Origin of the sequence: Nostoc sp. XA010, assembly GCF_020829625.1 — a bacterium.
Classification (GTDB): Bacteria; Cyanobacteriota; Cyanobacteriia; order Cyanobacteriales; family Nostocaceae; genus Nostoc.
Window position 1 is genome coordinate 115344 of sequence record NZ_JAIVFX010000008.1, and the last position, 57671, is coordinate 173014.

Annotated in this window: 57 protein-coding genes and 2 pseudogenes (1 of these 59 only partly in view); 32 read left to right on the plus strand and 27 right to left on the minus strand. The window is 42.3% G+C overall.

Features of this window, described 5'->3' with window-relative positions:
* A protein-coding gene (locus tag LC608_RS14355; RefSeq protein WP_229554336.1) for an ABC transporter ATP-binding protein crosses the window boundary here: on the minus strand, nucleotides 1-90 show its start. It extends 1719 nt beyond the left edge of the window; the window shows 90 of its 1809 coding nt (coding positions 1-90); its start codon is at nucleotides 88-90; its stop codon lies beyond the left edge, outside the window.
* A 449-nt stretch (nucleotides 91-539) separates the two neighbouring features.
* Here LC608_RS14355 and LC608_RS14360 point away from each other — a divergent pair, with 449 nt between their 5' ends.
* From LC608_RS14360 to LC608_RS14370, 3 genes are all read left to right on the plus strand, one after another.
* Nucleotides 540-713 (plus strand): hypothetical protein, encoded by a 174-nt coding sequence (locus LC608_RS14360; RefSeq protein WP_229554195.1) that lies wholly within the window; start codon nucleotides 540-542, stop codon nucleotides 711-713.
* A gap of 572 nt (nucleotides 714-1285) precedes the next feature.
* Nucleotides 1286-1507, plus strand: coding sequence for a DUF5615 family PIN-like protein (locus LC608_RS14365; protein ID WP_308189879.1), 222 nt, complete (start codon nucleotides 1286-1288; stop codon nucleotides 1505-1507).
* 323 nt (nucleotides 1508-1830) lie between these two features.
* Complete coding sequence (locus LC608_RS14370) at nucleotides 1831-4689, plus strand: S-layer family protein (protein WP_229554197.1); 2859 nt, start codon at nucleotides 1831-1833, stop codon at nucleotides 4687-4689.
* A gap of 43 nt (nucleotides 4690-4732) precedes the next feature.
* On the opposite strand, the gene LC608_RS14375 is transcribed toward LC608_RS14370, so the two are convergent.
* The gene (locus LC608_RS14375; RefSeq protein ID WP_229554337.1) at nucleotides 4733-5863 is read right to left on the minus strand and encodes an aldo/keto reductase; all 1131 of its coding nucleotides are present in this window, start codon (nucleotides 5861-5863) and stop codon (nucleotides 4733-4735) included.
* Between the two features lie 100 nt (nucleotides 5864-5963).
* On the minus strand, nucleotides 5964-6461 hold the full coding sequence (locus tag LC608_RS14380; RefSeq protein WP_100901288.1) for a bifunctional nuclease family protein: 498 nt from the start codon (nucleotides 6459-6461) through the stop codon (nucleotides 5964-5966).
* Between the two features lie 340 nt (nucleotides 6462-6801).
* Here LC608_RS14380 and LC608_RS14385 point away from each other — a divergent pair, with 340 nt between their 5' ends.
* Entirely contained in the window at nucleotides 6802-7479 is a 678-nt protein-coding gene (locus tag LC608_RS14385; protein WP_229554198.1) for a riboflavin synthase, read from the plus strand.
* 129 nt (nucleotides 7480-7608) lie between these two features.
* Here the strand turns inward: LC608_RS14385 and LC608_RS14390 are convergent, their stop codons facing one another.
* Nucleotides 7609-9174 (minus strand): M23 family metallopeptidase, encoded by a 1566-nt coding sequence (locus LC608_RS14390; RefSeq protein ID WP_229554199.1) that lies wholly within the window; start codon nucleotides 9172-9174, stop codon nucleotides 7609-7611.
* 90 nt (nucleotides 9175-9264) lie between these two features.
* Nucleotides 9265-10083: a biotin--[acetyl-CoA-carboxylase] ligase gene (locus LC608_RS14395; RefSeq protein ID WP_229554200.1), complete on the minus strand. Its 819-nt coding sequence runs from the start codon at nucleotides 10081-10083 to the stop codon at nucleotides 9265-9267.
* A gap of 77 nt (nucleotides 10084-10160) precedes the next feature.
* Here LC608_RS14395 and pgeF point away from each other — a divergent pair, with 77 nt between their 5' ends.
* On the plus strand, nucleotides 10161-10937 hold the full coding sequence (gene pgeF, locus LC608_RS14400; protein WP_229554201.1) for a peptidoglycan editing factor PgeF: 777 nt from the start codon (nucleotides 10161-10163) through the stop codon (nucleotides 10935-10937).
* A 5-nt stretch (nucleotides 10938-10942) separates the two neighbouring features.
* On the opposite strand, the gene LC608_RS14405 is transcribed toward pgeF, so the two are convergent.
* The 5 genes and pseudogenes from LC608_RS14405 to csaB form a co-directional block, all read right to left on the minus strand.
* On the minus strand, nucleotides 10943-11974 hold the full coding sequence (locus tag LC608_RS14405) for a hypothetical protein (RefSeq protein ID WP_229554202.1): 1032 nt from the start codon (nucleotides 11972-11974) through the stop codon (nucleotides 10943-10945).
* 127 nt (nucleotides 11975-12101) lie between these two features.
* Nucleotides 12102-13556, minus strand: a complete 1455-nt coding sequence (locus tag LC608_RS14410) for an MBOAT family protein (protein ID WP_229554203.1) — start codon at nucleotides 13554-13556, stop codon at nucleotides 12102-12104.
* A 196-nt stretch (nucleotides 13557-13752) separates the two neighbouring features.
* Nucleotides 13753-14097 (minus strand): annotated as a pseudogene (locus LC608_RS14415) (polysaccharide pyruvyl transferase CsaB); the annotation flags it as partial.
* 93 nt (nucleotides 14098-14190) lie between these two features.
* Nucleotides 14191-15666: a glycosyltransferase family 87 protein gene (locus tag LC608_RS14420; RefSeq protein ID WP_229554204.1), complete on the minus strand. Its 1476-nt coding sequence runs from the start codon at nucleotides 15664-15666 to the stop codon at nucleotides 14191-14193.
* A gap of 414 nt (nucleotides 15667-16080) precedes the next feature.
* On the minus strand, nucleotides 16081-17124 hold the full coding sequence (csaB, locus tag LC608_RS14425; RefSeq protein ID WP_229554338.1) for a polysaccharide pyruvyl transferase CsaB: 1044 nt from the start codon (nucleotides 17122-17124) through the stop codon (nucleotides 16081-16083).
* A gap of 114 nt (nucleotides 17125-17238) precedes the next feature.
* On the opposite strand from csaB, the gene LC608_RS14430 reads away from it, so the two are divergent.
* The 4 genes from LC608_RS14430 (at nucleotide 17239) to LC608_RS14445 (ending at nucleotide 19195) form a co-directional block, all read left to right on the plus strand.
* Nucleotides 17239-17574, plus strand: a complete 336-nt coding sequence (locus LC608_RS14430) for a DUF2499 domain-containing protein (RefSeq protein ID WP_229554205.1) — start codon at nucleotides 17239-17241, stop codon at nucleotides 17572-17574.
* Nucleotides 17571-17864, plus strand: a complete 294-nt coding sequence (locus tag LC608_RS14435) for a DUF3593 domain-containing protein (RefSeq protein WP_109012120.1) — start codon at nucleotides 17571-17573, stop codon at nucleotides 17862-17864. The genes LC608_RS14430 and LC608_RS14435 overlap by 4 nt, the downstream gene beginning before the upstream one ends.
* Nucleotides 17865-17917: 53 nt before the next feature.
* Nucleotides 17918-18691, plus strand: a complete 774-nt coding sequence (gene hisA, locus LC608_RS14440) for a 1-(5-phosphoribosyl)-5-[(5-phosphoribosylamino)methylideneamino]imidazole-4-carboxamide isomerase (RefSeq protein WP_229554206.1) — start codon at nucleotides 17918-17920, stop codon at nucleotides 18689-18691.
* 111 nt (nucleotides 18692-18802) lie between these two features.
* Nucleotides 18803-19195, plus strand: coding sequence for a Uma2 family endonuclease (locus LC608_RS14445; protein WP_229554207.1), 393 nt, complete (start codon nucleotides 18803-18805; stop codon nucleotides 19193-19195).
* Nucleotides 19196-19671: 476 nt separating this feature from the next.
* On the opposite strand, the pseudogene LC608_RS14450 reads toward LC608_RS14445, so the two are convergent.
* Nucleotides 19672-20061, minus strand: a pseudogene (locus LC608_RS14450) (hypothetical protein); the annotation flags it as partial.
* 653 nt (nucleotides 20062-20714) lie between these two features.
* Here LC608_RS14450 and LC608_RS14455 point away from each other — a divergent pair.
* The 5 genes from LC608_RS14455 to LC608_RS14475 all read left to right on the plus strand — a co-directional run bounded on the left by LC608_RS14455 (nucleotide 20715) and on the right by LC608_RS14475 (nucleotide 26469).
* The gene (locus tag LC608_RS14455; RefSeq protein ID WP_229554208.1) at nucleotides 20715-21467 is read left to right on the plus strand and encodes a winged helix-turn-helix domain-containing protein; all 753 of its coding nucleotides are present in this window, start codon (nucleotides 20715-20717) and stop codon (nucleotides 21465-21467) included.
* A gap of 53 nt (nucleotides 21468-21520) precedes the next feature.
* Complete coding sequence (locus LC608_RS14460) at nucleotides 21521-22837, plus strand: cell wall metabolism sensor histidine kinase WalK (RefSeq protein ID WP_229554209.1); 1317 nt, start codon at nucleotides 21521-21523, stop codon at nucleotides 22835-22837.
* 29 nt (nucleotides 22838-22866) lie between these two features.
* Nucleotides 22867-23535 (plus strand): phosphate signaling complex protein PhoU, encoded by a 669-nt coding sequence (phoU, locus tag LC608_RS14465; protein ID WP_229554210.1) that lies wholly within the window; start codon nucleotides 22867-22869, stop codon nucleotides 23533-23535.
* Between the two features lie 494 nt (nucleotides 23536-24029).
* Nucleotides 24030-24656 carry a Crp/Fnr family transcriptional regulator gene (locus LC608_RS14470; protein WP_229554211.1) on the plus strand — a complete coding sequence of 209 codons (627 nt, stop codon included), beginning with the start codon at nucleotides 24030-24032 and terminating at the stop codon, nucleotides 24654-24656.
* Between the two features lie 127 nt (nucleotides 24657-24783).
* Nucleotides 24784-26469, plus strand: coding sequence for an iron uptake porin (locus tag LC608_RS14475; RefSeq protein ID WP_229554212.1), 1686 nt, complete (start codon nucleotides 24784-24786; stop codon nucleotides 26467-26469).
* A gap of 104 nt (nucleotides 26470-26573) precedes the next feature.
* Here the strand turns inward: LC608_RS14475 and LC608_RS14480 are convergent, their stop codons facing one another.
* Nucleotides 26574-26834, minus strand: coding sequence for a hypothetical protein (locus LC608_RS14480; RefSeq protein ID WP_229554213.1), 261 nt, complete (start codon nucleotides 26832-26834; stop codon nucleotides 26574-26576).
* A gap of 244 nt (nucleotides 26835-27078) precedes the next feature.
* Here LC608_RS14480 and LC608_RS14485 point away from each other — a divergent pair, with 244 nt between their 5' ends.
* From LC608_RS14485 to LC608_RS14495, 3 genes are all read left to right on the plus strand, one after another.
* Nucleotides 27079-27681 (plus strand): DUF3318 domain-containing protein, encoded by a 603-nt coding sequence (locus LC608_RS14485; protein WP_229554214.1) that lies wholly within the window; start codon nucleotides 27079-27081, stop codon nucleotides 27679-27681.
* A gap of 111 nt (nucleotides 27682-27792) precedes the next feature.
* On the plus strand, nucleotides 27793-29337 hold the full coding sequence (locus LC608_RS14490) for a hypothetical protein (RefSeq protein ID WP_229554215.1): 1545 nt from the start codon (nucleotides 27793-27795) through the stop codon (nucleotides 29335-29337).
* Between the two features lie 521 nt (nucleotides 29338-29858).
* Nucleotides 29859-30050 (plus strand): hypothetical protein, encoded by a 192-nt coding sequence (locus LC608_RS14495; RefSeq protein ID WP_229554216.1) that lies wholly within the window; start codon nucleotides 29859-29861, stop codon nucleotides 30048-30050.
* Between the two features lie 213 nt (nucleotides 30051-30263).
* On the opposite strand, the gene LC608_RS14500 is transcribed toward LC608_RS14495, so the two are convergent.
* The 7 genes from LC608_RS14500 to fabF all read right to left on the minus strand — a co-directional run bounded on the left by LC608_RS14500 (nucleotide 30264) and on the right by fabF (nucleotide 37093).
* Nucleotides 30264-30656: a hypothetical protein gene (locus tag LC608_RS14500; protein WP_229554217.1), complete on the minus strand. Its 393-nt coding sequence runs from the start codon at nucleotides 30654-30656 to the stop codon at nucleotides 30264-30266.
* A 394-nt stretch (nucleotides 30657-31050) separates the two neighbouring features.
* The gene (locus tag LC608_RS14505; protein WP_308189874.1) at nucleotides 31051-31203 is read right to left on the minus strand and encodes a hypothetical protein; all 153 of its coding nucleotides are present in this window, start codon (nucleotides 31201-31203) and stop codon (nucleotides 31051-31053) included.
* A 15-nt stretch (nucleotides 31204-31218) separates the two neighbouring features.
* Entirely contained in the window at nucleotides 31219-32583 is a 1365-nt protein-coding gene (locus LC608_RS14510; RefSeq protein WP_229554218.1) for a hypothetical protein, read from the minus strand.
* 91 nt (nucleotides 32584-32674) lie between these two features.
* The gene (locus LC608_RS14515; protein ID WP_229554219.1) at nucleotides 32675-33085 is read right to left on the minus strand and encodes a type II toxin-antitoxin system VapC family toxin; all 411 of its coding nucleotides are present in this window, start codon (nucleotides 33083-33085) and stop codon (nucleotides 32675-32677) included.
* A 5-nt stretch (nucleotides 33086-33090) separates the two neighbouring features.
* Nucleotides 33091-33384: a hypothetical protein gene (locus LC608_RS14520; RefSeq protein WP_229554220.1), complete on the minus strand. Its 294-nt coding sequence runs from the start codon at nucleotides 33382-33384 to the stop codon at nucleotides 33091-33093.
* A gap of 178 nt (nucleotides 33385-33562) precedes the next feature.
* Nucleotides 33563-35590, minus strand: coding sequence for a transketolase (tkt, locus tag LC608_RS14525; RefSeq protein WP_229554221.1), 2028 nt, complete (start codon nucleotides 35588-35590; stop codon nucleotides 33563-33565).
* A gap of 252 nt (nucleotides 35591-35842) precedes the next feature.
* Entirely contained in the window at nucleotides 35843-37093 is a 1251-nt protein-coding gene (gene fabF, locus LC608_RS14530; protein ID WP_229554222.1) for a beta-ketoacyl-ACP synthase II, read from the minus strand.
* A 96-nt stretch (nucleotides 37094-37189) separates the two neighbouring features.
* Between fabF and LC608_RS14535 the strand changes: the two genes are divergently transcribed.
* Nucleotides 37190-37336, plus strand: a complete 147-nt coding sequence (locus LC608_RS14535; protein WP_229554223.1) for a hypothetical protein — start codon at nucleotides 37190-37192, stop codon at nucleotides 37334-37336.
* 22 nt (nucleotides 37337-37358) lie between these two features.
* Here LC608_RS14535 and acpP read toward each other — a convergent pair whose 3' ends face one another.
* Nucleotides 37359-37613 carry an acyl carrier protein gene (acpP, locus tag LC608_RS14540; protein ID WP_100901313.1) on the minus strand — a complete coding sequence of 85 codons (255 nt, stop codon included), beginning with the start codon at nucleotides 37611-37613 and terminating at the stop codon, nucleotides 37359-37361.
* A 421-nt stretch (nucleotides 37614-38034) separates the two neighbouring features.
* On the opposite strand from acpP, the gene LC608_RS14545 reads away from it, so the two are divergent.
* Entirely contained in the window at nucleotides 38035-38940 is a 906-nt protein-coding gene (locus tag LC608_RS14545; protein ID WP_229554224.1) for a CoB--CoM heterodisulfide reductase iron-sulfur subunit B family protein, read from the plus strand.
* A gap of 703 nt (nucleotides 38941-39643) precedes the next feature.
* Nucleotides 39644-40696, plus strand: a complete 1053-nt coding sequence (gene lpxD, locus LC608_RS14550; protein WP_229554225.1) for a UDP-3-O-(3-hydroxymyristoyl)glucosamine N-acyltransferase — start codon at nucleotides 39644-39646, stop codon at nucleotides 40694-40696.
* A gap of 323 nt (nucleotides 40697-41019) precedes the next feature.
* Here lpxD and LC608_RS14555 read toward each other — a convergent pair whose 3' ends face one another.
* The 3 genes from LC608_RS14555 to LC608_RS14565 all read right to left on the minus strand — a co-directional run bounded on the left by LC608_RS14555 (nucleotide 41020) and on the right by LC608_RS14565 (nucleotide 42890).
* The gene (locus LC608_RS14555) at nucleotides 41020-42252 is read right to left on the minus strand and encodes an NAD(P)/FAD-dependent oxidoreductase (RefSeq protein ID WP_229554226.1); all 1233 of its coding nucleotides are present in this window, start codon (nucleotides 42250-42252) and stop codon (nucleotides 41020-41022) included.
* A gap of 49 nt (nucleotides 42253-42301) precedes the next feature.
* Complete coding sequence (gene rd / locus LC608_RS14560) at nucleotides 42302-42466, minus strand: rubredoxin (RefSeq protein ID WP_229554227.1); 165 nt, start codon at nucleotides 42464-42466, stop codon at nucleotides 42302-42304.
* A 229-nt stretch (nucleotides 42467-42695) separates the two neighbouring features.
* Nucleotides 42696-42890 (minus strand): hypothetical protein, encoded by a 195-nt coding sequence (locus LC608_RS14565; protein WP_100901319.1) that lies wholly within the window; start codon nucleotides 42888-42890, stop codon nucleotides 42696-42698.
* 422 nt (nucleotides 42891-43312) lie between these two features.
* Between LC608_RS14565 and LC608_RS14570 the strand changes: the two genes are divergently transcribed.
* Nucleotides 43313-43879, plus strand: coding sequence for an SRPBCC family protein (locus tag LC608_RS14570; RefSeq protein ID WP_229554228.1), 567 nt, complete (start codon nucleotides 43313-43315; stop codon nucleotides 43877-43879).
* A gap of 297 nt (nucleotides 43880-44176) precedes the next feature.
* Here the strand turns inward: LC608_RS14570 and clpB are convergent, their stop codons facing one another.
* A complete protein-coding gene (clpB, locus tag LC608_RS14575; protein WP_229554229.1) occupies nucleotides 44177-46795 on the minus strand; it encodes an ATP-dependent chaperone ClpB in 2619 nt (872 codons plus the stop codon).
* A 494-nt stretch (nucleotides 46796-47289) separates the two neighbouring features.
* Between clpB and LC608_RS14580 the strand changes: the two genes are divergently transcribed.
* The 8 genes from LC608_RS14580 to LC608_RS14615 all read left to right on the plus strand — a co-directional run bounded on the left by LC608_RS14580 (nucleotide 47290) and on the right by LC608_RS14615 (nucleotide 52995).
* Nucleotides 47290-47487, plus strand: a complete 198-nt coding sequence (locus tag LC608_RS14580) for a type II toxin-antitoxin system RelE/ParE family toxin (protein ID WP_229554230.1) — start codon at nucleotides 47290-47292, stop codon at nucleotides 47485-47487.
* A 2-nt stretch (nucleotides 47488-47489) separates the two neighbouring features.
* Entirely contained in the window at nucleotides 47490-47804 is a 315-nt protein-coding gene (locus LC608_RS14585; protein ID WP_229554231.1) for a helix-turn-helix transcriptional regulator, read from the plus strand.
* Nucleotides 47805-47912: 108 nt separating this feature from the next.
* Nucleotides 47913-48287 carry a hypothetical protein gene (locus LC608_RS14590; RefSeq protein ID WP_229554232.1) on the plus strand — a complete coding sequence of 125 codons (375 nt, stop codon included), beginning with the start codon at nucleotides 47913-47915 and terminating at the stop codon, nucleotides 48285-48287.
* A 66-nt stretch (nucleotides 48288-48353) separates the two neighbouring features.
* Nucleotides 48354-48608, plus strand: coding sequence for a TIGR02450 family Trp-rich protein (locus LC608_RS14595; RefSeq protein WP_229554233.1), 255 nt, complete (start codon nucleotides 48354-48356; stop codon nucleotides 48606-48608).
* A 674-nt stretch (nucleotides 48609-49282) separates the two neighbouring features.
* A complete protein-coding gene (bchL, locus tag LC608_RS14600) occupies nucleotides 49283-50149 on the plus strand; it encodes a ferredoxin:protochlorophyllide reductase (ATP-dependent) iron-sulfur ATP-binding protein (protein ID WP_229554234.1) in 867 nt (288 codons plus the stop codon).
* Nucleotides 50150-50181: 32 nt separating this feature from the next.
* Nucleotides 50182-50967: a DUF5331 domain-containing protein gene (locus LC608_RS14605; protein WP_229554235.1), complete on the plus strand. Its 786-nt coding sequence runs from the start codon at nucleotides 50182-50184 to the stop codon at nucleotides 50965-50967.
* Between the two features lie 175 nt (nucleotides 50968-51142).
* Nucleotides 51143-52546 (plus strand): ferredoxin:protochlorophyllide reductase (ATP-dependent) subunit N, encoded by a 1404-nt coding sequence (locus tag LC608_RS14610; RefSeq protein ID WP_229554236.1) that lies wholly within the window; start codon nucleotides 51143-51145, stop codon nucleotides 52544-52546.
* 212 nt (nucleotides 52547-52758) lie between these two features.
* Nucleotides 52759-52995: an AbrB/MazE/SpoVT family DNA-binding domain-containing protein gene (locus LC608_RS14615; protein WP_374108402.1), complete on the plus strand. Its 237-nt coding sequence runs from the start codon at nucleotides 52759-52761 to the stop codon at nucleotides 52993-52995.
* A gap of 157 nt (nucleotides 52996-53152) precedes the next feature.
* Here LC608_RS14615 and LC608_RS14620 read toward each other — a convergent pair whose 3' ends face one another.
* From LC608_RS14620 to LC608_RS14630, 3 genes are all read right to left on the minus strand, one after another.
* Nucleotides 53153-53485, minus strand: a complete 333-nt coding sequence (locus tag LC608_RS14620) for a XisI protein (RefSeq protein ID WP_229554237.1) — start codon at nucleotides 53483-53485, stop codon at nucleotides 53153-53155.
* Nucleotides 53473-53889, minus strand: a complete 417-nt coding sequence (locus LC608_RS14625) for a XisH family protein (RefSeq protein WP_229554238.1) — start codon at nucleotides 53887-53889, stop codon at nucleotides 53473-53475. Before LC608_RS14625 ends, LC608_RS14620 begins: the two co-directional genes overlap by 13 nt.
* A 160-nt stretch (nucleotides 53890-54049) precedes the next feature.
* Nucleotides 54050-54931: a LysR family transcriptional regulator gene (locus tag LC608_RS14630; RefSeq protein ID WP_229554239.1), complete on the minus strand. Its 882-nt coding sequence runs from the start codon at nucleotides 54929-54931 to the stop codon at nucleotides 54050-54052.
* Nucleotides 54932-54998: 67 nt separating this feature from the next.
* On the opposite strand from LC608_RS14630, the gene LC608_RS14635 reads away from it, so the two are divergent.
* The 3 genes from LC608_RS14635 (at nucleotide 54999) to LC608_RS14645 (ending at nucleotide 57573) form a co-directional block, all read left to right on the plus strand.
* Nucleotides 54999-55829 (plus strand): methyltransferase domain-containing protein, encoded by an 831-nt coding sequence (locus LC608_RS14635; protein ID WP_229554240.1) that lies wholly within the window; start codon nucleotides 54999-55001, stop codon nucleotides 55827-55829.
* A gap of 462 nt (nucleotides 55830-56291) precedes the next feature.
* Nucleotides 56292-56849, plus strand: a complete 558-nt coding sequence (locus LC608_RS14640; RefSeq protein WP_229554241.1) for a hypothetical protein — start codon at nucleotides 56292-56294, stop codon at nucleotides 56847-56849.
* Nucleotides 56850-56928: 79 nt separating this feature from the next.
* A complete protein-coding gene (locus tag LC608_RS14645) occupies nucleotides 56929-57573 on the plus strand; it encodes a DUF3318 domain-containing protein (protein WP_229554242.1) in 645 nt (214 codons plus the stop codon).
* The last annotated feature ends 98 nt before the right edge of the window (nucleotides 57574-57671 follow it).

Below are 57671 nucleotides of genomic sequence, written 5' to 3' on the forward strand. Positions count from 1 at the left end.
CAGAAGAATAGTAAGTGCTCGGCTAGTAGTCCATACTAGGCTTACAGCCCGTCCACTGTAACGGAAAACCGTCAGTGATTGGCGTAGGATATTTCTTTTTTTTTAATTTTCATCTTTTTTTTTGGCGAGATATCCCACCTTGGGCGGATCTTCCTGACTCTATTTAATCTTTATAAATTTTACATTTTTATCAGAATGTTGGGTGAAAACCCCGAAATTGAAACCTAAAAACTAGTTTTGTATGGTGTGTTATGGAAAAATTCCATATAATCATCCCGTAAAGGGTGGATATACGGAAAAATTCTGTATAATATCCAAAATAGGGGTTTAAAAAAGAAGTTTTCCGCATATCCAGAAAGAAGGTAGCTGTAATGCTTGATATGCCCTGGCTTCGTATCATAAATGTGATTTTCTGTTGACCTGGAATTGTCGGCACTTGGCAAATGCGAACAAGTTTGGTCATATTCGACGAGTGAACGTTATGCTTGGGTTGTACGTTCTAACGCTAGTCACGCCATTAGAGTTAATTGGAGTGCAAAATGACGAAGAAGGATGAGGCGATCAGTCAAATACGCGAAGTCCGCCACACTATTTCTGCTGAGCATGGACACGACCCTCAGAAGTTGGTGAATTATTACATCGAACTTCAGAAACAATATCCCCAACTCGCTCAGTTCCAAGACAACCGGACAGAACCTGTTCAAGCATCATGAAAGTTAGTCGTTAAAGACGCAGCACAACAAGGCGTTGGAGCCGAATGGCGAGGAGTGATTCGTTGAGTTCGAGAGGTGATCTGCATCCCTAGCTGTCTAATTGGTATGTAAAGCAGGTAAGCTAAAAAAGGAATCTACCACCAGCAAAAGAAGCGTGATAGTAAAGAAGCCACGTCATCGCCCACAACGAAGTTTTCCTGATGACCAACGTATAATTGTGGAATGTGAGTTAGATAAATGTATCCATTGTGACAAGAATTTAGTTAACCGCAGAGCCTGGCATATGCGTAAAACCGTTCAAACAATGAGTGGAGCAATGTTTGTAGCAGGTAAAAGCAAAGAATGTCAGAATCGGCTCTGTACGCACTTTAATAAACACTACTACGCAAGTGGCGTATTGAAGTATAGATAACGGAGTATAAAGTTCAACGTCGTAGATTAGCTTTGGCAGAAGCTCCTCGCCAACGCAAACATCGCCTTCATCATGACCCAATTAGCGCAATACAAGCTTTGGTCAATGAACATACAGAGATTCTTACTATGCTTGAATCTCAAGCTCTTTCATACCAATTATACAGCTAGGGGATTATGCAAAAGATAATAATTTGATGATTGTCTCGAAAGACGCGGACATGCACGACGTAAGCTTAGTATTTGGGAATCCACCGAAAGTTATTTGGTTTCGGCTTGGAAACTGTTCGACATTACAAGTTGAAAGTTGGCTGCGTCGAGATTTTAACGCGATCAAATTATTTTATGAAGACGAGAATTTATCGCTGCTTGCTTTATCGTAATGCACCGATGACTTTGGATCTCTTTTCAGGTTTTTTACAAATCGAGAAAACATAATGGCGATCGCCGCATAACATAGTCCCTGAGGTAGAAAAGCTCAATAGGAATAGCTCAATCTTGGTTTTGACTGATGTTCAGGTATTACTGAAGCCGCTCAGAATAAACATCCTCTAAGACTTACTTAAGTTAAGAATTACGTATATTTACGGTTTAACTACCAAGATTAAGCCCTCTACATTAGGGGTAATTTTGCCAGTTTTGCCAAAATTTTTCTAGGCTCTTATTTTGGCAAAGGTATTGACATTACTGAATTGGAGAAATAACCATGGCTATTTACACTTTAACCACCAACAAGGATAACATTGTTGGCACCACAGGCAATGACACATTTAATGGGACTTATGATGCTGCGGTAACGGATACTTTTAGTTCTGGCGATTCCCTCAATGGTGGACTAGGTATAGATACGCTGCATATTGACCATGTTCTGGACGTTGCTATCACACCACCTGATGCTCTTTGGGCTAATCTAAGAAACATTGAAAATGTTGTAATCAATACGACAGGTAATGGTGCACAAACCATTACTACAGGTATTAATTTTCAAACGGCATTTGCAGCCTCAGGCGTAAACCTAACAACAGCAACATCTGGGGCCGGTGCGATTGACATCGCCATGACCACATTCACTGGTGCGACAACACTCAGAACAACATCCAAAGAAGGTGCTCAAACTATTGTAACGGGTTCAGGTGCTACCACTGTGACAGCAACCTCTGAGACCGGGGCACTGAATATAAAAGGTGTAGGTCTTAAGACGGTCACTGCAACTACCACCGGAGCGGGGGCGCAGACGATTGGTGACGGTAGTGGTAATGGTGCAAATCTTGTCGTAGTGAAGGCCACATCTGCTGGAGGCGCACAAACCATAACCAGTACTAGCACAAGTGCAGTTGTAGTGGACGCAACCTCTGTTGCGGGCAAGCAAATTATTACAACTGGTTCTGGTGCAGATATCGTCACGGCATCTACAACCAGCCCCACTAACACCATTGATACAGGGGATGGCAACGATAGGGTTACCATTTTGGCTACGGCTTCGGGTAACTACACTATCGATGGCGGTGCCGGGGATGACACCCTAACTGGTGGAGCAGGAAATGACATTCTGATTGGTGGTTCCGGTGATGATAGTTTGAACGGGGGTGCCGGTGCTGACAATATGATCGGGGGTGATGGCTCCGACATTTATTATGTGGACATCGCTACAGATGTAGTCACTGAAACCAATGCTTCTGCTGCGGGTGGCATTGATACAGTCATTAGCTCTCTTGCAGCTTATACATTAGGTGCGAACTTAGAAAACCTCACCTTAACAGGTACAGGTAATAGTAACGGTACAGGTAATAGCTTAGATAACCGCATCATAGGAAACAGTGGCAATAATGTCCTGAGTGGTGGTGCTGGAGCCGATATCCTAGTTGGGGTGGCTGGTAACAGTCTTATTGAAGAGGTAGACACCCTGAGCGGAGGTGAAGGCCCAGATCTCTACATTCTGGCCAGCGATACCAGTATTTACTATGACGATCGCAACATCACCACTACCGGAAATAGCGACTACGCCCTGATTGTCGGGTTCAATGCCCAAGAAGATAAAGTTCAACTTCTCGGTTCGTCTAACCAGTACCGCTTAGACATCGATGGTATCAACACAAACCTCAGCATTGACAAACCCGGTAGCGAACCCGATGAACTCATCGCGGTCTTTCAAAATAGCACTGGGTTAGACCTCAACTCTGCTGCCTTTAAGTACCTCATCAGTAACAACAACGTACCGACCGACCTGAGCCTTAGCAACACCACAGTTAACGAGAATGTTGCAGCCAACAGCCTGATTGGCAGCCTCAGCACCACTGACCCTGATGCAAGCAACACAAGCAACACCTTCACCTACAACTTGGTGTCCGGCACAGGTAGCACTGATAACGCCACCTTCAGCATCGTCAATGGCAATGAGTTACGCATCAATAGCAGACCCGACTTCGAGGCTCAGAGCATCTATACGATTCGAGTCAGAACGACTGACCAAGGGGGCTTAAGCTACGAAGAACCCCTGCTCGTTAACGTTAACAACTTTAGTGGCCTAAATTACATTGCCTCCTACGGCGACCTGACTAATGCCTTTGGCGCTAATGAGCAGGCTGGAGAGCAGCACTTTGAAAAGTTCGGACGAGCTGAAGGTCGCCAAATCACCTTCAACGGTCTAGAGTACATTGCTTCCTATGGTGACTTGATCCAGGCATTTGGAGCAAATGAACAGACAGGCCTCCAGCACTACTTCGACTTTGGCTTTGATGAAGGTCGCACACCCGCTTTTAGCGGGCTCAACTACATTGCCTCCTACGGTGACCTAATTAGTGCCTTTGGTTCTGATGAACAGACAGGCATCCAGCACTACATCAACTTTGGCTTTGATGCAGGTCGTACACCGATCAGTGGACTGAAGTATGTTGCCTCCTATAACGACCTAGTCAATGCATTTGGAGCCAATGAACAGGCGGGTCTGAACCACTATGCCAACTTTGGTCTAGCTGAAGGTCGCCAAGTTACCTTCAACGGTCTAGAGTACATTGCTTCCTATGATGACTTGATCCAGGCATTTGGAGCAAATGAACAGACAGGCCTCCAGCACTACTTCAACTTTGGCTTTGCTGAAGGTCGTTCTAGCCCCTTTGACCCCTATGACTACTTGGCCTCCCATGGAGATCTGCTTAATGCCTTTGGTCTGGATACTCAGGCTGCAACCCAACACTACATCAACTTTGGTTTTGGTGAAGGTAGAACCAGTACGGCTAAGGTTGACGCGCTGACAGGTCAATTAGGGCAAGCGGATAGGTTTAATGTAGATCGTGCGTTGTACGACGATGGCAACAACAGCACCCCAGGGTTGACAGAGTTTGCCTTAATCTTCAACTTTGACCCAAGCCAGGACAAGATTCAGCTCCAGGGACAACAGAGTGAGTATGTGCTGGGTAGCTACTCCTTCGGCAGCCGCACGACTCAGGGTATCTTCCTCGATACAGACAGTAGTCGCACCTTGTCCACAAATGATGAGTTGCTGGCTGCTGTGGTCACTGCCACCCCCCTCAGCCTAGGTGCTAGCTACTTTAGTCCAGTGGGGTAGTGGCTCAAAAGGTAGTAGCAGTAAGTCTTTAGACCGGAGAGTGTCAACCCCACAATCTCCTACCTGCTTTCCCGCTTAATTTTTGGTGAGTATCTGCCAACAAAGCTGGAATATCTAACTTTTCTGGACAACGGGGCAAACAGTCGCCGCATTCTGTGCAACGATTGGCTTTCATTCCAGGGAACCAGTGACCAGCGTTTTCAAACATTCCGTAACGATATTGCCCATAGTCAGTCATGTCGTATGCCACGGCGAGATTACGTAACCGCAATACCTCTGGAATATTGATATTTTCTGGACAAGGCAAACAAGCATAACACTGGCTACACTTATCAGTTTCCAAAGCAATTTTTTGGTGATTTTCTAATTGCTGGAAAGTGGAAATTACTGCTGATGTTAACTCTCCATCGTAGTCAGCGACTCGCAAAGGTTCCATTAATTCATCTGGGTTTGCTGGCCCTATACTCAAAGTAGTAATACGGTTGTCAGCAAGTAAAAATCGATAGCTTAATTCTAAGGGTGAATACGGCTGACATAGGTCTTTTAGAGTTTGGGGTGGTGTGTAGAGGCGTCCTCCCTTATCGGCAGGAGAAATAATGAAAATGCCCATGTCCTTTTCGGCAGCTAGTTGAATCGCTGGTGCGTGCCGTTGGAAAAAATAGTAATAATGCAGATTGACAAATTCAAAATAATCTGTATTTATTGCTGCCTGAATTAGCTCTAATGACCCGTGGCTGGAAAAACCAACGTGTCGCACTCGACCATCAGCAACGGCTTCCTCTACGGCTTGCATACAGCCATTTTTGGCTTGCACCCACTCTAAATGTTGCCAAGTGTTCAAACCATGAACGCCTAAGCAATCTAAATAATCTAGCTGTAATCGTTCTAGGGATTCGTCGATGCACCGACGCATGGTGTCAGCATCTGCTGTGGCTGAGATTTTGGTAGTGATATAAAGCCTCGTCCGGGGTACTGACAACCCAGCTTTTAGCGCCCTACCAAGATACTCCTCACTTTTGCCATAACCTCTAGCGGTTTCTAGATGATTAATTCCTAGCGCTAAGGCTTGTTCAATAGTCTGGTGAGCATTTTCAAAATCAGCCAAGTAGCGCATTGTTCCCAGAGAAAAAACCGAGAGGCGCAGATTCGTTTTCCCAAACCGTCGGTATTGCATCTTTAACAAAGAGTTAGGAGTCATTCAATTTTAGATTTTAGATTTTAGATTTTAGATTTTTCCTTGAATCTAAAATCCAAAATTCAAAATCTAAAATTGCCTAGCTGTCGTCATTACCAAAGCGCTTAATCAAATCTTCAGGACGGAGATTGGAAATAAATTCACGGAAAGCTTGCTGTTCAGCTTCATCTGCATCACGATCAACAGGGATAGAAGCATCGGCAATCACTTCTTCCATTACCCAAATGGGGGTATTTGTACGGAGGGCAATGGCGATCGCATCACTAGGACGCGCATCAATTTCTTTTTTGACCTCGCCTTGCTGGACGATTAAAGCTGCATAAAATGTATCCTTTTGCAGGGAATGAATGATCACCTTTTCTAGAGTCATATTCCAAGTCTCTAGAAGATTCACAATCAGGTCGTGGGTTAAGGGTCTGGGAGGCTTCTGATTCTCCAGTGCGCCCATAATTGCCCTAGCCTGTTCCTGACCAATGTAAATTGGCAAAGCCCGCCGATCTGAAGAATCTTTCAAAAGGACGATCGGGCTGCGGGTTATGGCATCTAATGCTATGCCAGCGACTTTCATTTCAATCATTGCCTAAGCCTCTACAATGCTTTGAGAGCCTTGGATGCTGTGTAACAAATAGTACCCCTTTTTAGGCGGTTGAGCAACAGTAATAAACATAAGCATTCGTTCTCTATAATTGCTTCTATTAAACTCCGAACTTGTGGTGAAAACCAGAGTAAGTTAAATTGGTCTTCTTAGACAATAACCTTCTTACCCAAGTATGCCTTGTGAAGGATGCTAATGTGTTAATATTCCTATACGAAAAAAAGTCAGAAAATATACTTGGATGTTGGAGATTTCTGTGACAATTACCAATTGATTTCAAGCAAAAGTAGGCAATAAATAGAGTTAGTTTGACAAAAAAGCCGTGTTTACAGGATTAATCCAGGCATTAGGAACGATGGAACCCTTAGGGGGCGATTCTTGGCAAATTACTTGTGTAAGCGATTCGGGTGAAGTAATTATGCAAGATTTGGCTTATGGTGACAGTGTTGCAGTAGATGGTGTTTGCTTGACAGTTGAAAAAGTTTTAAAAGACGGCTTTATTGCCACGGCTTCACCGGAAACTCTACGCCGCACAACTCTGGGAGGTGAGCAAACGCAACAGAGATATGTAAATTTAGAAGCGTCGCTAAGGGTAGGCAGTAAAGTTGGCGGTCATTTTGTGATGGGTCATGTAGACGGCATCGGTCGATTGCTAGTGGCAGAACAAACGGCTACTTCTTGGGAAATGACCTTTATTGCATCCGAGGCGATCGCACGGTATATTGTCCCCAAAGGTAGCATAGCCGTCAATGGCATCAGTCTCACAGTAGCTGCTTATGAGCCAGAACTCTCTCAATTCAAGGTGGCAGTAATTCCCCTCACATACAGCGAGACAAATCTTCACTATTTGGTTTCTGGGAGTTTGGTAAATCTAGAAGGGGATATTCTCGGCAAATACGTCGAAAAATTCCTTTCCCCTGGCAAGCCACACACCACCATTGATGAAACTAGTATAGATGGCATCACACCCGCATTCTTAGCAGAACACGGGTATTTGTAATTGGGGAATGGGGAGTAGGGAATAGGGAGTAGGGAGTAGGGTATTGAGAATGCGGCATTGGGCATTAGTTTTTCCTTCATCCCCCTCATCTCGCACTCCCCACTCCCCACTTTCCAGTCCCTTTCCAATCTAACTTCCTGGTTCTTGGCTTACCTGAGCAGTTTGTAACCCTCGTACTAACTGACTCAGAGCGCTTTGTAATTGCACGCCTGGGTCAGTAGCAACCCACCCGTTCGGTGTCAGATGGCGAACTTCAAAGTGCAGGTGAGGGCCTGTGGAGTTACCGGTACTGCCAACTCGCCCGATGACAGTTCCAGGTTGTACCCACTGACCAGGTTGAACAAAGATTTCTGACATGTGACCGTAAAGAGTTTGTTCAGCCGATTTGTGATTCAGGGTAACGGTTAAACCATAACCGCCCAACCAGTTAGCAGTTTCCACTTGACCAGCAGCAGCAGCCAAAACTGGTGTTCCCGTAGGCGCACCTATGTCTGTACCAGCATGGAAGCGTTGATTACCTGTGATTGGATGAACTCGCCAACCAAATACAGAAGTGATGGAAGCCGGAATAGACAGGGGATACATCATTCCCGTACCACTATATGCAACTCTCCCCACGTAGGGGATTTGCGGCAATACTGATGCTAGTGAGAAGTCGTAAGCTACGTTGCTGGGCCGGGGTGCAATGTTGCCATCTGCCATTGGTGGAGGTAAAGTACCGCCACTGGGTGCGATGGGAGTTGCACTCACTCTGGTGGGGCTGAACTCGGCGGGACTTGGGATAAACCGATTCGCGCGAAATCCGCTCTTGGTGACACCGCTAGAACCACTTTGAGTTGGAGTACCACGCCATCTACTGGTGTTGCCAGTAGAAGATGCAATCTGCCGCACAGGTGAAACTACTGGTAATTGGGCATTTTGACTTCTTTTGAGCCAAGTAGGTGCTGGTTTACTATTAGAATCAGCTACACTCCTTTGCGGTACTTTGGCGCAAACGCCGCCTAATACACTTTGTCCTGATGGCAAAATGGCTCGACAACCACTGGAGCGTTCTGTGAGAATTACAGAATTTGGTGCTTGATAAGTACCTGTAGCACCACTGTCATAACTATTAGGATCAATATAGGCGTTATTATAATCCTTGATTTTCCCCGCAGTTGCACTGACAGGGCTGTTCGAGTTATTTGATGGTTGAGCAACTTCTGGAAGTTTTTCAGGTGAAGAGCGGAAAGGGGTATTGGGTTTTTCCTGTCTCACCCGTGCAGGAGTAACTTGGGATGCTTCTACCTTGGGTTTTGACTGTCTGATAATCACAACAGGTTGGGCAGCTTCGATTTTAGGTATAGACTGCCTAACTGGCTCTTTTGATTGAGCAACCTCTGGCTTGCCTAATCTCTTTCTGAGTCTGGCTCGCCGTTGGGAAAATTCCGGTTGGGCTTGAGCGGCTTCCGGCGCAACAGCCTGCTGTTTAACTGGATTTGTAAATGCTGTTGACTGTGAATTTTCAACTGTGGGAACGATGTTGTCTATTTGTGTTTCCGTTTGAGCAAACACAAAGCCGCCGCTAAGGAGGCTGACGCTACTCAGCCAACAGAGGCTCTGGGCTGGTAGTGTTGAGGCAAAACGTTTTTTTGTTAGACCTTGCTGCCATAAGTAATGCAAACGATGAGGGGCAGAATTATTGCGCTGCGTCATTTGTTCTCTCAGTTGTGTGTAATTAGCCTAAAGAGATGATGCTAGTGGTTTGTCTTGCCCAAAGAGCGGAATTTTGAACAAACCTCAAATTTAAACGGAAGATTTATGGTACCCCAAACTGATTGTACCGGGTTCAATATAAATTTCCGGTGTAATTAGTTCCTTTGTTTCATGTGTTTCTAAATCAACTCTTAAATTTCCTTGAGAAGTCACCCCAACTACTTTACCTGAAAGATTGTTGATATAGACCCGATCGCCCATATTTATAAGCAAATCTAAATAGCGAGACAAGAGTACCTTTATTCCTTCTTGGTAAAGGCACTCCATACCGGATTCTATTCCCAGCAAGACCCTAGAGGTTAGCATTTCTAGACAAGAAATTGGTCTGAAATCTTGGGAAGCTTGCCACGATTCCAGATTGATTCCAGTTTCGGGTACTGGGTTTGTCCAGTTAATACCAACACCAATTACTGCTTGAGTGATTTGTCCTTTGTTTACTTTGGTTTCTGTCAAAATACCGCCTAGTTTTCGACCATTTAAAACCAAATCGTTGGGCCATTTTATCCCAACATCTACACCGCATTGGCGCAATTGAGACGCAATCCCCCAAGCAGTAGCGAAAGTTAGCTGGTAGCTGTCAGTAGCCTCTATTTTGTGGTCTAAAGAAATCGCTACGGAAATATATAATCCGCCAACCGGAGAAATCCACTCACGGCCCCATTGTCCCCGTCCAGCAGATTGCACAGTTGCGATTACGACTGTTCCGGAAATAGCCCCTTGGTTAAGTAAGTTCCAGAGGGTTTGATTTGTTGAAGATACACTTTCAAAAAAGTGGAGGGAAAATGGTAAATATGTATACTTACGCCCAGCTTTCAAGGCTGCTTCCAAGTTTTGCAAATTAAATCCCACAGCAGTTAACCCAAATTCCGTTGTTCAAGTTAGCATTGATTGGCTGATGAGTGATTTCTGTTTAGGTTTGGTTGAAGATGCACACTTGGCACTGGCGCAATTGGGAAGGACTGCCCTATCTAACTTGTAGTATTCTGGAACGTTGGCATCACGGCTTCTTTACCCAGCAGTTTTGGCCGCGATCGCCACAAGTTATCACAGAAGTATTGCAACCAGAGGCATCAGTCTATCGCTTAAAGCAGGTTCATGGCAATACTGTTCTCACCCCTCAAGAAGTTGAAAGCTTCTTAAGCACTGCTGAGGAGGATTTAGCATCGGCAGATGGTTTAGTTAGCGAACAGCCTCTCCAAGCCGTTTGGGTAGCTAGTGCAGATTGTACACCCGTGCTGATTGGGGATGTGCAAACTGGACGGGTGGCAGCATTACACGCGGGCTGGCGAGGGACTGCCAAGAAGATTGTCCCCTTAGCGATCGCTCGATTACAATCTCAAGGCAGTAAGCTTGATGATTTACGTATTGCGATGGGGCCAGCGATCGCTGGTGAGGTTTACCAAGTCTCTATCGAAGTGGCTGCCGAAATTGGGGCTACTATTATACCACATGAAGACGAAGAAAAAATTGTTCAAGCATTATATGAATTACCAAATTCACCCTTACTGGAAGATCCCAATCCTGGAAAGGTAAGGTTAGATGTCCGGCGAGTGAATACCTTACAACTGGAAAACATGGGGATTAGTGCAGAACAAATTGCGATCGCACCTTATTGTACTTTCCAAACTCCAGAGCATTTCTTTTCTTACCGCCGGGAGAAAGAGAAAAAAGTTCAATGGTCAGGAATTGTCAGCTTGGCTTAGTTCAATTATCGATTAGCCTTAGCATACAAATCCTGCACAAATTTGATCATCTTGGGGTTATTTTTCTCCCACACAATTTGATCTGCACGAACGGCAGCAAAATGGGGTTCAATCGTCTTTGGAGTCAGCAGTACTCCAAAATCTGAAGGCACAGTTTCCAGCTGGTACTGAAACATTCTGTTCAAAATCAAATCTGCGATTCGATACTGATAATGAGCGCCATCTACGTAATTTTTCATCTCGCCACTCATAGACTCTGTGTTGATTTGACTGTAGCCAGTGAAATCCCAAGTTGGGATAATTTTGACAACCTGCCGCTGCCAATCTTTATAAGCTGACGACAATCCAGCTAGGTGCAAAGCTTGCAACTGCACAGCGTGTGTCGGTGAAAAAAAGACTTTGACAGCGATCTTTCGCTGACGGCAGATATCAATGATTGTCTTAAAGTCCTTGAGTCGCTCATTTGAAATCTGATAGTTTTTATATCGTTCTTCTTGTTGAAAGTAGCTGGATATAACTACTTGGAAGTTCTTCAGAACTCTACTATTGCCCTGGTCTGGAGTTACGCCGCTTTGATTTTCCAAGCCTGTCAAGGCAGAAACACTAGTCTTTGAGGCTCTATTCGCAGCTAGGGTGTCCCAACTAGATTTAAAGGCACTCAAGGAAAAAATGGCATTCAAGGCGTCTTGAGTAGTAATTCTGTTTTTTTGCAGTCTGTCCTCAATAAAATCGGGTGCTTTTTTAACACCAACCCCAAAAGAAAAAAAATCTAAGCTAATTATTAACTGTTTTAAGTCAGGCTGATTAATCAAGGCGTGTTGGAAATAAAGTAACTGTTCTTGCATACCTGCTCCCGGTAAGCCTAAGTTATAAGCAGGCTGGGTATTTACAAAAACTGGATGAACTGGAGATAGCCTGAGTGCGGTAGATGAACCCAGCAGAATTGTTTTCGGTTTAATGCGAGTCACATCTACTGCTTTTGTTAATCTGGTGTGATTAAGTCTTGTCGGTTTTATCTGATTAACACCCTGCATCATATAAGTGTTGAACACGCCATAGGGGTCTATGAGAATATTAAAGAGACCAACAGCGAGCAGATTGAAAGAAACTAGGGTCAGAAAAATGGAGTTGAATCGCTTATAAGCTTTGATAGCCATACCTAATCTAAAATTGGAAGTAAAGGAACTCTGAGACTTGATTGAGTGATAATAGGCAGTAAAATGCGATCGCACTCACACCTACCGCCCACCACCACTTAGGTTGAAACCACTGCATAACTTGCTGTGTATTTGGTAGCAAAATAACCCATAGCATTAGTCCCACAAGGATAATCAGCTTGTCTTTACTTGGCATATAAGGGTAACTCTGCTGAAACTTGACCCCGAAAGCCCTCAGCCATTGCAGGCTAGTCTGGTATCCTTCTGTTAATGCCAGTCCCTTCATTCCCGCCATTGTCCCCAGCAATTCCACAGCATCATGGATACTTTGAGAGCGAAATAACACCCAGCTAATCATCACAGCAATAAATGTAATTGCCCAAGCCAGGAATTTTGGCAATGGCTTACCCAGTTTGCGCCACCCATGATTGATACAGAGATACAGTCCATGCAGTCCACCCCAGACTAAATATGTCCAGCCTGCGCCATGCCATAGTCCACCTAGTAGCATTGTGATCAAAAGATTGATGTAGCGCTTCACTGCCCCCCGACGATTACCGCCAAGAGGGATATAGAGATAATCACGCAGAAAATTAGAGAGTGTAATGTGCCAGCGACGCCAAAAATCAATAATAGAAGTGGCTTTGTAAGGGGAATCAAAGTTAATGGGTAGCTGAATGTTGAGCATCAACCCCAAGCCAACCGCCATATCCGAGTAACCAGAAAAATCGAAGTATAGTTGCAGGGTATAACTGACTGCCCCCACCCAAGCTTCTAAAAAACTGACTGCACTCGCATTGCTAAAAACAGGGTTAACCCAAGGCGCCACAGTGTCAGCAATAATTACCTTCTTAAATAGCCCTAGAGTAAACCACGTCACACCTACAGCCATAGCCTTGTGGGAGAAGACCAGATTTCGCAAGCGATAGAATTGGGGAATTGTATCGCTATGGTGCAAAATCGGTCCAGCAATTAAGTGCGGGAAAAAAGTAACAAATAAGCTGTAAGTTAAAAAATTATAATTTTTAGTCTCACCACGGTAAGCATCTACTAAGTAAGCTGTTTGAGTGAACGTGTAAAACGAAATACCTAGTGGCAGAATGATTTGGGGGATACTCCAGTTCGCGTTGAGTACCTGTTCAACGGAATTTATGAAAAAGTTAGCGTACTTGTAATACGCCAGTAGCGCCAGGTTAAAGCAAATACCTGCCCAAAGTAAACTTTTAGCTTGCCTACTACCAAGGCCAGATTTGCTGATACGTTTACCAACTTGATAGTTGATCCCAATCGAAATCAACAGCAGAGGTAGATAAGCAATACTCCAGTAACTATAGAAGCCTAAGGAAGCAATCACCAACCAGGCTAAAGCGACTTGAGTTAGACGCCATTTAGTCAAGCTGAAAAAGCCGATGAGGGTAATTGGTAAAAAACAAAAAATAAAGGCGTAGGAGTTAAATAGCATTTCAGTGTTAATACTGAGTTAATATTGGTGCTAGATAATCCTAATTTATACTAAGTTTATGAGATTGGCAACATGATTTGATTCGTTAGATGCCAGCTAACCCCACCATCTTTCTGGTAAAGTTAATCACCTGTTTCTGACAAGTTCCAAAGCTGGATTTCATAACAAAGATGGCAGTCAAAAATTGTGTGCGCTGTTAACCTGTTAACGCTTCCTTTAACAACTCACGATCCATCAATGCGCGATATAGCAAAGATTTTATTTTCTCTGGTGATAACGGATCGCCATTAGCATAATGCTCCATCCAAGTCAGACTAATCAGGTTTGGATCATCTGGTAAACTTGCTAAATCCCATCCAGGCATTTCCAAGTCTTCCATGAGACGATTTACCTTAGGGTTATAACTGAGAGCAAAGCAGCGACAACCAACAGATGCAGCCATAATCAAGCTGTGTGGACGCATCCCTATTGCCATTTAAACGCCGCGAAACACACCTTTCAAAAGTTGCGGATCTTCCAGACATAAAATCTTGCTGACATCGGGAAAAAGAGAAAAAAGTTAAATGGCCAGGGATTGTCAGTGGTAAAAGGTAAAAGTGGTTTTAAACTTTAGGATCAATTGACTCCTGATGTTCTAAGTTTCCACCCCATTCAAAAGTCCAAATTTCATCATTTGTTTTTGACGGAGGGAACTAATTGCTAAGACTAAAATACTTAAAGTGATTCCTAAAACTGCATAACTCGGTAGAGCGAAGATAGTTATTTTCATAATGTATGGCAATTCCCCTGCTTTCACGTTCCATCGGTTTGCTAGAGAGTGGATGAGCCAGCCATGAATAACTGCTGTTTGCACTGCAAGACAGCAAACCCCTGCTAACCAAACAGACATTCTTCTCCTAGAAAATTTACAATGCCTGATCTGATACAGCAAATCATTTAGCAAAAAAACAACAGCAGGTATTAACATCACAGAACTAGTTTCCTGCGAATAGGTGATGCCAATACTCAAGCAAGAAACTATTGCCATTTCTGCTAAATATATTTTTTTTGACCAGTCGGTGAGAGATTGCTGTAGATACCAATACCAACCCGCCAAACCAAGAAGTATCAAAACAATTAAGTTTGACAAAAGCTTGGCAAAGAATGGGTTATTGGGAAGTAATCTCGGCCCCACAACCATCAAATCGAGACGACTGATCGATATATAAGGGCTAACTGCGGGATCGTTTTGCCAGAGGGAAAATCCACGAAATGCATCCGAGACAAATTGTGTCAAAGAATTACCTGTCAAGGCTAGACCTAAAAATGCTAAACAAGTTACTGTGATAACAGATACAAAAACTAGAGAGAACCGTCTTTTAAGTAGAAAATACAGAACGAATAGTGCAGCTAATGTTGGTTTAAAAAGGGCAATTCCTAAGCACATTCCTGCTGGAATATCCTGATTTTTTCTAGCGAAGATAAACATCCATAAGATAAGAACTGCAATAAAAATTGCAACATTACCAACTTGAAGATCGCGAACTACGCCATAAATTAAGGCGGCCGAAATTGTGCAAATAGTTCTAAAGGCTCGTGACTTAGACTCTAGTAATATATTTGCTCCCCACAAGGCTAAACAAATTGCTAATATATGCATTAAAATCGAGATTTTATATGCAGTATTCATCGAAAAATAACCGAGAAACCAGATGAGAGGAATAATATTAGGTGGATAGACAAACGGTGGAAGAGAGCCACACACCGTAGTTATGCTACAGAAAGTCTGATTAAAAATCTCGACATTAAAAGGACTCACATGCTGATGAGCCAATTTACTCGCCACATAATACCACTGAAAATCCCATAAAGGTGGATTTGGCTGGTTTAGGAAATAAAGTAGCCAACCTGTATAACAGAGGAATCTTGTAACGACTAATACAACACCTGCTTGGACGAGGAAGTTAACAATTGGTTGACGAAAAAATTGTATCAACCGTTGCATCACTGAAGATTTTAAGAATAAAGAATTTTTCCAGGCTGCCTTTTCTTCATCTAATCGCCAATTATTTCTGATAACTACAGCAACTAAAATTACTATAATTAGGTTCCAAAAACCAAAGCTTATCATTATAATTATTTTTGCGTTTAGTAAATAATATCGCTAAAGTCGATTTGGATAATAAATACTAAGGTATTTTTATAACTGCTTCATAAAATTTTGACAATTACTCTCTTTCCCCCGGAAAGAATAATTAATAAAAGCCGGAAAAGAGGTATTTACGTAGATACACAATATAGCAATCCGATAGCGAAGCGGTAGCGAGTCAGACGCTCCTGCGTCGCTAACGCTGCGCTATCGAGCGTCTTTGATTTCTGAATCACTAGAGGTAAGGGACTGGGGACTGGGGACTGGGGACTGTGAAGAAGGAATAAAGGTGTACTGAGTTTTGTTCAAAAATCAAATATGAGTCCTATATGATTCTTTTGTACAGCTTGTAATTTCTATAAGTTTTGCATTTTCTTGGCTCAACATTATTTAATTTTACTTATTACATAAAGCATCGCTCAACAACTCGTGGTGCATTAATGCTCTATCTACTAAAGATTGTATTTGCTCTGGTGATAACGGATCGCCATTAGCGTAATGCTCCATCCAAGTCAGACTAATGAAATTGGGGTCATTGGGTAAACTAGCTAAATCCCATCCAGGCATTTGCAAGTCTTCCATGAGACGATTTACTTTAGGATCATAACTGAGAGCAAAGCAGCGACAACCTTCAGATGCTGCCATAATCAAGCTGTGTAAGCGCATCCCAATTGCCATTTCCACGCCGCGAAACACACCTTTCAAAAGTTGCGGATCTTCCAGACATAAAATCTTGCTAACATCTTTAAGATGTGGTTGGATGGCTTCGGCAATACTTAAATCTTCACTTTTTTGAAATGGCAGTAGTAAAATAAAAGCCTGCGTAGCTTTTTGGAAGTCAACCAAAGCACGAGTTAAGTTTGCTAAACGTGTTTCTGTAAGCTGAGGATGCGATCGCAACGTTACCGCAACTCTCGGCGCAGGTAAATCCCAAAGTCCTGGAACTGGTTTCGATTCCAACGCCCAAACCGGGTCAGGAGCTATAATACAAGGAATTTGCCAATCAGATAATAAAGCCGCACTGGCGCGATCGCGGACACTAATTTTGGTACAATTACCAAAGGTTTGCCGTGCCAACCAACGAGTTTGCGGGCGCACTAACGGGCCAATACCCTGCGCCCAAGCAACAGTTTTCAAACCCATTCTCTGCGCCAATGCCATCAGTCCGCCATAATAAAATGGGCTGATAGTACTGGTAACATCTTGGATGAGACTCCCGCCGCCCCAAATCAAGGCATCACTTGAGCGTAAAGCTTGCAGTACAGGTAAAGGAGCCATGCGATCGCAGGTTTCTACATTGTAGCGATCGCGCGTTTCCTCTGGATTCCCCGAAAGTACCACAGGGGTTACATGAGATGGTAACATTTGCAAAAGCGTTGCCAACAAAGCTTCGTCACCACCATTACCTTTACCGTAATATCCAGATAATAACGCCCGCATCTTGACCATTTTGGATTTTAAATTAACAACTTTTTTAACGTAGCCATATCTATATAAAGATGTGAAAACTACTAACTCTTAACTCTTAACTCCCTACTCCCCAATCCCCACTCTATGCAAGCCCTTTCGATTCCCACCTGGATTATTCATATTTCTAGCGTTATTGAGTGGATTGTCGCCATTTGGTTAATTTGGACTTACGGCGAACTCACTGGTAATCGCAATTGGTGGGGATTATCCCTTGCCATGTTACCAGCTTTAGTCAGCGCCATGTGTGCTTGTACCTGGCATTATTTCGACAACGCCGAATCTCTAGAATGGTTGGTAACGCTTCAAGCTACCATGACCTTAGTTGGTAATTTTACGCTTTGGGCAGCAGCGTATTTGATTTGGCGTTCTACCAAGCCTCCTGACACTGTTGAACCAAAACCTATCAAATCAGAGCAATGATTTCTAAAGAAACCCTGTTTGCACTTTCACTGTTTCCCTATTTGGGTTTCTTGTGGTTTATCAGCCGCAGTCCACAAATGCCGCGTTTAGCGCTGTATGGATTTTACGGTACTCTCGTCTTTGTTGCCATCACTATCCCAGCCGGAATTTATGCTGTATTGCATTATGGCAAGTCTTTGGCAGATGTGGATTGGTTGCACGGTGGTGCAGAAGTATTTTTGACTCTTTCTAATATCTTGCTTGTGCTGGGTTTTGGGCAAGCTGTAAGGCAATTAAAAATGAAAAACTAAAGATAATAAACCCAGCTATAGCTAGAGTTTTAATTGCAATGAGGAAAAAGTAAATGGATGTAATTCCAGCAATTGATTTATTAGAAGGTCGCTGTGTGCGACTATATCAGGGAGACTATGATCGCTCCCAAGTTTTTAGCGATAACCCTGCTGATGTTGCCAAACAGTGGGTAGATCAAGGTGCTACTAGATTACATATAGTTGATTTAGATGGTGCCAAAGCAGGTAAAGTAGTAAACCTAGGGGCAATTGAAGCGATCGCTCATGCGGTGTCAGTGCCCATTGAAATTGGTGGGGGATTGCGCGATCGCAGCAGCGTGCAACAAGTATTCAATCTAGGCATACAGTGGGCAATTCTCGGAACCATCGCCGTAGAACAACCCCAGTTAGTGCAAGAACTCTGCCAAGAATTTCCCGAACAGATTATCATCGGTATTGATGCTCGTAATGGCCGCGTAGCAACTCGCGGTTGGTTAGAAACCTCAGAAGTTTTAGCAACCCAACTGGCTGTACAAATGCAAGAATTGGGTGCAGCCGCCATCATTTACACAGATATCCACCGGGATGGTACACTTATCGGCCCCAATTTAGAAGCTTTGCGAGAACTTGCAGCAGTAATTTCCATCCCAATAATTGCCTCTGGCGGGGTAAGTTCTGTTACCGATTTGTTGAGTTTGTTAGCCTTAGAACCTCAAGGCGTGACTGGTGTGATTGTTGGACGTGCCTTGTATACTGGGGATATTTTACTCAAAGAAGCGTTGCGAGCGATCGGGCCTGGCCGGATTCAGGATATCCCCCCCAATCTAGATTTTTCTACCTTTGCTTGACATTTTCTCCCTTTCGTGAAAACACACTGTACTTTGGACTCCGAGTACAGTAGTGGCTTCTCTTAACAAGTCCGGCTATTTGTTTTAGCTAAAAAGTGAACGGTACGGAGGATGAAATGGTTGTTACACTGCAACTGCGCCAGATCGACCTTCAACCAGGGCAGTGCTTGCAAAAATGCTCGCCAAATGATCGCCAAGCGACGGTTAGATTTGTCAATTGATCCACCACCAGATTTAGCAATTGAAATCGATGTTACCTCAAAGACCCAGGTTAGTGCTTACGTGGCGTTGGGTGTACCTGAACTTTGGTGTTACGGAGGTGGTAAGTTGCAAGTATTTGTCTTAAATCAAGCAGAATACGTTGAGATGGAAACTAGCCCCACATTTGGGAATTTACCTGTGATTGAAGGAATATTGCAGTTTTTGCAATTCAGCCTTACAGAAGGATCTAGTACAGCGCGACGAGCATTTAGGCAGTGGGTGCGTGAGGCATTAGCGCAATAATATCAAGTTTGGTTAAATTGCCCACCCAATACACTTAAACTCGCTGACTCATATATTAAGATTTGTATTTATTCAGTTAAAAGTAAAGTTTTTTAAACATGTAACATTATTTACTAACTTTTCTAGGTAAACTGCAATTTTCTGTGATATATTTCTGTAATTAACAATACCCATGATGTAGATAATATTGTAGGAAATTTTAAAATTTAGTATTATGTCTAGTCAAGAATCAAATTCCAATCAAGCATTTAAGAAAACACAGGCTACCGGAACAAAGAAAAAGAAACCACAGCCTCCCGCAGACATCAAAAGACCAAATAAAACCGAATAAAAAACATTATATAAGGTACATCAGAGCAAGCTCCTCGCTTGCAGGGGGTGGGATTCTGTACGTACTCACTGAGAAGCGCTATAGTTCCTTGTAGAGACTTAATTTAAATTAAGTCTCTATAAATTGTCATCAAAAATAAATTAGCTTATTTGTTTTTCGCTTGAGTCTTTGCTTGCTCTAAAGCTATTTCTTTGATTGCCTGATATAAATTAACATTTGAAGTACCTTCAATAGCTTTAACTGCCAAATCCTGAACTTGTTTGAGAGCAGATTCAAGTTGTTTAGAAAGATTTTGAATCCGCGTCTCTTGATTAGTGATAGTTTGTTCTAGAGATTGCAGCCTTTGTTCATAGAAGTGCTTTTGCCCTTCCACTTCTTTACAATATAAATCTGATTTTACTTTAGCTTGGTAATGGGCAATGCCTTTGCCTTCTTCTGTAGCTTTTTTGATAGCTGCTTCCTTATCTTTCGGAAAAGCCTCTACCTTTGCTTTTAATTCTTCAAATTGTTTCTCTTTCTCAGAAATTGCTTCCTCTTGTTTGGTTGCTATTTTAGATTCCAGCTTTTTTCTTTGGATAATAATTTGTTGAAATGCTTGCATTAGTTGTTGTTTGCTGTCCTTGACTCCAACTGTAGTCATCTTCCAACTCCCTTCAATAGGCAATGATTTATTGGGTAGCAAGCCATACCAATGACTACCCTATGCAGACATCACAATAGCTTTAAAATCAATATTTTTAACGCAGTGTAAATACGGAAAGATCAGCACAGGACACTTAGGTAGTACGAATTTTCCACATAATATTTTTCAGGTATGTAGCGTTTCTCAGTTGAGTCCAATAATGACCTAACCCTCAGCCTCTTCTCTAGAAGGGAAGAGGAGTAAGATTCAAACCTACAAAGGTCGGAGTGTATTACATACAAAGGAAAACTGCTATGTTTTCCCTTTGAATTTATAGTACTTTTGTACTCAAGCGAATATACTCAACTTAATCTGCTTTTGTCAAGACAATTAGAAGCTTGCAACCACAGTGATTTTTGATTTAGGAGGTGCTGTGACTTATGTTACTTTTTGTAAAGAAAATCTAAAAGAATCAACCCTAATAGAAGTGTGGTTGCAGTAAGGCTAGATAATAAATTTAATCATCCTAATTGATACAAGCACAGTCCTAGACTTTTGTGATATCAATGTATACCACTGAATCGACCAAATATTCTGCTAGAACGGACATTGGACAAGCCAGCCGAATTCTAGTAGTAGAAGATGAAGAATTAATCCAGGAAATGCTAGCTGTAGCCCTTGAAGAGGAAGGTTATGGGGTAACAACAGCACGCGATGGGCGGTCTGCTATAGAGTATCTCAAAAGTTTTGAAACCAATTCGGGGGAACTTCCCTTTGATTTGCTCATTCTTGATTTGATGCTGCCGCAAATCAATGGGCTAGATATTTGCCGTTTGTTGCGTCATCAAGGCAACCCAGTGCCAATTTTAATGCTGAGTGCTAAGGGTAGTGAAACTGACCGCGTGCTGGGCTTAGAGGTGGGAGCAGATGACTACCTGACTAAACCCTTTAGTATGCGAGAGTTAGTGGCTCGTTGTCGTGCTCTACTCCGCCGCCAACGCTTAAGTAATTTACCACAAGTACCAGTATTAAAATTCAAGGATATCACCTTGAATCCCCAAGAATGCCGCGTGCTAGTTCGTGGTACTGAGGTGAGTCTTTCCCCCAAAGAGTTCCGCTTGCTGGAACTGTTTATGAGTTATGCCCGCAGGGTATGGTCACGGGAACAATTGCTAGATCAGGTTTGGGGGCCAGATTTTGTTGGCGATAGTAAAACTGTAGACGTTCACATTCGGTGGTTGCGGGAAAAATTAGAGCAAGACCCCAGTCATCCCGAATATATTGTGACTGTAAGAGGTTTTGGCTATCGGTTTGGATAATTAGTTGGGATAGTTGTTAGTTTTTAGTAGTCACGAAGAAACTAACAACTCAAATGCTTTTATTGGGATTTTTTCTGGGTTTAGCGGTAGGCATTGGGTTTTGGGTTTGGCAACAGGTTCAACTTAACCGTTACCTGGGGCGCTTACTCCGGCCGTTAACCTCGCATTCTTACAAGATGGGACTGCTGCTGATTCCTGGATTGCGGCAGGAAATAGCGATGGTGAAGCAGAACCGACAAGATTTGCAGCAGTCATTGCAAACTTACCAAGACCTGCTAGATTTTGCACCAGTTGGATATTTGCAGGTAGATGAGGAAAATCAACTGCTATGGTGCAATCAACAGGCGCAGGAAATTTTGTATCTGCACTGGCAACCAGAACAGGTGCGCTTGTTACTGGAGTTGGTAAGGTCTTATGAACTTGACCATTTAATTGAGCAAACTCGTGATTTGCAAAAACCACAGACAGGAGAATGGATATTTCATCCATCTTGTGATGATGCGGCAGAGATGGCAACAATAAAATCTTTGGCTTTGCGGGCATCTAGCTTGCCTTTGCCCAATGGACAAGTTGGAGTCTTTTTAGAAAATCGTCAACCCCTATTAGATATAAATCAAGTACGCGATCGCTATTTTTCTGATTTAGCACACGAACTCAGAACGCCACTAACGTCGATTCGCTTGGTTGCGGAAACCTTACAAACCCGCTTGGAACCACCTTTAAATCGCTGGGTTAACCGCCTAATGCAAGAAGTTGACCGACTGATTAACTTGGTGCAAACCTGGCTAGACCTCACCCAAATGGAAGCAAACCCAAACATGCAATTGCAAGCCAAAACTGTAGAATTGCGATCGCTAATTACATCAGTTTGGGAAACACTAGAACCCTTAGCAGTGCGTCAACATTTGTCTCTTTCTTATTCTGGCCCAGAAAATGTTTGGATTAAAGCAGATCAAGCCCGTATGTACCAGGTTTTTCTCAACTTGCTAGACAATAGCATTAAGTACAGTCTTCCTAGTACAAGTATTCACATTGAAGCGAAAATTTTATCAACAAAGGATAATGATGCTGCTTCCCCAATTCTCGAAATAAATCTTATTGATTCTGGAGTCGGATTTTCTGAGGCAGATTTACCCCATGTTTTTGAGCGATTTTATCGAGGAGATAAAGCGCGAACCCATTCTCCACAAGATGGTAACTCTATAGGGGCGATCGTTGGCAATGGATTAGGATTAGCGATCGTTGAGCAAATTATTCTCGCCCACGGTGGTTCAATCAAAGCTATGAACCATCCAGAAACTGGTGGTGCGTGGATGCAACTCCAGTTTTGTGAAGTTATGGCAAACTCTTTAAGCCAAGACTATAGTTAATAGTAATCTTCACCTTTGAGATAACAAGTGTGAAAGCTGTCCGTTACAGTCCTAATCCTCAAAGACCCGAACTCGCACGCGCCATTAGGCGCTTAGAACGGGATGTCTTACGCATGGGTGCTTTGGTAGAACAATCATTTCGCCTCAGCCACCAAGCGTTATTTGCTCGTAACTTAACAGCAGCTGAGGAACTTCCGCGATTAGATAAAAAGATCGATCGCTTTTATAGACAAATCGAATCAGACTGTACGGCGATTATGACGCTGCAAGCGCCTACGGCTCAAGATTTGCGCTGCTTGAGTGCCTTTATGCAGCTGGTACGCGACTTAGAGCGCATTGGCGATTATGCTGAGGATTTAGCTGAGATTGCGATTAAAATTTTTCCTTACGCGCCTCATTCGGCAATGCCCGACATTGAAGCTATGTCTCTTCACGCGCAGTCAATGCTAGCAACTAGCTTGAAGGCTTTGGGAGATTTAGATGAAGCTGGTGGACGCCGTTTAAAGCGCCTAGATGATACTGTAGACGATGCGTATGATCGCGTTTATCAGACTTTAGCCCAACAACGCGATGTGCCTGGTGTAGTCGAGCCTATTGTACTGCTAGCACTAGCAATTCGTTGTCTGGAACGCATGGCAGATCATGCCACTAATATCGGTCAAAGGGTATCATATATTGTCACCGGTCAACGCTCTTAATTGAAGCTTCATCAGTCCACAAGCTTTAGCCACTACCTCTACAAACAAAGGCTGACGACTCAAGGGACTTAGTAAGCTAAAAAACATCTAATTTGCATAATCGAATTAAATATAACTTTTGTGGGGTGGGTATCTTGGCTGCCCAGCTTGTGCAATTTAAATATTCCTATATTTGTGCCTACGTATCTCCTGAATCTTAAGAAAATACTAAATAATTAAAAATAAGTTAACTAAATATTTTACTAAAAGCTTACCTATTCTTAAACTTGCACAATTAAAGTAACAGATAAACAACTGAAAAATTCCGGTCTATCTTCCTGATAAATACCTCAATCTATAAGTTGTTTCCAAAAAAAAATTTGAGTTAGTCTCTAGCTCTAATTGAGAAGAATACACTGTCAACTACTATATAGGTAAAATTTTATACAAATTATTAGAGTTTCTTAATGATTGTAAATAGCGAAGATTCCCTGATAATTATGTAGTTACGGTTAATGATGTATTCTACAACTCCTACTTCAAACTCTTCTGTCCTGTCAAATAGCTCTGTTTTAAGTGGACTACCCCAGCAGATATTTAGCCGTAGGGAAGTAATTCCGCTTCAAAATGATGTACTTTGGCGGATTGAACACGGTGCAGTCCGTACCTTAACATGGGGTGAAGATGGAACATTCATCACTCTTGGTTATTGGGGACTAGGGGATCTGATTGGCTATCCGTTGTCTAGGGTCAAGCCCTACCAGATTCAATGTCTCACAGGCGTAGAAATAAGCATTGTGCCACCTCATTTGTGGTATCAAGATATTAATGCTTTGTTGTCTCATATTCAACAGTCAGAAAATCTACTAAGCATTGTACATCGAAAACCAATTTCGCTACGCTTATGGCAGTTTTTAGTGTGGTTAAGTGAAAAATTTGGACGTGATGTAGATAAGGGTAAGCTAATTGATCTAAATGTTACCCATCAAGATATTGCTGAAGTGTTAAATACCACGCGAGTAACAGTTACCCGGCTCCTACAACAGTTGGAGGAAGAAGGAACAGTTTTACGTCACAAACGCCGCATTATTTTGAGGTTACCAAATAAAATAATTCAAAATTATAGTTCAGCACTAAATTAAAGGGCTTGTATTTATCACAGTGTAAAGGTATAATCATCACTGTGATTGTGTGTGAAACTCCTGAAAATAAAGTGTTTTAAGCATTTTATCAGGACTGGATTATGTAGGTGTGAGTGAGAGTAATAACATGAAAAAAGCATTCTGGAATCTTTGTAAGGTTAGTCCAGTTGTTTTAGCTGCTGCATTTTTCGCTGCTAACAGTGCTGTAGCTGCTGAAGTCAACGAAGAGGTAACAAATGTTGCCCAGTTATCTGAAGCTCAAGATTCTAACAGCATGAGCCAGGTAACATCAGTTTCGCAATTTTCGGATGTGCAGCCCACAGATTGGGCATTCCAAGCTTTACAATCTCTAGTTGAACGCTACGGCTGTATTGCAGGTTATCCCAACAGTACCTATCGTGGTAACCGTGCTTTGACCCGTTATGAATTTGCCGCAGGTTTGAATTCCTGTTTAGACCGGGTTAACGAACTCATTGCTACAGCTACTGCTGATTTGGTTACTAAACAAGACCTGGCTACTTTACAGCGCTTACAAGAAGAATTTTCTGCTGAACTAGCAACCCTGCGCGGTCGCGTGGATGGATTAGAAGCCCGCACTGCTGAGTTGGAAGCTAATCAGTTCTCTACTACTACTAAGTTGGTTGGGGAAGGAATTTTCGCCGTATCTGATGTTTTTGGTGACAATAGAGCAGTTGCTGCCGGGAATTCAACTCAAGACTTGAACTATAACACCACTTTTTCTGACCGGGTGCGTTTGAACTTGTACAGCAGTTTCACTGGTACAGACCAGTTGCAAATCCGTTTGAATGCTGGCAATATCGTTTCTAATGCTGGTACTGCTGCAACCGCTACTACAGCCGCTACTGGTTCTGGTACTAACATGACCCGCTTGAGTTTTGATGGAGATAGCGCCAACTCGGTTGTGGTTGATAAAGTCAACTATGCTTTCAACTTTGCTAACGCGCTACGTGTCAAAGTTGACGCTAGTGGTGGAGAGTTATGGGAGAATGTCAATAACTTCAACCCTGACTTTGCTAGTTCTGGTAAAGGTGCACTCTCTCGCTATGGACGTTTTAGCCCGATTTATCGTCAAGGTCAAAATGGTGCTGGTCTGACTGTTACTTTCAATCCTGGCGGCCCTCTCAGTTTGACTGGTGCTTATTTAGCACCTACCAGTGGTACTGGTGGTATCTTTGGTGCTAATAATCCCGGTCTTAGTAATGGGCTGTTTGATGGTGATAACACCATCTTTGGTCAGTTATCTTTCCAACCCAGCAAAGCTTTCAATATTGGTTTAACTTACGCCCGTAGTTACTTCGCTGGGAATGCTGCCAACAGCCTTTTCCAAAGTACAGGTAGCGCCTTTGCCAATAATCCGTTTGGGATTGGTAGTCGCACCGAATCCAACAATTACGGTGTACAGGCTAGCTTCCAATTTAGCCGCACGTTGGCTGTTAGCGGTTGGGGAGGTTATACAACTGCTGATGCTAAGACTGGCATTAATGCGGGTGCAGACGCAGAGGTTTGGTACTGGGCTGGAGCGCTTGCTTTGAGAGATTTTGGTGGAGAAGGCAACGTCTTAGGTGTTATCTTTGGTCAACCACCCAAAGTTACTGGTGGCAGCATAAAAAATGTCGGCACCAACGTTGATTTAGACGAGAGTACCTCTTATCACTTAGAGGGTCTTTACAAGTTCAAGCTTTCCGATAATATTCAGATAACTCCTGGCGTATTAGTAATCTTCAATCCAGAGCATAACGACGCTAACGATACCATCTATGTAGGTACTCTACGTACTACCTTCACCTTCTAAAATTGGTGATGAAATTTGATTCCTGAATCGTGTTTCGATAAAGCGGAAAATTAGATGAACAAAACCCCACGTAAATGTGGGGTTTTGTTTAGGAAGAAAATTAACTATGTAGGATTATAATCTGGCTGATTGGATATATCTTTTGGGGGGCGATCGCTACTCCAAGCCCACCACACAGAGGCACAGTGACAGTAGTAAAACTCTTGCCATTTGCGACGACGGTCTTCTGTAAATACAGGCGATCGCCGATTTAGCCAAACCTTTTCAGCTTCTCGGCTACTTGAGTGGCAATTAGGACAGCAAAAGTCATTCGCATGTATTGCCTTATTTGTCCATTCAGGTGGAAGGGTAGCAAAAGCGTCCATGTTGTTACAAGTGTAGTAGCAATGGTTATCGAACAGAATTCAGGAGTCAGGAGTCAGAATTCAGTCTGCTGAATCAATATTCTTATGGCTTCATCTGAATCTATTCACTTTCTCGCCATTTATTGAGTTTTTTACTAATAGAACAACCATTTAGAAAGACTGCGATCGCATCTCACAAATCAAAGGTTAACACGAATGACAACTAAAATAGTTACCATGCACATTATGGCTAATAATTAAATTTATGGAGCCAAATGTTGAAATTCGCCGTTTGTTAGATGTGATGCCTGCCTCTGGTCGGATGACGACAAAAATCGTTAGTAAGCCAGAACAGGCAAAAGTCATTGACGCCTCCTTTCCCCAACCCTGGAATCAGGCGCGACCGATATATATTAATTTTGATTTGTGGCGTCGTCTGACCAAGCCGCAACGAGACTTGCTGCTGTTGCAGATAGTTAGCTGGTTGACGGGGGTGAAGTGGTTTAAACCCGACATTTATCAAGGCGTAGTACTGGCGGGGCTGTTAGGCGGATTATTAGAAGCAGCACAATCAGATGTGGTGGGTGTAGCCGTAGCCGGGGGATTAAGTGCGATCGCTGCTTTTCGGATCTGGCGCACTAATAAGTCTCAAGAATCAGAGTTAAATGCAGATGCAGCAGCAATTCGCATAGCACAACGACGTGGTTATTCAGAAGCTGAAGCAGCGCAGCACCTGTTATCTGCAATTGAAGCGGTAGCCAAAATTGAAGGGCGTTCTGGTTTAAATTTTACCGAGTTGATTCGTTGCCAAAACTTGCGAGCGATCGCGGGTTTATCACCAGTAGGTATACCAGAAAGTTATAAGTAGAAATCAGAAAAAATCCACTTGTCTAAATACTTAAAGAATCAACATAAGATTTTGATGAATCAGTTGTCTCTCAGATTGTGATAGCATTTTTAGAAAGATTTTTACCTAACAATGCTAAACAAGAAACTCATCACATATACTTCGAGATTACCTTTTCATTCTCCTTGGTTTATTATCATTATTTTTTCTGTTCTTGGTTTAATAGGTATTCTCAACCATTCCATGTGGCGAGATGAACTAAATCCCTGGCTCATTGTCAGAGATAGTGAATCTTTAGGGGATTTGATTGCAAATATTCGTTATGAAGGTCATCCTCTTCTATGGTATTTTTCTCTGGAACTTCTGAGAAAAATAGTCGATAATCCTATTATTATGCAAATTTTTCATTTGGCAATTACTGTTGTTTCGGTTACTCTTTTTTGCCTATATAGTCCTTTTAACTATCAACAAAAATTTCTTTTTTCCTTTGGTTTCTTTCCTTTTTATGAATATCTTTTAATTTCTCGAAACTATGCCTTTAGTATGTTATTTGTTTTTGCATTCTGTACATTTTTTGCATCTAGAAAAAGAACTTATACTTATTTGGCAATTTTATTAGGTTTACTAGCAAATAGTAGTGCTTATGGTTTATTGGTATCATTCTCTTTATCATTGACTTTGCTAGCTGAATTTTGTTTTGATAGTGAACATCGTCGGCAGTATTTTAGTCAAAGCCAAAAATACGATTTATTTTTAAGTATTGTAATTCTCATCTTTTCTTTTCTTTTATGCATTTATATTATTACTCCTCCAACAGATAGTTATCTTCATGGTGGGTTGAATAATGGTTGGTTAACAAAATTAGACCTCCGTCATTTATTGAGAAGTATAAGTAGAATATTTGGTGCTTATTTATTAATTATTCCTCAACATAAAAAATGGCTGGATTTAATTATATGTGCAACAATTGCTCTATTAATTGTAATTTTAACCTTAATTAAATTATCTAAAAAACCAGTACCATTGCTTTTCTACATTATAGGTAATTCTGTAATATTTGCCTTTACATACTTCAGATTTATAGGTATGCCTCGGCATTTTGGACATTTATATTTAGTTCTAATAGCGGCTTTATGGCTGGGAAGTTATTATCAAGAGTCTCTAGTTCTACTCAATAAATTTTCTGTTCGTCCAAATTCAATTATATTTATTCATAAATGGCATAATATCGTTTTAATGCTAATTCTTTATGTCCAGTTTTTGGGAGGTATTTATAGTTTTTCAAGAGATTTAGTTGTACCATTTTCTGCCAGTCTGGAAACAGTTCAATATATTCAAAAAGCTGGGTTAGCTAATGAGTTTATTGTTGCCAGTCGAGATGCAAATATGGCTCCGTTATCGGGTTATCTCAATCGAAAGCTTTACTATCCTGAGATTCAAAAAATGGGAAGCTTTACCTTATTTAAAACTGGCCGTAAAGATGTCGAACAAACTGAGATATTAAGCCAAATTAATTCTCTACTCAAAAATCAAGATGAGCAAAAGAAAATTTTGCTCATTTTAAATCGTAAACTGAATGTCAACCGAAATGATTTGAAAATTGTTCCAATCAAAGATTTTCAGAAAGCCTGGGTGGATACTGAACGATATTATCTTTATTGGGTAGATGAGGCATAAGGATAATCCGCCGAATTTTGCTAGGCAGATTTGAGTCAATTCTTGAGGTAAAGAGAACTACAAAATTTCATTCAGAAATATGGGATAGACTTTTTTGTACTGAAGCAATCAGCATTGACACCGGAACATATTGCTATGAATCTTTGGTTTATCCCGTCGCAATCGATAGCAAAAAAATTTCATTAAAGCTACAGTAAGAAACTAATCCTAATCTCTTAGGCGTTTTAAAATGCTGTTCTGTCTTAGAAACTAAAGCCTTAACTGTTATACAAGGAACATCTATTGCCCAAACACCCTATAAATAACGCTTTTACGTCCTTTGAGTTAGGTGGCCACCAGTCATAACTAGCTGCGATGCGTGAGGCTAATCTACACTGGAATAAGAGAATGTGTGTTTAACTAACTTAGATGTTCCACGCTAAGGAGTTTAGTCATACCTTCTCGGTATTGCTGATGTAGTGCTTACCTCGTGTGGTAAAACTTAACTTAAATTCTGTCAGTTACTAACGGAGTTGATAGGAATGGGTAACTTTATTATTTTTGCCTTGATAGTAGTTTACGGAGGCGGCGTTTGGAAGTTTTGGAATGGGTTTGGACGGACTAATTTTAATCCAAGTTTGACCAATCGCATTGGTTTGTCTTTGCTATGGCCAGCTTTGTTTATTACAAATCAATCCTATCGTCGAAACTTTAGAAAGGCGTTGAAGGGCTAGATTTTACTATTAAGTTTAAAGTCATCTCAACCTAATGGTGGCATATATCCCAATATAAATCTAACCCAACAGCCCCCTTTCCCTACTAGGGAAAGGGGGCTGTGTTTACTCATCGTAGAAGGAGAGGAATTAGGGGAGGGATAAGTTCGTAGTATTTACAAAGCAACCCGTTAGCAATTGGGAAGTATTTTAGCTGATGAATTTACGAATTATTTATTTGGTTAGCAGATGGATTGCTGCACCTACAGCTGCACCATCAACAGCATTCCCAAGGGTATCTTTCTTATTGCCAGTAATTACGCCAGTTACTGCGCTAGCGCCTGCACCGACTCCGACATCTTGAACAACGCTCCGATTACGGCGATTGTTTCTCAGACCATTTGCACCATTAACAGCTGCACCAGTGATACCACCTCTTACAGCATTGTTTAATACATTACGCTTTCCTCTAACTGCTCCGGTGACTACATTGGTAACAGCCCCAATACCTGCATCTCTTAATACTTGGTCATCAGCAGCAGCCGGTTTAGCGGGAACTAATGTCACACCAGCTAAACTTGCAGCCATGAGGCTGGGTAGAAGTGTGCGCTTTAGGATATTATTCATTGTGTTACCTTCTCAAAACATCAAACAATTAGATAAATCTAAAGTTACTGGAGTCAGAGAAAACCATATTTTTTCAATTGGACAACAGCAACTATCTATTGTTTGAGGACATATACATAATCGCATTTATAAAGTCATAACTGCATCACCTGAAAGCATGAATATAAATTAAGTCTTCAGAGGGCCTTGCTGATTCATTAGGCGATACTAAAGATTACACATTGACAGAATGGACTAAAAATGCAATGTAAATTTTTAGGTATGAAAGTTTAATTTTTTTAGTACTAGCAAGCGATTTCTGATGATCAATTGTGTACTGTTTACTCTATCTATCTAAAGATAGTTGACAAAATAATTAAACTAACTAGCGGGGTTAATATTCAATTCTCTTAGTTTAGCGGCCAGGCGTTGCGATCGCGCTTCTGTTTGCTGCGATCGCTCCCCTCCCATCTGTTTTTAGAAAATCACCTTGATTATTCCACCAGCGCAACCAAGGTAATTCTATATTCTGATAGCGGACTTGCCAAATTCCTAATTCCACACCCATCGCTTCAGCTTATTTTTAAACCCAAGGAACAGCTTCGATATTTTCCTGATAAAAATCTTTATTTGCTATACGGTTGAAGTACTCACCTTTGTACTCAAAAAGATTTAACAGAATCAGTTCTAAATACCATAAGCCAAGTTTATAAGCATCTATTTGTTCTGGAAAGGGTCGGTTAAGATATTTTTGACGCTTTTTTGGATTAGGATGAACGATTGCATTGCGTATCTCTGTTAAAGCCTGTGCCCCATCAACCCAATTTAATTCTTTTTCTTTTGAGGCTTTAACCAATTCAGTTAAGCTGTCAGGTATTTTTAGCGGGACACCACACTGTGAAAGGAGGAGTCTTAGTTGATCAGCTGCTGCAAGTTTTTCAAATCCTTGTTGACTGATGATAGCTTTTTCTTCCACTAGAAGAGTCCAAGCAAGGATTTCAAAAGCAGCTTGCATCAAAACAATGGAACCTTGTACATCTCCTGCTTGAGCAATACTTGCCAAATACCAATGGATTGCAAACCTTATCGGCTGATTCCAAGTAGTACTTCGCCAGCGATTAAGGAAACCTGGAAAAAGTTTACTGAGACTGCAAGAATCTTGTGAATCTGCAAACCACGAATGCACACTTTGCCAGGGTGATGTTGTATAAGCCGAAGTACAGTTTTCCCAAACCTTTTCCCCTCTGTTGTCATAACCGACTAATAGGATGGGAGAAGTCCTAAAGCCTCTAGAAAAAGAGAGAAACCAATGCAAAGCTTCCAATACATCATCAGCTTCCTCTGTGGCAAAAGGCTTTTTATCGGAACGTTCGAGCGTCCCCACATGAGTTATAGCGTAGCCTCCTTTTGATTTAAGAGACTTTATAATATCTCCGAGGTTTTGCAGGCTGTCAATGGAAACACTCCAACTCTCAGCTTTTAATATAAGCCTACCCCGCCAAATTTGCCTTGGTGTTGATATAGCCATCCCGTTAAATTTATGAAAGTTGGTTAGGTGAAAGAGTATATGTGATAAATTATTTTCCGAACTTAATATTGCTGGCTTATTTAGAGTACCTGAAATATCTCCACTTTGATGATCAAAGTCGATAGGAATACTAGAAATCCAAACTTCAGCAGAACTTTGGATTTCTGAAAGGTTTAGATTACCTTTACCAAGTTCAAGTTTAAGAAGAGACTCATCATTTGATTTTAAAAATAGGAACTTAACATCGGGAGACGGCAGCCATTCAAAGAAAACAGTACCACTTCCTTCATATACAGTTCCTTCTTGACTAATTTTTAAGGAACCTTGATAAAGTTGGATAGGTTGATTAGGTTCTCCAGTAAAGTAAATTGGTGTAAGTGCAGGAGGATGTTGTTTAAAAAGCGATTCCAAAGATTCCATTGAGAGTCCGGTTAGTATATTTAATAAATTTTTAGTGTTGCATCCTTAAATATACTAAGTCAGTTCTTGCCAGAGTGATATTCTCTCAAACTCAAGGTTCTGTTCTTGCCCAATGCTCTAAATTAATTCCCTGCACTCTCAGCAAATCAAAATCGTTAGAAACTAGAATTAATCCGCGTGTAATTGCCGTAGCCGCTATCAATATATCTTGTTCTTGTATCTTCAAACCCCTACGTTGTAAATCCACATGAATTTCACATGCTCTCTCAATAATTTCTATATCATCCAAGAATAAAACTTCATATTTTCTATAAAACTGATTAAATTCTGCTATTTGCCTCGTAGCATTTACATACAAAAGCCCTCTTTTAACTTCATAATAAGTTATACAACTGATAAAAACTTCTTGTCCTGAACGATTAGCATCCCGTAGTTTCCTACTAACAGTTGCATTTCTCCTCAAAATGTAACTAACAATATTTGTATCTAATAAATAAGCCACTTTGTCTATTTTCGCTTTACTGCATCATCGTACATTTTGATTTGCTCTGGGGTCAAATCATTTAACGTACCAGAAACCGCTTCTAAGACAAGAATCTTATCAATTCTGCGTGTCAGTTCATGCTCGGTTATAGGCCTCATTTCCTCTAGTGATAACTGTCCAAAGAGTTCTACTAACATTTCTATCATTTCCTGTTGGTTTAACTTAGCTTGATATAAGCTATTACCTTTAATTAGCTTTTCAACGATTGGTGATATGCGATTACTCACTTCTTGATGATAATTAGCAACTTCTGGCATAATTTCCTCCATTTATCAAATAATTATCTTAATTATAAACAATCTTACTCAGCGAACCTCTGCGTTCCTACCCTGCGGGAAGGCGTTCGCGTAGCGTCTCGTAGAGAAGCGCCTATGCGTTAAAAAAAGGCGGGCCTTTCAGCCCACCCCACAAAATTTTGAGAATATTCTGTTGCTATTAACCCAACAATTGTTTAGCCTTAGCTAATACATTATCAACGCTAAAACCAAACTTCTCTAAACAAACACCACCTGGAGCCGAAGCACCAAAGCGATCAATACTAACAGTATCGCCTTCAGTACCCACATACTTGTGCCAACCGAAACTAGCACCAGCTTCTACAGATAAACGCTTGGTGACAGCTTTCGGCAAAATGGACTCTTTATAAGCCGCATCCTGTGCTTCAAACAGTTCCCATGAAGGTAGTGAGACGACACGAACTTTCTTACCTTCAGCCTTGAGTTTTTCGGCTGCGCTGACGGCGAGGCTCAATTCTGAACCAGTACCAATCAGGATGATATCAGGTGTACCTTCGCTATCAACAACGGTGTATCCACCCTTCGCCACGCCCTCAATCGATGTACCTGCCAAGTTGGGGACGTTTTGACGGGTGAACGCCAACAGAGATGGAGCGTTTTGCTTCGCTTTCTCGATCGCTACTTTATAAGCGCCAGAGGTTTCGTTACCGTCTGCGGGACGAAACACTAATAAATTAGGAATGGCTCTCAAGGAAGCTAGAGTTTCAATGGGTTGGTGTGTCGGCCCATCTTCACCTTGTCCAATGGAATCGTGAGTCATCACCCAAATCGAGCCAGCTTGAGAAAGGGCGGATAAGCGGATAGCAGCACGCATATAATCTGTGAAGATCAAGAAGGTAGCACCGTAGGGGATTAATCCTGAAGTGTGCAGCGCTATACCATTACAGATTGCGCCCATAGCATGTTCCCGCACACCAAAGTGGATGTTGGGGTTTTCGTAGTTCCCTTTTTGGAAGTCGCCCTTACCCTTGATTTCGGTCAAGTTGGAGTGGGTTAAGTCAGCCGAACCACCAATCAATTCAGGTAAAACTGTCGCTAGTTTGTTGAGGCAGTTTTCTGAATGTTTGCGGGTGGGCAGTCCTTTATCTTCGGGGGTGTAAGTGGGTAATACCTTATCCCAACCGTCGGGTAGTTTGCCGCTTATGTAGCGTTCAAATTCAGCCGCTTCTTGGCCATACTTAGCTTTGTAGTCAGCAAAAGTCTTGTTCCATTCGGCTTCGTAGCTTGCGCCGCGCTCAACTGCTTTGCGTGTGTGGTTGAGGGCTTCTTGTGGAACATCAAAAGGCTCGTATTCCCAACCCAAATTTTTCCGAGTCAATGCTATTTCGTCTCCACCCAAAGCAGCGCCGTGAATACCAGCAGTGTTTTGTTTGTTGGGAGAACCATAACCGATGGTGGTTGTCACCTTAATCATTGATGGTTTATCGGTGACAGATTTAGCTTCTTCAATTGCTTTGGCGATCGCTTCTAAATCGGTATTCCCGTTCTCAACGTGCAAAACGTGCCAACCGTAAGCTTCAAATCGCTTGGAAACATCTTCGGTGAATGCCACATCTGTGGAACCGTCGATGGAAATGTGGTTGTCGTCATACAGAGCGATGAGTTTGCCTAATCCCAAGTGTCCTGCAAAAGAACAAGCTTCACCGGAAATTCCTTCCATGTTGCAACCATCACCTAAAATTACGTAGGTGTAATGGTCAACAATCTTGGTATCGGGTTTGTTAAATTTAGCGGCAAGGTGCGCTTCGGCGATCGCTAAACCAACTCCATTGGCAATTCCTTGACCCAAGGGGCCAGTTGTGACTTCCACGCCTGGGGTCATGAAGTTTTCGGGGTGTCCAGGGGTTTTGGATTCCCATTGCCGGAATTGTTTGATATCTTCAATGGTGACGCTATCGTAGCCTGCCAGATACAGTAGGGCGTACAGCAACATTGAGCCATGACCAGCTGACAAGACAAAGCGATCGCGGTTAAACCATTTGGGATTTTTGGGATTAAACTTCATAAAGCGATCCCAGAGGACAAAAGCCATCGGAGCCGCACCCATTGGTAGTCCTGGGTGTCCCGATTTTGCCTTTTCTACGGCATCAATAGCCAAGAAGCGGATCGAGTTAATAGCCAGTTCTTCGACGGACAATTCTTTGGCGGATTGGGTTGCAACAGTCATAATCTCTTGTTTTTAACGACGGGTTAGCACTCTTCGTAGCTTCTCTTACTGGGGTTATTTTAGATTCCCCACAGTATCCTCATCATCCCACTCCCGCTTGTCGATGGACAAGCGGGATCTCCTGAGTTTTTGGTGATAAATCAAGCTGATAATTGGGTCATGCTGAACGCTTAAGTTATATCGGAATGATATTTCTGATACTTTTAGCACAGTCATCTCAGGAGAGTAGACCAGCAATAAAATGGCAAATTTTTAGACGTATTTCTTAAAGGCCAGTGTGACATTATGACCGCCAAACCCAAAAGAATTGGATATTGCCACCTCGACTTTTTGAGCGCGGCTATAGTTAGGCACGTAATCTAAGTCACACTCTGGATCGGGATTTTCCAGATTTATTGTCGGTGGAATTTGGTCGTTAGCGATCGCCAGCACTGTTGCGACTGCTTCAATACCTCCAGAACCGCCCAATAAATGACCTGTCATAGATTTGGTGGAGCTAATTGCCACCTTATAGGCATGTTCTCCCAAAGCTTTTTTGATTGCTGAGGTTTCTGTTGAATCATTAGCTGGGGTACTAGTGCCGTGAGCATTAATATAGCTAATATGTTCAGGAGTTATGTTGGCATCTTTGAGCGCTAGTTCTATTGCTCTAGCGGCTCCAAGTCCACCAGGAACGGGGGAAGTGATATGGTAAGCGTCACAGGTCATACCATAGCCGATCATTTCGGCATAAATGTGAGCGCCACGACTGAGGGCGTGTTGCAGTTCTTCGAGAATTAAAATTCCTGAACCTTCACCCAAGACAAATCCATCGCGATCGCGGTCAAAGGGACGGCAAGCATGAGCCGGATCGTCATTACGAAAAGAGAGGGCTTTGCAAGCGGCAAACCCAGCCATCGATAATGGTGTCACAGCAGACTCTGTTCCGCCGCAAATCATCGCCTGGGCATATCCTCCTTGAATTAAGCGAAAAGCATCGCCTACAGCGTTAGAGCCAGCAGCGCAGGCAGTTACAGGGCAGGAATTTGGCCCTTTAGCACCCGTGTGAATTGCCGTTAATCCTGCTGCCATATTGGCGATCATCATCGGTATCATGAATGGACTACAGCGATCTGGCCCACGGTTGAGGTAGATAGTTTGCTGGTCTTCTAATACCTTAATGCCACCAACGCCAGAACCGATCATGACACCTACCTGTTCTGCATTCAGTTCATTAATAACTAACTGCGCGTTAGCTAGAGCCTGTTTTGCTGCCGAAACCCCAAATTGGGCAAATCGATCCATGCGCTTGGCCTCTTTGCGCTCCAAGTAATCATGTGGATCGAAGTTTTTTACTTCAGCAGCAATGCGGCAATCATGGCGAGACGCATCAAAAAATGTGATGCGGTCAATGCCATTACGTCCACTCAATAATCCATCCCAATATTCTGTTGCTGTGTTACCTATAGGTGTAATCGCGCCAACACCAGTTACAACAACGCGTTTACGTGTATAATCTGTCATGATTCAGTTAAAGGTGGCGAAAAAGCAGCAGGCATTAAACAGTGCTAAGTTTCGTTAGCGTTAGCGGGGCGTTTAGCCCGTCCTGAGTTCTGAGTTTTGGAAGCACCCAAAGATGGAGAAAACTCCGAACTTTTAGCTCCTAAAACTCTAACTCCTAAACTTTTAACCGTTCAGCACTCAGTGAAAAGTCAGATCAGTGGTTTTTGCCTAGATGCCCAGAGGGGGCATGGCATTGCCATTTAAACTTCAAAGACTCAAAACTTTTTTAAGCTGATGCGGTAACTTTGTTATTGATGTAATCTACTGCGTCTTGAACCGATACAATCTGTTCGGCAGCTTCGTCAGGAATTTCGATATCAAATTCTTCTTCCAAAGCCATCACCAGTTCAACGGTATCTAAGGAATCTGCTCCTAAATCTTCCATAAATTTGGACTGGGGAGTGATTTTTCCTGGATCTTCAACACTCAGTTGTTCGGTGACGATTTTCTTGACCTTATCAAAAAGTTCCGTTTGGCTCATAAATAATAAAAGTCCTTAACCAGTTGCTAGGTTCTGCTCTTTACGGGAAACATTGTTTTGAGCATATACATCTTATCGTCAAGCGCGATCGCCCGTATACTACCAAGGGTTTTTCTATTAGAAAATCCCTCCCCTTACTCAAAAGAATCGGGTAAGTTTTCTTAGAATTGGGTATAGGAACGGACTATGCCATTGCCAACAGGATGTAAATGTTTCGGTTGTCCAATTATTGCTAACTTTCTTTACAATGTCTCGGTCAGTATTTACAGCCTTGCTAGCAATCAGAATATATAGACGCTGCGGCTTTGAACCTAGACGGTTAAAGAGACGGTGAACGTCAAACATCAGAGCTTAGGTGCTAACAAGGAATAATAAAACAGTTATTGTTTTAGAGCGATCGCTCTAACCCAAACATACCTCTATGCTATCTCAGACACTTAAATATGCTTACTTCCCCGGTTGTGTTGCCCAAGGGGCCTGTCGGGAACTTTACCAGTCAACTCAAGCGCTTACCCAAGCACTAGGCATTGAACTAGTTGAACTTAAAAAAGCTGCTTGCTGCGGTTCTGGCACATTTAAAGAAGATTCGCAACTGCTAGAAGATACAGTCAATGCCAGAAATATTGCCCTAGCTGAAGAATTAAATTTGCCCTTACTTACCCATTGCAGCACTTGTCAAGGTGTTATCGGTCATGTGAATGAACACCTGAAAGAATGTAAGACTTCTGACCCGGCATACATTCAACAGGTTAATGGCTTACTGGATAAAGAAGGCTGTTCACCTTATCGCGGCACTACCGATGTTAAACATCTTCTCTACGCCTTGGTAACAGATTACGGTTTAGAGGAAATTACCAAGCGTGTCACCCGGAAGTTAACTGGATTAAAATGCGCGGCTTTTTATGGCTGTTATCTCCTCCGCGCCCAAAAATCTATGCCCTATGATGACCCGTTCCAACCGGAAGCGATGGAAAATATGTTTCGGGCGGTGGGTGCAACACCAATTTATTACCGAGGCCGGACACAATGTTGTGGTTGGCCTCTGGCTAGTTATGCCACTACCCAATCTTTCAAGATGGCGGGGATGCATATTCAGGACGCTTTGACATCTGGTGCTGACTGTATAGTTACACCTTGTCCTTTGTGCCACTTAAATTTAGATTCGCGTCAGCCAGAGGTGGAAAAGGTGATTGAGCAAAAATTAGGTTTACCAGTGCTGCATTTATCCCAGTTGATTGCTTTGGCACTTGGGGTTAGTCCAAAAGAACTGGGTTTAGATCGCCACGTTGTTTCTACAAAGCCAGTGTTGGAGAAATTAGGATTTTAGTAGGACTAGTACCGCTACGCGGAAGTCAAAAGTCAAAAGTCAAAAGTCAAAATTCATGTATTTTAGGGCTTTGAAAGATTGAGAATGGTATTTTCATTTTCGTCACGCTGTACTAGTACTATTTAGTTTGTGTTTGCCAGTCGCTACAACGGGTGCAACCCCTGCAACGCGCTGGCTCACCACTATGCTATGCGTTTACGAAATTACAAGTTAGCCGGTAGGCGTAAAGCTCAGTGGCTTTAGCCCTGAGATATAAGCAACTCGTGCGGTTTTAACCGCATTCAGAATTAATTTTTGGTACGCGGCATGGTATAAGATAGCTATGCCACAGGTAGAATAACCGCGCTTCTCAAATGGATAATCAACCCCAAAACGACTGGCTAGGAAAAAATAATGGATAGTGGGTAGCGAGAAAACCACGATAATAAAAGCCTTGATGCCAACGCGCATTCAGACCAGTAAACATACTATTTATTGATTGTACAAAGTACCGTAGGGCATACGGGAACTAGAGAAACGATTCTCTAACGCTTAGGGAGATGAAGGCCACTGGGGTCAACCAAATTAGACTAGAAACTTTGTTCAATAAACGGGTTTCCGGTTTAAGTATTGCCGAAAGGATGGATGATTTTAAGGTACGTCGATGAACTAAGAATCCCAGTGTCTTCAGACCTGAGAGTGTCAATTTTGAATATACCCAACAATGAAATTCAGCGAAATCCTCGGCCAATTTGGTGATGCTGCTACCAATCATAGTTTGACTAGCAACCCAGACTATGACCCAGAAATTACAGGGGTAGCAGCTATTGATGAAGCTACTATCGGTACTCTCAGCTATGTAGAAGGGGCAAAGTTTGGGTCTTTTATCGGTAAGACCAATGCTAGTGCTTTAATTTTGCCCCAGGATGAAAAATTACAGGTGCTTGCACAAGAGAGAGGTATTGTCTGGCTAGCAACCCCAGATCCGCGATTATTGTTTGCCAAAGCGATCGCACTTTTTTACCAACCATATCGCCCTATCCCAGAAATTCATCCCACTGCTGTGATTCATTCCACCGCAAAAGTTGGTAGTGATGTTTACATTGGCCCCCATGCTGTTATTCAACAAGGGGTAGAAATTGGCGATAGGGCAATTATTCATCCCAATGTGGTGATTTATCCAGATGCCAAAATAGGCGATCGCACCACCTTGCACGCTAACTGTACCATCCACGAACGCAGCCGCATCGGTGCAGATTGTGTGATTCATAGTGGTGCTGTCATTGGTGCAGAAGGCTTTGGTTTTGTTCCTACTCGTACTGGTTGGTTGAAAATGGAACAATCTGGCTATACAGTCTTAGAAGATGGCGTGGAAGTTGGCTGCAACAGTGCCATTGACCGCCCAGCCGTTGGAGAAACACGGGTCGGCTGCAATACAGTAATTGATAACTTAGTGCAAATAGGTCACGGTTGCCAAATTGGTGCAGGCTGTGCGATCGCAGGTCAGGTTGGCATGGCCGGAGGTGTTAAGCTGGGAAATCGCGTTATTTTAGCTGGACAAACAGGAATAACCAATCAAGTGAAGATCGGAGATGGGGCGATGACATCTGCTCAAACTGGAATTCACAGCGATGTTGCACCAGGAGAAGTTGTCTGCGGAACTCCAGCCATTCCTTACAAACTATATCTGAAGGTATGTGCTGTTTATAGTCGTCTGCCAGATATGTATCAATCGCTAAAACAATTGCAACGTAAATCCAAAAATAGCAATGAGTGAAGCGGACATGAGGTTAGAATTACCCACATTTTTGTAACATTCTCATCTAGTCCGCCTCAGAATGAATTCTGAGTCTAATAGCGAAAGTCGTCTAAAGACGACTAACAAAAGGTTATGAGGTGTGATGGGTAAAAGCAGGGCTGGAGCCGCTTACTACAAGCGAATCAATCTGAAAAAATAAATGGCGATTAGCTTAGAGGTTGCTTGAAAAGGCGACTGGAAGTCGCGGCTACACAGTCAAAACCCACCTCCGTGGGTTAAACATCATTGATTTTCTCTTAGTCCACGGAGGTGCACTTAGTTTTGACTTCCGCCTTGCGGTACTAGTCGCTACTCGCCATTGCTACACCTGCTAAATACCCAGTTGTCCAAGCACTTTGGAAGTTAAACCCACCGGTAACGCCATCAATATCTAAGATTTCTCCGGCAAAATAAAGACCAGGAACTAACCTACTTTCCATGGTCTTAAAGTTGACTTCTTTGAGGTTGACACCGCCACAGGTAACAAATTCTTCTTTAAAGGCTCCTTTACCGTTGATTAAATATTGTCCCTGAGTAAGTTCTTGCAACAGTTTATTTAAGGTTTTATTAGATATTTCTGCCCAACGGTCTTCTGTGGTAATGCCTGCACGGGCAATGATATATTGCCAGAGACGATGGGGTAGGTCAACGCCGCGATGCAATGCGATCGCTTTCTTTCCCCATTCATCTTTGACTGCTAAAACTTTTCCTCGCACTTCTTCTTGTTGCAATTGGGGCAGCCAATTAATCAATAATGTGGCTTGATAGCGGCTTTCGTGTAGAACTCTCGCACCCCAAGCAGAAAGCTTCAGAACTGCGGGGCCACTCAAACCCCAGTGAGTAATTAGCAATGGGCCAATTTGTTGTAATTGGGATTTTCCACCCCCAGATAACCGCAATTGCACTGGGTTAACGCTAACTCCAGCTAAAGCCCGCAATTGAGGATCAGCAATATTGAAGGTAAATAAAGAAGGTACTGGCGATTCTATTTGATGACCTAACTCTTTGACAATTTTATAACCTATAAGGCTGCTGCCGGTCGCAAGAAGTAGGCGATCGCATTTAATCTGCTCTCCCGACTTCAAAAGAATATCAAACCCCCCATCTGCTACGGTCACTGAAGTTACGTGTGTACCGATACGGAGTTTTACTCCAGATGTCGCCACCGCTTTAATCAGACATTCCACAATAGTTTCTGAAGTGTTGGTGACAGGAAACATCCGGCCATCGGCTTCAGTTTTTAGATAGACTCCAGCAGCAGCAAACCAAGCTACTGTATCTTGAGGCCCAAACCGAGTCAAAGCCCCCCGTAAAGCTTTTGCACCTCTGGGGTAATTTTGCACCAACTCCTCAGGTAAAAAGCAAGCGTGAGTAACGTTGCAGCGTCCGCCACCAGAAATTAGCACTTTCGCTAGGGGTTGGCGACTGGCTTCAAGTAAAGTAACTTGGGCATCAGGATTGCCTTTAGCACAAGCGATCGCGCCAAAAAATCCTGCTGCTCCACCCCCAATAACTACGATTCGTAACGGTAGCAAGTTTTAAAATTTCTCAATAGCACGTACTTTACTAGGCTAGCCGTTATCTTCACTCTTCAACTAGTTCAAATTGATCTTTTGTGGCACCACAAGTCGGACATACCCAATCATCTGGTATAGCTTCAAAGGCTGTTCCCGGTGCTATATCGCTATCTGGATCGCCTACTTCTGGGTCATATTCATAGGCGCAAGCAGTACATATATACTTTGCCATGTTCGTTTCCTCTAATAAATTGTTAGCTTTGCTTCAGTATTAAATACTTCTGGTAGTTAGTCAAAATAGGTTTAGTCATTAGTCGAAGAGAAACCACGCCCACCAACGGCAGAGCTACGGGCATTCCTTGGGATGTGGTTTTAATTAGTTCGATATCAGTAGTTTTTTTCGCCCAGGAGGGGGGCGATATATACCAAAAGCTCTTGTATTTTAGACCAATGACAAATGACTAAAAACGCCACCAAGTTCTTTGAACGTAACTGATAATCGCGATCGCGATCGCTCCAAGTAACAATAGCCAAATTATTCCACCTGGAATAAAAGTTAGAATACCAAAGCCTCTGAGTACCCAAACGGCGACGCTAATGCCGAGAAGGATACCAAAAATCTGGATTAATCTCCGATTTAAAGAAGATTGACTCACCTACTTTTCCTCCCAACTCAACAGACATTACAGTTGATATTGATAATTAAGATATGAAGTTCTCATGAAGTTGCAGTTTCATCAGAAATAATACGTAAAAGTTTAGAAAAGCTATCCGAACATTGGGTTAAAGTGCTTGATATTAGGTCGTATTTGTGCCATTCTAGCTGCTAACAACGCAGTTTTTCATCTATAAATATTGCTTTGATAAAACTTACTTCAGTATTAATTGTATTAATTGTAATAAGAAACACAGTTTTTACAGTAAAGTAACTGAAATAATTAGCAAAAATCGCCGTTTCTGGAAAAGATAAGTATTAGACTGGAGCTAAAGTTTAATGGGTTGGATCTTAAGCCAAGTTTTACAGCTTGTAGTTTCAACTTAATTTAGGTGGATGAGTTGAGGAGTAACTTAAATCATTATGTCTGCATCTTATATATCAGACTCAATTATTGCAGGTTCAGATATGGCTTGGAATCAAGACAAGCAAAATTTGCTCGTACAGGGTGAAATTTTAGTAGAAACGCGATCGCACAAAAGCTGGGGTGGCGCGGTGACAGCCTGGATGTATGTGCCGATGGTGCGATCGCAAGTCTGGCAGCAATTAACTGATTACCCCCGGTGGGTGCAATATTTTCCTGATATCACTAAAAGCGAGATATTACACAAAGGTGAAGTCAAACGCCTGTATCAAGCAGCACAAAAAGTCTTTTTCTTTTTCACAGCTCAAGTTGAAATTTACCTCAACGTTGTAGAAGTGCTGGGGCAACAAATCCAATTTCGCATGGAAAAAGGGACTTTTGAGGATTTTAACGCTCATTTAGAACTAAAAGATTGCGGTAATGGTACTTTGCTAGCTTATACTGTGCAAGCTACACCTCTTATTCCAATTCCATCAATTTTCATTCAACAAGCAATGAACTTTGAGTTACCTGCAAATATGCGTAAAATGCGACAAGTACTTTGTAAGGGTCAAGATAATTCGTAATTCGTAATGGGCTACGCCCCGCTACGCTAACGTAATTCGTAATTATTACCTTACGAATGCTTGATAAAAAAACGCCAAGACGCTCTTGCTTGACTTGGCGTTTTGGCGTGAGATGAACTTCAAGGAAGAGGCAACGGGAAAGGAGACAGAGGGAAGAGGATAAGGGTAAAGTTCTCACTAGTCACCTTGTCTCTCCTACCTCCCCCTGCTCCCTGCTCCCTGCTCCCTGCTCCCTGCTCCCTGCTCCCTGCTCCCTGCTCCCTGCTCCCTGCTCCCTGCTCCCTGCCTCTTTTTGAATTAGCTGGTAAATACCTCAGCAGGTAAGCGACTAAAAGAAAGACGCTCATTTTGCACATCTACAAAAATGGTGTTGCCATTGGTAAATTCACCGCGCAAGATGGCTTTAGCAATTTGAGTTTCTAACTCTCGCTGAATCGCCCGCTTCAGTGGACGTGCGCCATAAACTGGGTCATACCCTACTTCTGCTAAAAAGTCAAGTGCAACATCCGAGAGCTTAAGAGATATTTTGCGATCGCTCAATCTTTGCCGCAATCTTTCTACTTGCAATAGCACAATATGCCGCAATTCCTTCTTATCTAAACCGTGGAAGATGATGATTTCGTCAATCCGGTTGAGGAACTCTGGACGGAAGCTATTCCGCATCGCTTCCATCACCCGACGGCGCATTTCGTCGTAGTGGGCATTATCCCCGGCGACATCAAGAATGTACTGCGAACCGATGTTGCTGGTCATGATGATAATAGCGTTCTTGAAGTCTACTTTATGACCTTGGGCATCAGTGACGCGACCATCATCAAGAATTTGCAAGAAGATATTAAATACATCGGGGTGTGCTTTTTCGATTTCGTCGAAAAGAATCACTGAATAAGGACGGCGACGAATCGCTTCTGTAAGTTGTCCGCCTTCTTCGTAACCCACGTATCCTGGAGGCGCACCGATCAAACGCGAGACGGCGTGTTTCTCCATATACTCCGACATATCGATTCGCACTAGCGCATCTTCGCTATCGAACATATACGCCGCCAGCGCTTTCGCCAACTCGGTTTTACCCACACCCGTAGGTCCAAGGAAAATAAAGCTAGCAATGGGACGATTGGGATCAGCCAATCCAGCCCGCGATCGCTGAATTGCATCCGCTACAGCTGTGACTGCTTCTTCTTGTCCAACTACGCGGCGGTGCAGTTCATCTTCTAAATGCAGCAGTTTTTCTTTCTCAGATTCCACTAACTTGCTGATGGGAATTCCTGTCCATTTAGAAATAATTTCCGCAATATCAGCTTCTGTGACTTCTTCTCGTAATAGTGATTTACCACTTCTTTGAGCATTTGCCAATTCAGATTCTACTGTTTCCAATTGACGATGCAAACTGGTTAAATTGCCGTATTTCAACTCCGCAGCGCGGTTAAGGTCGTAGTCGCGTTCTGCTTGCTGAATCTCTAAGTTGACCCGTTCAATCTCTTTTTTCACAGACTGAATTTTATCAATGATATCTTTTTCAGACTGCCATTGACTATTCAAGGTTCTTTGTTCTTCTTTGAGATCGGCAATTTCTTTTTCCAATTTTTCTAGACGTTCACGAGAAGCTGCATCACTTTCTTTTTTGAGCGATAGCTTCTCCATTTCCAATTGCAGAATCTTACGATCAATTTCGTCGAGTTCTTCTGGCTTGGAGGTAATCTCCATTTTTAATCTAGCTGCGGCTTCATCCACTAAGTCAATGGCTTTATCAGGAAGGAAGCGATCGCTAATATAACGACTCGACAATACGGCTGCTGCAACTAAAGCACTATCAGAAATTTTCACCCCGTGGTGGTTTTCATAACGTTCTCTCAAACCGCGCAAAATCGAAATGCTATCTTCTACACTAGGCTGATCGACATAAACCTGCTGGAAGCGCCTTTCGAGTGCGGCATCTTTTTCGATATGTTTGCGGTATTCATCTAAAGTTGTCGCCCCAATACAGCGCAATTCGCCCCGCGCCAACATCGGTTTTAATAAGTTACCAGCATCCATCGCGCCTTGGGTTGCACCAGCGCCGACAACGGTGTGAATTTCATCAATAAATAAAACTATATTGCCGCCAGATTCAGTAACTTCTTTTAATACTGCTTTCAGGCGTTCTTCAAATTCACCCCGGAATTTTGCCCCTGCAATCAAAGCACCCATATCTAAAGAAATCAGCTTGCGGTCTTTCAGGGATTGGGGTACATCACCTGCGATAATGCGCTGTGCTAATCCTTCGGCGATCGCAGTTTTACCAACACCTGGTTCACCAATTAGCACAGGATTATTCTTAGTACGGCGAGAGAGAATTTGCACAGTTCGACGAATCTCATCATCTCGCCCAATCACTGGATCGAGTTGACCTTTACGTGCAGCTTCTGTAAGGTCACGCCCGTACTTTTCCAGTGCTTCGTATTTGCCTTCTGGATTTTGATCGGTCACTTTTTGGCTCCCCCGAATTTGTTTAATAATATTTTTGAGTTTGCCTTCGTCTAAACCAAACTCTTGGAATAAAGCTTTGCCAAAGCGGTCATCTTTAGCGTAAGCCAACAATAAGTGTTCAATTGAAATATATTCGTCTTGAAAGTCTTTACGATATCCGTCTGCTCTATCTAGAAGTGTATCTAAGCTGCGTCCTAAGTAGACAGAACTGCTAGTACCGGATACTTTTGGCTGACGTTGGAAAAATTGTTCAGTGCGATCACGCAGTTTTTGAAGATTAACACCCGCTTTAGTGAGAATCCCAGTTGCTAGACCATCTTGTTCTAGCAGCGCTTTCATCAGGTGTTCACTTTCAATTTGCTGTTGTTGATATTGTTTAACAATATCCGGGGTATGGGCGATCGCTTCCCAGGCTTTTTCTGTAAATTGGTTAGGATTAGTAGGTTGCATAGGCTTTTTCAGGAACGTAAAGGCGCAGTGGCTTGTTGCAGGCTACCACCAGAACACCAAGTAAATAAAATTTCTGTTCTCAATAGATATTGTATGAACAGCAGAGCGATCGCCTAGATCGGTGTTCACGTCTTGTAAAAGTCGTATTTTCCCGTAGTTGCTATTTCCTATTAGTTCAGGGGCTTGGTATTACTCACAACGATGGTTGACACGCCCAGCGATCGCAGCGTAATACCGATTCACCAACTCTCTTGCTGTATCAGACCCAACCTTTAAACTCACCGGAGGCGATCGTTAAGCTACTGACGACAACTATAATATATCAGATATGGTATAAAAATTGGCATGGATAACGACGATAAACCTCTGGTTTGGCTAGGCTACGCGGCGAGGTTAAAACTCCACCTTTTAGTCAGGAAGCTCGTGTTGAAGTAGGTTTTCTGTTGAGGTGCTTGCAGCAACGTGAGAACCTAGAATTGCCTCACTAGCGACCAATGCCAAGTATTGGAGCGCATTGCCATGAGTTACGCATTCGAGACGTAGACAAAAATTGGAGAATTATTTATTCAATTGACAACGATGCCATTTTAATTGTCGAAGTGTTCAATAAAACTAAGCGAACAACACCTGAGCAAGTTATTGAAAATTGTAAAAACCGATTGAGTAAATACGATACAGATACACAGTATTAGTCATGGATCAACTTAAAAAGGAACGTCTAGAAGCAAGGGGTTGGAAGGTTGGCACAGTTTCAGAATTTTTGGAATTAACGCCAGAAGAAAATGCTCTGATTGGAATCAAACTAGCACTCAGCCGGAGTTTAAAAGCACGACGACAAAAAGTAATGACACAAGTTGAATTAGCCCAGAAAATTCACTCAAGTCAACCGCGTGTTGCTAAAGCAGAGAATGGTGATGCATCAGTTTCAATTGAACTGTTGATACGTGCGATGCTGGCAACAGGTGCGACCCTTCAAGAAATTGGCAAGCTTATTGCCGAAGCTGGCTGAACCTCAGCATAAATCTAAATATGTACACCAAGCATGACGTATTAAAGTTCTTCTACCTTGCCGCCACACAGAGTTACCATAATCCCAGTCGCCTAGTGGATGCTGAAAATGATTGACCCCTACGACTTTGAAGATGATGACTTTGATTTTGAGGATGAGGATTTCTTGAAAATAAAACCCATCAGCCAAATGACTGAAGGGGAAAAGCTACAGCGATTTAAGCGGTTCTTCGACAGCAGCAGCCGTGCCATGTTGCAAGACTGTCTATTTCGCATCATCAATTACGAAGATGGTACTGGGACGTTAGAGATTCTTTGCCCTAATGAAGTCGTAAGACAACGCCTTTCCAAGAAAAAGCGCAAAATTATCAACAACATCAACACCTGCTGGAGCCATATCAGATGGTTTTCGCTATGCGTCCAGCAAGATAATGAGTTGCATTGCCAGAAGTTTACCCGTAATGGTGATTTAGTGACATCTTAAAAGAGGGGGGGTGAGGAAATGAGGGAGCAGGAGGAGTAGGCGAAGAATAACAATGACAAATGACAAATGACTAAAAAACAAAAATTTCCTTACCTAGTTGGTTCTAAGTGGACGGCACAGCAAAAAGTTGATGGCTGGCGGCACTTCCAAGTTGTTAATCGTAAGAATCAGGCTAAGTGGGTTTACGCCGAAATGGTTGCTGCTTGCGATCCGAAAGTCCGTTTTTGGATAAATGCCAAATTATTACAAGATAACTCCCAGTGGCAAGCTGGCTGGCAAACATTAGAAGAAATCCACGGACTTGAAACTGAGGTGTCCTGATTACCTTAAATAGCTAGACTGAAATAAATTTTAGGACTTACGCATACCCTAAAATTCTTCTTTTAGCCCACGGAGGTGGGCTTTGCTTTGTGTAGCCGCGAATTCTATTCGCCGTGGCTCTTGGGAAATATTTAGCAAATTAATAATTTTTTACAAAACCACAGTAACTTACTCTCAAGCAGCAATTAAATGGTTGTGACTACCGACTGAAAACTGGCAATTTATCTGCGATACCTTAGGTGAGTTACGCTAACGCAAATTTCAGTAATATTTCAAGCATAAGGCTGCATATACTTCTCTTTACCCTAGCCCCAGCGCCCCAATGCCTTGAAAACACGTTGTCCGACCATCAGGTAATTTTATTAAAAGCATTCAAAAAAGCCAATTTCAGCTTTTTGTTTTTTGTAACTATTTTTATAAAAATAAGTAATAAAAACTGTTTTTTTATGGTTTTTAGAGCTAATAAAGCCTTTAAGCCTTATAAAACCACAAATAAATGTAATTGTGATTTAATTCATCACATAAGACCGTTTTCCAAATTAAGAGCCACTTTCTTTTCTAGGTAATTTGCCCAATAATGACATTCACAGACCTCACGCATCGCCATCTCAGGAAAGGTGAAGGCAAATGTTTGAGCCACAAGTTTGACAAGAAGCTATAAGAGGCAAATAAAAGTGAAACTAGCAGTCTACGGAAAAGGTGGTATCGGTAAATCCACAACTAGCTGTAACATATCAGTCGCCCTAGCTAAACGTGGCAAGAAAGTGCTGCAAATTGGTTGCGACCCCAAACATGACAGTACCTTTACCCTGACTGGGTTTTTGATTCCGACAATTATCGACACCCTCCAAGAAAAGGACTATCACTACGAAGATGTTTGGCCTGAAGATGTAATTTATAAAGGCTACGGCGGTGTGGATTGCGTAGAAGCTGGTGGCCCCCCTGCGGGTGCTGGGTGCGGTGGATACGTAGTCGGCGAAACCGTAAAATTACTTAAGGAACTCAACGCCTTTGATGAATACGATGTAATTCTTTTTGACGTTCTGGGTGACGTAGTTTGCGGTGGTTTTGCAGCACCACTCAACTATGCTGATTACTGCCTGATCGTTACAGACAACGGCTTTGATGCTTTGTTTGCAGCAAATCGGATTGCGGCTTCAGTCCGTGAAAAAGCACGAACTCACCCACTGCGTCTAGCTGGGTTAATTGGCAACCGCACCTCCAAGCGCGACTTGATTGAAAAATATATAGAAGCAGTGCCAATGCCAGTTCTAGAAGTTTTACCTTTAATTGAAGATATCCGTGTTTCCCGCGTGAAAGGTAAAACTTTGTTTGAGATGGCAGAGCAAGATCCTTCCCTAAACTACGTTTGCGACTACTATCTCAACATCGCCGACCAAATTCTGGCACGTCCAGAAGGTGTTGTGCCTAATGACACACCAGATCGTGAGTTGTTCTCTTTGTTATCCGATTTTTATCTAAATCCGGGTAAACCCCAGGTTCCTAATTCAGAAGAGGAACTAGACTTGATGATTGTATAAATCACCAAGTTCTCAGGATGGGGGACAATAACATGGCATTCTTTCACAGCTTTACAGGCTCATTAAAACAAAAGTGGTTGCAATTTTTCCAGAACAATCGGGACTGGATCACGTTGCACATGCAAGTAGAATCGGTGTACACACCTGATGGCGGGAAGCGACCACCTTCTTACCTCATCCTGGGAGTTGTTAACGCCCTAGAGCCAAAACTAGCGCAGTTAATGTTGCCCTTTGCCAAACTCAATCCTGATGCTGATACCCTGATTGAAGTGCTGGATTTGCATTTTGACCCAGATTTCGCTCTTGGTAATCGCTTCGTTAACCCAGAAGTAGAGAGATTCGTAGAAGAAGCAGCAGCTGTCATTGACGAAAAGCCTGAAGATGAAACTTTGACACATTCTCATACAAATAGCTTTGCGGCGATGGGGGTAATTGAAGAAGTCACAATTGGGGATTTTGAGGAGCAAACCCTAGAACTCAGTGATTTAGAGGAAACCGAAGATGCCTTTGGTGATATTTCCTTATCCAACAGACACGACTCAAAAGAAGAGTTTCTCGAAACCTCTACTTTAGAAGCAGATGAGTTTGGCGACATGGGCTTCGGTACAACAGGTGCAATGGAAATCAAGCTCGATGAAGACGAGGCGCTTGAAGATATTCCACTAGATGAGAATGCGTTTAAAGACGTGTTGTCAGATGTCTGGAGTGATGAAATAGCTTTGCAAAAAGCTAAAGAAAATAACGATTTTTTGGGGGAAGAACTACCAGCAGGCGTTTTTGATGAATCAGAAATTGCCCGTCTCTTCCCCAACGCTTAATTATTGCCGTTCCTCGCAATTTAAGTTTTAGATTTGGGATTTTGGATGAGGAATTAGGGAAATTGTCGTCAGACAGAGGATACTTTTGTTGTCCCAGTCTTCAATCCAAAATTATCAATCTAAAATCTAAAATTCGTTGACATGCTATTAAATATCAAGGGGAGAAAAAACCAAAATGACTGTCGCTCAACAACCAGAAGCTTTAAGCTTTGAATGTGAAACTGGAAATTACCATACCTTTTGCCCAATTAGCTGCGTCGCGTGGTTATACCAAAAAATTGAAGATAGCTTCTTTTTGGTAATTGGGACAAAAACTTGTGGCTACTTCCTGCAAAATGCGATGGGGGTGATGATTTTTGCTGAACCCCGTTATGCAATGGCAGAGTTGGAAGAGGGCGATATTTCGGCACAACTGAGTGATTATGAAGAGTTAAAGCGGTTGTGCTTGCAGATTAAACGCGATCGCAATCCTAGTGTAATTGTTTGGATTGGCACTTGCACCACGGAAATTATCAAAACAGATTTGGAAGGTTTAGCACCGAAGCTGGAATCTGAAATTGGGATTCCCATCGTTGTAGCACGGGCAAATGGTCTAGATTACGCCTTTACCCAAGGGGAAGACACCGTATTAGCTGCTATGGCTAACCGTTGCCCTGATAAGGCTCCGGTGGCGGAAACAGAGAAAATTGAACGTAATGCGATCGCTAAATTGCTCAACTTTGGTAAAAAGAAAGAAGATGTCGCCCAAGATGAATCTGAATACGTGGATCATCCACCACTGGTTCTCTTTGGCTCTCTTCCCGACCCCGTAGTTACTCAGTTAACCTTGGAACTGAAGAGACAAGGCATCAAAGTTTCCGGCTGGCTACCCGCAAAGCGCTTCACAGAATTGCCAGTACTGGAAGAAGGGTATTATGTCGCTGGTGTCAACCCCTTCCTCAGCCGCACAGCTACTACCTTAATGCGCCGCCGCAAGTGTAAACTCATTGGCGCACCCTTCCCCATTGGCCCCGATGGCACCCGCGCTTGGATTGAGAAAATCTGCTCGGTGTTCGGTATTACTCCCAAGGGTTTGGATGAACGGGAAGCCCAAATTTGGGCAGGTTTGGAAGATTACGTGAAACTGATTCGTGGTAAGTCTGTATTCTTCATGGGTGATAACTTGCTGGAAGTTTCCCAAGCAAGATTCTTAATCCGTTGTGGGATGACAGTTCATGAAATCGGCATTCCCTACATGGATAAGCGCTACCAAGCTGCTGAGTTGGCATTGCTGGAGAAAACTTGCCAGGAAATGAATTCACCCCTGCCAAGGATTGTGGAGAAGCCGGATAATTACAATCAACTTCAACGGATTTATGAGTTGAAACCAGATTTGGTAATTACTGGTATGGCTCATGCTAATCCATTGGAAGCACGCGGTATTAATACAAAGTGGTCTGTGGAATTCACTTTTGCTCAAATTCACGGCTTTACGAATGCGCGTGACATGTTAGAGTTGGTGACTCGTCCGTTGCGTCGGAATAATAATTTGAAAGATTTAGGTTGGGATAAGTTGGTGAGAGAAGAAGCGAAGATTTAGATTTGAGTTTGGATTGAGCAACAGCATAAGACTATGTTATGGGCGAACTTTCGGGTTCGTCCTTTTTTTTATGAACCGCAGAGGCGCAGAGAACACAGAGGAAGAGGAGAAATTGGAATAATCAAAAATGCTAAAATTTTTATATTACTCTTAATTTTTTACTTCTAAATATAATGGAAACTACAAAATTGTCTCCCCAATGAGAAGTAATTATTCCCGAATCTTTGCGGGAAGCTCATCAATGGGAAGTAGGTCAAGAATTTATTATTATTGATATGGGTGATGGAATTATTTTAAAGCCTAAGAAACCTTTTCTAGAAATTAAATTAGATGATGTAGCAGGCTGTTTAAAATATCAGGGAAAACCTAAAACTATTGAGGATAGGGATAATGCAATTAGCCAAGGTCTAGAGGACAACATTTACAATAGTGTTGGGTTTAATCCTTAGATACAATACCTATAATTTTTGGTACTACCCAGCAAATGCCTGTGCTTTACTCAATATTCCCAATTTGAGTTCTATTCTGTCTAATAGCGATCGCTCTTTTTTAACCAAACAATATAAAGCAAAGAAAGAGAGCGATCGCTATTTTTAATAAATTCAATTAACTAACAGCAAAATCTGTATATTTACGCACACATGGTAACTGAAAACCTAAAACAATATCCTCTTTTGGTACACCTAATTCAACCAATTCATTAGCAATTCCTACCTCTGTTCCATCTTGCTGAATCCAGATTTTATCGTTAATAATATCTAGATGAAGAACAGGCCCATATATGCGGTCTTGCTCGCGCCAACCTACATAAACTAATTGATAATGATCGTGTTCTGTATCATAAATTGCCTGTGCTTGAATGCGATTATCCCAAACAATACTAGCGTGTTGTTGAAGTAAATTCTTAATATATTGTCGATATTCGTCTAGCTTTGCCATTGGTCTATTGCCTCCTGTTCAATATTATAAATTAGTAAACAGAGTTGATTAGTTTGAATGACAGATTGAATAAATGGAAGAATAAAAAAATCATTGTAAACAGTACTAGGAACCGCTAAATATAAAGTACGATTAGCTTCTTGTTTTTGTAAAGCAATTCGGTAAATGATAAATTGTCCTAATGCAGCATAAAGTTCTGTGATTTTTGACGGATTTAGAAAACTTTTAATTTCAACAGCTATTTTTTGTCCTTGTTTTTCGGCTGCAATAACTTTTTCTGCTCCTAAATCAACATATAGCTCAAGTGTTCCCGCCTGGAGAGCATAAGGATCGTGAGTGATTAACCACCCTTCTTTCTCAAGTGCTGTTTTGACAATTGTATGAAAAGCATCTTTAGCAGACACGGGTTTAATTCCAATTTATGGCGGTGCTTGATTTAAGATTTTCCATTTCAATAATACATTGACAACCTAGCAATTTTTTTTTACGAAATAATATAGATTGGCAAAAATAAAGCTAACTCTTGTTCGCATAGCGTCTTTGCAAGCAGAAAGTCGTCATCTCTTAAAAGACACTCATGACAACTTGCAGAAATTCCTTTAGTACAGGTGTCATATCTTCTTCCCGCCACACTATAGCCGTTTCTACCAATGGTGTTTTCTCCTCTACAGGACGATAAACTACACCAGCCCTTTGAAGATTTTGCAATGAAGACGGTGCGATCGCAATTCCCATTCCGGCTGAAACCAACCCGATAATTGTCTGCATCTGAATCGCTTCTTGAGTCACTTTCGGGCTGAAATTTCCTTGCTGGCAAAGACTTACGATTTGGTCGTAAAGTCCAGGCCCCAAATGGCGAGGGAACATGATAAAGTTTTCGTTTACTAGCGATCGCACTGAAATCTTTTCTTGTTCAGCTAAGGGATGAGTTTCTAACATAGCCACAATTAAAGCTTCTCGCTGAATGCACTCTTGATTGAGTGTGTTGTCTTCTAATGGTGGATGGGCAAAGCCTACATGGATGCGACGTTCTTGTAGCGCTTGCTCTTGTTGAGTTGTGGTTAATTCCTGCAAAATCAACTCTACTTCTGGAAACTGTTCTCGAAACCGTCGCAAAATTACAGGAAGCAAATCGTAAGTTACTAAACTGGTAAATCCGACTCGCAATTGTCCCTTTTCACCTCTTCCTGTTTTTTGGGTTAGCTCAATTGCCTTTTCCAATTGAGCTAAAAGTTGATAAGCTTCTTGCAAAAATACTTGTCCAGCTTCCGTTAACTGCACCTGTCGCTTGGTTTTACGGTGAAACAGTTCTACCCCTAATTGCGCCTCTAGTTGCTGAATTTGCTGGCTTAAGGGGGGTTGAGCAATGTGCAATCGCTCGGCGGCTCTAGTGAAGTGCAGTTCCTCAGCCACAGCAATAAAGTAGCGCAAATGTCGCAGTTCCATTTTTTTGATATTTTATAAGTTTCAATTTTATTTAAATATATATTGGACATCTGAAAAGTACCTGCTTATGATACTCATACAAATATTGCAGGGAATCAGAGCAATGCAGGAAAAGTATACTCCAGGCTATTCAAGTAATGCGACGAATTTCATGGCAAAACGCAGCTTAGATACTCATGGTGCGTTTTTCAAGCCTTATTTACGTCCAGGGATGAAATTGTTAGATTGCGGTTGCGGGCCTGGGACGATCGCTTTGGGTTTAGCAAAAGCGATCGCTCCTGGTACGCTTACAGGTATCGATCGCGAAGCTTCTCAAATCCAGATAGCTGCTGAGACTGCTTTTACCCAAGGTGTTAGTAATGCTAATTTTCTGGAGGCGAATATTTATGCTTTACCCTTCCCGGATAACTCATTTGATGCAATCTTTTCCCATGCACTGTTTGAGCATCTCCAAGAACCGACGCAGGCGTTACGAGAACTGTGGCGAGTTTTGAAACCGGGGGGAATTGTTGGGCTTCGTAGTCCTGACTGGGGCGGGTTTTTGATTGCGCCGTCTACACCAGAACTGGAAAAAGCATTATCTTATTACAAGTGCCTCCAGCAGCAAAATTCTGGTAATCCTTACGTAGGCAGAGAGTTACGCGCCTTGCTGCGCCAAAGTGGGTTTACTAATATCAAAGTTTCGGCTTCTTATGAATGTTATGAGCCGTTGAGTGAAGCTACAGAATATTTGGCGCTGTTCATTGAGGCTTCTGCAAAGGTGGATGGAACTGTAGAGAAAGGTTGGACTGATGAGCAATCGCTTACAGCAATGAGTCGTGCTTTACGAGAATGGAGTCAGCACCCAGATGGATTTTTTGCTGCTGCTTGGTGTGAAGTTGTGGGAGAAAAACTTTGAGCGAAACTTATACAGGTGCAAAGTTTAGTTGCCAGCCTCTGTGCTATATTTATTCGCTTTTAAATACGGTAGTTTAAGGTTTTACTTGTATTTTCAAAAGTATCAGATGCTATGTATAAAGTATCTAACCTTGGCTTCAGCTTTCAATTTTGATTTAAAATCCTGCCAGTATACTTAGTTTAGTGAGAAATCAATTCAAACTAGAAGAAAATATTAAAATTTCACTAACTGGCTAAGATTTGAAAAATAGTGATTTTTGCTTCTTTAATAATTAACAAGAGTCCTTCAGAAAATATCATTCACAGCGCCGAACGATCATCTATTTTTCCTATCTTCAATGCCCAATACCCTAATTGCATACTTCTATGCGATCGGAAGTAGCCACACCAACCTAAACAACTACCTCTAGCAGGTTAAACTAGGTCTGGTAACAGCTGCTCCACCGTTCCTTATGAGGCTTTTATGGGAGCTAACCTCAAACAGATTGCCAACTATTTAGACAACCTTGGTTGGGACTACCGTTTTGATGATGAAGAAGACCGAATTATAACAGGTGTGGAGGCTGATAACTTAGAAGATTTTCTAATAGTTGTTCAGTTGGATGAAGAGGGAAAATTTTTCCGGGTATTTGCCCCTCAAGTTCTGGCAGGAATTCAAGACCATCCTCACAAGGGAGTTATCCTACAGACAATGCTTGCCATTTCCTGGGAAACCAAAATGTTGCAATGGGAATATGACCCATCTGATGGCGAAATTCGTGCCATTATTGAGTTTCCTTTAGAAGACTCGATTCTTACAGAAAAACAATTTCACCGTTGTCTTAGTGGGTTAATCCAGATTGTGGATAGCATAGCAATACCTCGCCTGAAAGAAGTTATGGCAACAGGTTTTGATCCGGGGAATATAGAACTTGGCGAAAGACTGTTACTCAGTATCCAAGAAGAAGCCCCAGGATTGCTAGATTTGTTAGAAAAGGCAATGGAAGCGCGAAAAAAGCGAGGAAGTTTTAAGGGCGAGTGAGACGGATCATCACTTAAATAGCTATACTCCAAAGTGATACCCTCACTATATAAACTGAAATTTTCTGGGGCTGGATATTATGACATCCTATGCAACCTCCTCTGCCAAAGCGGAAATGAGTGAACTACGGCGGTTGAAAGGCTTATTACCGCCAGAATTACAGAGCTGGGTCACGGTTGAAGGCACAACTGAGGTCAATCCACCCCTGGTTCGTTGCGAAGAAATTGGTAAAGACCAGGTAGAAATTCAAATTGACTTGGTGAAATGGGATGCCCTCGCAATGGATCAGCGTAATCTGCTGTTCTGGCATGAAGTTGCTCGCGTTCAAAATGACACAATTCCTAAAGATGGTTGGGAAATGGCAGCACTAGCCATCGGTTTAGGTGGTGCTGTAGGCGAATTGTGGGTACAAGATGGATTGCTTCTGGTGTTAGCTTTGTCGCTGTGTGGCGTGTCAGGCTGGCGATTGTACCAAAAGAATAGTGGGGAAAAGCAACTGAGAGAATTGATCAATGCTGATGAGAAAGCGATCGCTTTGGCAACTCGGTTTGGTTATAGCCTCCCCAATGCCTACAAGAGTCTAGGTAGCGCCTTGAAAACCCTGATTGATAATACTCCTAGTAAGCGCCAACGGTCGAAATACGAAGCAAGGCTCTCTGCCCTCAAACGCAGTGCTAATAAGGCAAAAGCTAAATCCAAAACTCCAGACGAGGGCGTACTGTAGAAACCAGAAATTAGGTTGGGTGGATATTGCTCACTCCACACAATACCTAAATCAAGGTGAGTTCGATCAAACTCTCCCTGCTTTGAACTAAAGTTCGA

Excerpts from the sequence above, each read along its gene's own strand:
- LC608_RS14360 (WP_229554195.1), top strand. The coding sequence starts at position 540 with ATGACGAAGAAGGATGAGGCGATCAGTCAAATACGCGAAGTCCGCCAC.
- lpxD (WP_229554225.1), top strand. The coding sequence starts at position 39,644 with ATGAAATTCAGCGAAATCCTCGGCCAATTTGGTGATGCTGCTACCAAT.
- LC608_RS14420 (WP_229554204.1), bottom strand. The coding sequence starts at position 15,666 with ATGATAAGCTTTGGTTTTTGGAACCTAATTATAGTAATTTTAGTTGCT.
- LC608_RS14405 (WP_229554202.1), bottom strand. The coding sequence starts at position 11,974 with ATGATGCAGGGTGTTAATCAGATAAAACCGACAAGACTTAATCACACC.
- LC608_RS14505 (WP_308189874.1), bottom strand. The coding sequence starts at position 31,203 with ATGGGTGTGGAATTAGGAATTTGGCAAGTCCGCTATCAGAATATAGAA.
- rd (WP_229554227.1), bottom strand. The coding sequence starts at position 42,466 with ATGGCAAAGTATATATGTACTGCTTGCGCCTATGAATATGACCCAGAA.
- LC608_RS14630 (WP_229554239.1), bottom strand. The coding sequence starts at position 54,931 with ATGGAACTGCGACATTTGCGCTACTTTATTGCTGTGGCTGAGGAACTG.
- csaB (WP_229554338.1), bottom strand. The coding sequence starts at position 17,124 with ATGCGGGCGTTATTATCTGGATATTACGGTAAAGGTAATGGTGGTGAC.
- hisA (WP_229554206.1), top strand. The coding sequence starts at position 17,918 with ATGGATGTAATTCCAGCAATTGATTTATTAGAAGGTCGCTGTGTGCGA.
- LC608_RS14455 (WP_229554208.1), top strand. The coding sequence starts at position 20,715 with ATGTATACCACTGAATCGACCAAATATTCTGCTAGAACGGACATTGGA.
- LC608_RS14435 (WP_109012120.1), top strand. The coding sequence starts at position 17,571 with ATGATTTCTAAAGAAACCCTGTTTGCACTTTCACTGTTTCCCTATTTG.
- LC608_RS14590 (WP_229554232.1), top strand. The coding sequence starts at position 47,913 with ATGATTGACCCCTACGACTTTGAAGATGATGACTTTGATTTTGAGGAT.
- LC608_RS14520 (WP_229554220.1), bottom strand. The coding sequence starts at position 33,384 with ATGCCAGAAGTTGCTAATTATCATCAAGAAGTGAGTAATCGCATATCA.
- LC608_RS14430 (WP_229554205.1), top strand. The coding sequence starts at position 17,239 with ATGCAAGCCCTTTCGATTCCCACCTGGATTATTCATATTTCTAGCGTT.
- LC608_RS14605 (WP_229554235.1), top strand. The coding sequence starts at position 50,182 with ATGGCATTCTTTCACAGCTTTACAGGCTCATTAAAACAAAAGTGGTTG.
- LC608_RS14635 (WP_229554240.1), top strand. The coding sequence starts at position 54,999 with ATGATACTCATACAAATATTGCAGGGAATCAGAGCAATGCAGGAAAAG.
- LC608_RS14390 (WP_229554199.1), bottom strand. The coding sequence starts at position 9,174 with ATGACGCAGCGCAATAATTCTGCCCCTCATCGTTTGCATTACTTATGG.
- LC608_RS14480 (WP_229554213.1), bottom strand. The coding sequence starts at position 26,834 with ATGGACGCTTTTGCTACCCTTCCACCTGAATGGACAAATAAGGCAATA.
- LC608_RS14585 (WP_229554231.1), top strand. The coding sequence starts at position 47,490 with ATGGATCAACTTAAAAAGGAACGTCTAGAAGCAAGGGGTTGGAAGGTT.
- LC608_RS14640 (WP_229554241.1), top strand. The coding sequence starts at position 56,292 with ATGGGAGCTAACCTCAAACAGATTGCCAACTATTTAGACAACCTTGGT.
- LC608_RS14445 (WP_229554207.1), top strand. The coding sequence starts at position 18,803 with ATGAAATGGTTGTTACACTGCAACTGCGCCAGATCGACCTTCAACCAG.
- LC608_RS14495 (WP_229554216.1), top strand. The coding sequence starts at position 29,859 with ATGGGTAACTTTATTATTTTTGCCTTGATAGTAGTTTACGGAGGCGGC.
- LC608_RS14485 (WP_229554214.1), top strand. The coding sequence starts at position 27,079 with ATGGAGCCAAATGTTGAAATTCGCCGTTTGTTAGATGTGATGCCTGCC.
- LC608_RS14545 (WP_229554224.1), top strand. The coding sequence starts at position 38,035 with ATGCTATCTCAGACACTTAAATATGCTTACTTCCCCGGTTGTGTTGCC.
- LC608_RS14470 (WP_229554211.1), top strand. The coding sequence starts at position 24,030 with ATGATGTATTCTACAACTCCTACTTCAAACTCTTCTGTCCTGTCAAAT.
- LC608_RS14475 (WP_229554212.1), top strand. The coding sequence starts at position 24,784 with ATGAAAAAAGCATTCTGGAATCTTTGTAAGGTTAGTCCAGTTGTTTTA.
- pgeF (WP_229554201.1), top strand. The coding sequence starts at position 10,161 with ATGCACACTTGGCACTGGCGCAATTGGGAAGGACTGCCCTATCTAACT.
- LC608_RS14380 (WP_100901288.1), bottom strand. The coding sequence starts at position 6,461 with ATGATTGAAATGAAAGTCGCTGGCATAGCATTAGATGCCATAACCCGC.
- clpB (WP_229554229.1), bottom strand. The coding sequence starts at position 46,795 with ATGCAACCTACTAATCCTAACCAATTTACAGAAAAAGCCTGGGAAGCG.
- LC608_RS14620 (WP_229554237.1), bottom strand. The coding sequence starts at position 53,485 with ATGGCAAAGCTAGACGAATATCGACAATATATTAAGAATTTACTTCAA.
- LC608_RS14580 (WP_229554230.1), top strand. The coding sequence starts at position 47,290 with ATGCCAAGTATTGGAGCGCATTGCCATGAGTTACGCATTCGAGACGTA.
- LC608_RS14570 (WP_229554228.1), top strand. The coding sequence starts at position 43,313 with ATGTCTGCATCTTATATATCAGACTCAATTATTGCAGGTTCAGATATG.
- LC608_RS14510 (WP_229554218.1), bottom strand. The coding sequence starts at position 32,583 with ATGGAATCTTTGGAATCGCTTTTTAAACAACATCCTCCTGCACTTACA.
- fabF (WP_229554222.1), bottom strand. The coding sequence starts at position 37,093 with ATGACAGATTATACACGTAAACGCGTTGTTGTAACTGGTGTTGGCGCG.
- acpP (WP_100901313.1), bottom strand. The coding sequence starts at position 37,613 with ATGAGCCAAACGGAACTTTTTGATAAGGTCAAGAAAATCGTCACCGAA.
- LC608_RS14645 (WP_229554242.1), top strand. The coding sequence starts at position 56,929 with ATGACATCCTATGCAACCTCCTCTGCCAAAGCGGAAATGAGTGAACTA.
- LC608_RS14410 (WP_229554203.1), bottom strand. The coding sequence starts at position 13,556 with ATGCTATTTAACTCCTACGCCTTTATTTTTTGTTTTTTACCAATTACC.
- LC608_RS14370 (WP_229554197.1), top strand. The coding sequence starts at position 1,831 with ATGGCTATTTACACTTTAACCACCAACAAGGATAACATTGTTGGCACC.
- LC608_RS14490 (WP_229554215.1), top strand. The coding sequence starts at position 27,793 with ATGCTAAACAAGAAACTCATCACATATACTTCGAGATTACCTTTTCAT.
- LC608_RS14610 (WP_229554236.1), top strand. The coding sequence starts at position 51,143 with ATGACTGTCGCTCAACAACCAGAAGCTTTAAGCTTTGAATGTGAAACT.
- LC608_RS14595 (WP_229554233.1), top strand. The coding sequence starts at position 48,354 with ATGACTAAAAAACAAAAATTTCCTTACCTAGTTGGTTCTAAGTGGACG.
- tkt (WP_229554221.1), bottom strand. The coding sequence starts at position 35,590 with ATGACTGTTGCAACCCAATCCGCCAAAGAATTGTCCGTCGAAGAACTG.
- LC608_RS14500 (WP_229554217.1), bottom strand. The coding sequence starts at position 30,656 with ATGAATAATATCCTAAAGCGCACACTTCTACCCAGCCTCATGGCTGCA.
- LC608_RS14375 (WP_229554337.1), bottom strand. The coding sequence starts at position 5,863 with ATGCAATACCGACGGTTTGGGAAAACGAATCTGCGCCTCTCGGTTTTT.
- LC608_RS14460 (WP_229554209.1), top strand. The coding sequence starts at position 21,521 with ATGCTTTTATTGGGATTTTTTCTGGGTTTAGCGGTAGGCATTGGGTTT.